Source organism: Aquirufa echingensis (assembly GCF_042714525.1).
GTDB lineage: Bacteria > Bacteroidota > Bacteroidia > Cytophagales > Spirosomataceae > Aquirufa > Aquirufa echingensis.
Window position 1 is genome coordinate 57,672 of the sequence record NZ_JBBKYA010000002.1, and the last position, 57,671, is coordinate 115,342.

Below are 57,671 nucleotides of genomic sequence, written 5' to 3' on the forward strand. Positions count from 1 at the left end.
AAATGTAGCTAACTCAATGTGTGAAATAATGAGTTCTAAGAATGAGGGATTTGTCTTTGACTACCTAAACTATGAAGACTTTAAAAACATACAGATTCGCCACAAAACTACATTTACGAAGGAACAAGTAAATAAACTTCACAGAGCCCGTACCAAATACAATGGCAGACTGAAAAGAATTGGTAAACGAATTGGAATCGAAAAACTTAGTAGCCATGTCAGTAGACATTCTTTTAGCTACTCTATGATACTTCAACAAGCTCGACCTGACCAAATTTCAATCTCATTAGTACACGCCAACCAATCTATAACAGAAGCATATATTAAAAGATTTCCAGACCATCACAGCGATGCTCCTATTAAGCGAGTACATTCTATGTACAAAGTATAGGGACAAGATAACCTCTGGGAAAATTCCCGGAGGTTACATTGTACTACAAATCTCAAGGAAGGAAAGAGTAATTTCAATTATTTCAAATCGAACTTTGGCCTGTACTCTTCCAACATTGTCCTCATCAATTCAGACAAAGTCTTATTCTCAATAAATAAAAGGTACTTTAATCTACGGTATTGACGATTAGTCAATCTAAGACTGATGTGATGTTCTAACGATTTGTTTTCCATCTAAATAAATATCAGGAAATAATATTTTAGCCAAAATGACTTTTCATGAAAAATGGCATATTTATATATGTAGGTTGTATTACAATTTACATCAAATAATGGACGGGCTAGTAACAGTGGCGTTATTTGATTAAGAACTACCACGGGAGCGAGATTCAAAGTTTAATACCAGCACAAAGTCGGAAGGTAGAATCTCAGGGTGAGTGAACACTCTTAAGTAGCTGACAAGGAAAAGTTTTCACTGATACTTTTCTACCGACTCAGAGGGAACAAGCTGATGGAGGGGTGTCGAACTAGTGTGAATACTAGGGAGGCATTCTCACGTCCAATCTAGAGGATTATTTCCTAGCGGAAACTAGAACTACTAGAAAACAAAAAACTAGAATGTTTAAAATACTAGAATTCTAGTACTAGTATAACAACTAGATACTGGAGAGAATTAATACCGGGAATAGTAAATTCTAGTAGAATTATACCGGGCAATTGTCGTAGAACATTTATCTATCAAATAGTTTCATTTAACAAGAACTAAACTGACAAAATCTCCATATCAGTATCTACAACCGGAATTATCATGTAACATTTAAGTATTTAAATTAGCATCTAGATATTGACCCATTCATTAAATTAATACCTATTGTTTTTTTAATTGCGGAATTATTGCGTGTCTATCAAAGGTAACAATTCTCTTACGTAACATTGGTTTATTGGCACAATGCCTGGAAACAGCAATTGTTTTCTGAAAATGGTCATCCTTACTCTTCACTTTTTCATCTTCAAAATGAAAAATCTTAATCAATTTACAATTAGAATCCTCAAATATTGTATTCAAAAGTGTTCTGTCAGAAAGTCCACATGAGTGACCCACTACATATACTTCATAATCTTTATCGAGAATGAAGTCAATTAATCTAAGGTAATTTGTAGAATTAGAATAGTAGAAAGTCTTAATGTAATTCAAAGAGGAGTTATTATCCTCATCTTCAATTTCTTGATACCTATTATGTAGGTCATCGCCATATCCAAAAATTACTGGATTCTCAGCACTTTCTACAATTCCATGGATTTGAATATGATTTAATTGATTATCAGACAAAGTCTTACTCAGTATTTTTTCTAAAGTTTTTGTGTAATTAAAATTCACAAAAAGTATTTTTTCCGGCTCACCAAATTCCTTTTTGTCATGAAGAGAACCAATATCAGAAATACTATCCTTTTCAATAAGTTTTCTAATAAAATCTAATAAAGAAGAATCATTTACTGGTACTTTGAAGTTACTGTCTGTCTTTACAATATATCTTTCCAATGCATTCAAAAGTTCTTCAAATTGTTTATTTAGCTGAACTATAATGGAATAGTCTCTTTCGAGTGCTGGTCTCTTTCTAATTGACTCAATCTTAGAAATTAAAATTTGAAAATATAATGATTCTATATCAACCCAATTGAGTCGACTCTTTTGTTTGAAAATTTGCTTTATCAATTCACCGGTATATTCCCATTTAAAGAGTTTAGTACAAGCTTTCTCTAATTCTTCTAATTTTTGATATTGGTCAATAATTTGACAGTAATCATCTTTATTATAACCATAAGTATTTTCTATTTTCATTAAAGAGTTTTCAACTTTTATTCCAAAAGCCATTTTGAAATTCTCTTTTAGATAATCAAGAATAAAATCATCATAAGAGGTTTTCATCCCACATGCAATATCAAATCCATTACCAACAATAACAATTCGATTATAAGTATACCTTTCTTCTTGAGGTTCGTCCATAATTCAATAATAGTAAAGTTGTAATTTGATAAATATTGGCTATAATCTAATATAATTTTCAAGAACAACTTCGTTTATGTTCCAAAAAAATAAGTGTTCCAATAAAATCCTTAAAGAATATTCCGGAACGTCGTTTTTTCTCTGGACATTTGAACCATATTAATCCAAAGCAATAAAATGGAACGCAAACAAGTGAACGTCGTCATTTTCTCACGTGTATCCTCAACAGGTGACCGGCAATCAAATGACAGGCAGACAAATGATTTAAAAGAATATGCTAATCGTATGGGATATAACTTAGTTGGAACTTATGAGGAAAAAATTAGTGGATTCTCAAAAACGGATGATAGAGTGGTTCTTACTCAACTTCTACATGACATCGACTATGGGATTGATGGAAGTATCAAAATAGACCGGGTGCTGACCAGTGAGCTCTCGAGAATAGCACGGAATGTGTTATCAGCTCTAACTGTAATTGAACTTCTAAATTCCCGTAAGGTGTCTTTGTATATAATGAATCATAATTTAGAAACACTAAATCCTGACCTATCAATAAATAGTATGGCCATGTTTATGGTTCAGATTCTCGCAAGCGTAGCGACTATGGAGGCAGAAACCACTAAAAATCGTTTCCAATCCGGATACCGTAATTTTATAGCCTCTGGAGGTAAAGTAGGCCGCAAGAAAGGTCAAACTATATCAGATGAAGATTTGATGACTAACCATAAAGATGTAGTCAAGCTTTTAAAGCGAAATCTTAGTATTCGTCAAATCTCTGGATTGACAAATAACAAGTCGTTGACAACAATTATGAAAGTAAAAAAGACAGCCTTAAGATTGGGTATTCTTACACCTTAAATCAAATTACATTTAATGTGATTGACGTCACCTCGTTTCTAATTTAAACATCCCGGTAAACGTCTTTGATTTTTGAAATGCAGTGAATTCACCAAAAACATCACCAGTAAATCTCAAAGAGGCATTACTGTATTATCCCGGTAAATGAAGGTCATGGTAGAAGCTGCTACCCGTGACCCCTCCCCTCCCTATAGGTGGTGTTGCCGGTTTCCCCCCTTATCACCAATAAAAACCTTTATATATATAAGGGGGACAATACCTCGAAAAAATGCTGGGCCAAAAATCTCCAAAAATCCGAACATTGGTCACTTTCTTGATATTTATTATAATAAAAGATAATATGAAAAATACCAATACTGAAACTACGGTTTCAAAGAAGATTATACTGACGGAATCTCAATTTGAACGCCTATATGGCCGTCTATCTCAAACCATAATGAACGAAGCTAAAACAAAGAAAACAAGAAGATGAGATTACAAGGATTAATTCAAATAGATGACAATTTCAATAAGGAAGATTTAAACAAATTGAAGGTGATAAACATAACTTTCACCGATACGAACGCACCATCAGTAATAAGTAACCTTGGACTGATTCCTGAGGTAAAATACTATGAAACTCTGTTCTTTAAAGTTTTGGAAGACCTAAATCTCAACGAGAATGATATGGTCGCTTTAACAAGTACATCATTAAAAGAGCTTATTTTCAACATTTCAATTTTATCGGCAATTCAACAAAAGAACGTAGAATTCATGAATGGCAACATGTACTATACCGCACCGCTAAGAAGGAATATACACCTAAAAGACGAAGACTTCGAATTAAATCTTGAAGATTACGAGATTGATGATTTAGATGATTAGTACAAGTATTTTACTTAACATGAAGTCATCAATACGGGTGGCTTCTTACAAGTTCCAACCACCATAATTCACAACACCCTCAATCTGATTCTCCACCACATCCTCCAATTGTGGAAAGAAATCGATACCGGTTCTTCTTTAAATCTCATCTACAGATACCGCAAAACTCTTAACTAGTGAAGATGAGCAAAATTTAAAAGAATGAGTCCCATTATAAATTTAAGAGGTCATTTTCTTCCTTAGTTCTTCAAGTTCTGCCCTAAGTTTAATATTCTCTTGCTCTAATTCATAAAATCGCCAATCGCGGCTAATAGGATGCTTCGTCATAGTCTCAACCAAAAAACTCATTACAATAGGAAATGCTTTTGTATGGTTCGGTCCAGATTTTAATATTTTATATGTTTTGGACGTAACAAAATCATATAATGAAAATTCAATAGAAAAATTTGAATTATAAGTGAAGGTAATTTTGGTGTCAATTAATTCAAGGTCATTAATTCTTAAATTGACGAATTGTTCCTTGGATTTGTAATAAATAAATGGGTCTTTATAGAACCTTCCATATTGTTGAATCATTGAAGCCTCTTCAAATACATAATAGTCTCCAGGCAACGAAAAAGCATCTTCTAAAGAGTTTTTCTCGATAAAGCTAAAATCTCCTTTATAAATTATAATAAACCCCATTTAAATCAGTTTTATGATTTCTCAATTATTTCCTCTCTTTCAAAATCGTATTTATAGTTAATTATCGTACCGGCAATAATAAAGTGAATAGCCTGCTCAATAACATGCAATGGAGCAATGAACCACTCTCTTGGTGTATGCCTATTGCCATTTTTATCGAAGACATCAATATTCAAACAAGCACTACCAAAGAATCCATGCACCAACTTCTCAAGTTTTTGTGGATTCATGTTATAACATTGATATGCCATTACAATTTTTACATCTGCCATCAAATACGTAGGTTCTATCGATGCATTTTTAATCCGCTCTTCAACTGAGGTCTTAGAGAATCCTATTTTAAATAGATTGATAAGCTCTTTTATCTCTGGCTTATCACTTTTGGACCTTAAAATATAGATGAATCCAGCAGCTTCATCCTCGTTATTTACATTATTAAACCTTTCAACAAATTCAGTATTCACCTTATCTGAATTCTCAGAAATCATCTTGCCATTTTCATACAGTCTTTTTTGTATTGAATTTCTAAGCATTTCTGATTCAGTGCCATTTTCAAAAATCAATCGTGTTCTACCATCCTCTCTAACTCTTTTCCCATCTGGTTTATAATGGTCAAATTGGGTAATATTAATTTTTTCAACATAAAAAATTATACCATTATGTACATAAAAAGACCCCTGTTGAATGTTGCCAAATTTAAAATCAACCAACTTACGTTTCCCTTCTTTTAATTCTTTTTGAACTGATACGAACAAATCTTTATAATCATTGAAGTTGTTGCACTTCTTTCTTCTTGCAACGAAATCAGCGCTTTCTCTATCTTTAAATTTGGTAACATGTTTTAACTCGAAAAGACCAGTACCATCATCCCCAAGTATTCCCAACGCGTCATCATTGAATACATCTTCAATTGAATTTATCTCTTTGGGTGTGTAATTCAATAAATCAAAGGAATCATGAGATTTTAAGGTTTCCAACTTTTCAGGATTTTCCCTTATGGACTTCAACCTTGAATACAACATATGTTCTTGAATGTCACCACCTAATTGAGGTTCCCGCTTCTTTTGTTCATAAAAGTTATTAATATCTTGAAATGAAGCTACTAACCTTTCATCCTCATTCCGCACAGGGTAGTTAGATGGCTTTATCTTAAGTAAATCCAACGGGTCATTCTCAAATATCTCTTTTAATAACTTATCCCTATCCATTATTTGCTTGTCGTTTTTGCTCCTTCAAATAAATAATTGCTTCGGCCATCCTAATTTCTAACGGGTCTGACGAGGTAAGCTTCGGCTCTCTTGTATGAGTTTTTACAAAGTCATTAATCTTTGGCCACAGGATAAGCGCTTCTTCAAGTGTCATTTGAATTCTTGTTGCCGCAATCACATCTTGAATGACTCTTAAAACCTTTGTAGTTACATCTTTTGATAATATCTCAAATGCCTTTTGGAAAGGATTAATACGGTCTATCAAATCAATATCTAAATCATCAATATTAACAAATTGACCAGCCATTCTAATAAATCGCTTATCACCTACTTCTTTGATTTCTCCACCCTTAATTACGGAGTCAACAACTACATACTCTCTAACTTCTTCTCTTTCCTCATCAGTTAGGTCTGGATATGTAATCTGAATGATTTTGGGAATTAAAACCTTATTTATTACCTCAGGGTCAAGATTCCCTGAAATAGATTTCAGAATAGTTTCATCTTGAAGAATTTTAGCCTTCAAGTCATTTAAATCAGACTCTACAATATCTTTTACCCGTTTTGTGGATGGAGTTTTAAATCCTCTAATCTTGATTTCACCGGGTCCAGCTTTATCCTCATCGTTAATTTTTGTTTTAAACTTGAAGTTCGGTGCCAAAACCTGTTCCATCAACAATGATGCTGTAATGGCTTTTAACATATTGTTTACGGACAATCTAACTAAATCGTCTGCAGCATCAGGTTGAGCAATCAAGTTGGTAAATTGTGCATGTGACTTATTATCACTATCTCTTGTACACCGACCAATGATTTGAATTATCTCTGTTAATGAGCCTCTATAACCAACGGTTAATGCGTGCTCACAATATGGCCAATCAAATCCTTCCTTTGCCATTCCTAAGGCAATTATTAAGTCCATATCATCAACAGACTTAATTTCCCTCAGATAAGCAACGACCTTTTCTCTGTCTTTTGGATTATCATTTACAAGGTCTGCAACCTTAAGTAATTTACCATCAGACTTTCTTTTAACATGAATAATTCCGGTCTCAGAATCAACTTTAACAACATCACCAATTGCATCCAATATAGTATCAACTTCTTGGTGTTTATCTTTGGTAGACTCACCTGAATTGACATTAGGAATATGTAAAATGGTTTTCTTATCAGTGTCTAAAATCTCCAGGATTGCATTTGTATAACGACCTTGATAAAAATGGTATCCAATACCAAGTGATTTAAGGTACTTGTATCCATTTAGTTGCTCGTAATAGTTGTATGTAACCTTCGTAAACTTAGCTTCATCCTCCGGCATAAGAACAGGTACACTATCTCCTCTAAAATATGAACCAGTCATTGCAACTATATGAGCAGTTGACTTTAACATTATGCTTCTCAACAACTCTCCTAACCTACTATCCGAGTCTGCTGACACGTGATGGAATTCATCTATTGCAAGTAAAATATTATTGAATTTCACCTCATCTAATTCCTCAAATGCAAACCGAAGTGTTGCATGCGTGCAAATCAAGATTTTCTCATCATTCTCCAAGAAGTTCTTGAATGCTTGAACTTTACTTTTGCTACCATCCATACCTGGTGTACAGAGGTTGTATTCATCATTCGGCTCCCAATTAGCGAAGAATCCTGTTTCCTTTAGGTTTGTTGATTGAAATGAGCCACCAATGGATTTCTCCGGCACTGCCACGATAACCTTTTTTAATCCTTGATTTACAAGCTTATCCAATGCAATAAACATTAGAGCCCGGGACTTCCCCGATGCTGGCGGGGCCTTCAATAGAAGATACTGTGCATCCCTTGCCTGATATGCTTTCTCTTGCATCTCACGCATTCCATAAGCGTTGTTTTTTGAACTCTGTCCAGATTGGGAATAGGTTACATGAACTATATCGGGCATATTATTTCTTTTTCTTTTTAGGTTTAGATTCCATTTCGAAGAGAGTCCCTCTCGACTTCTCTTCTTCTATCATTTGCTCATAAAGTTTAAATAGATATTCCAATCGTTCTTCATCACTTTCAAAAGGTTTAGAACGATAGCATCTCTCTACTGCAAGGTCTAATTGATGGTGGGCATCCTTTAAACTATCAGGCATTTTATCTGGGTCATACAATTGTGCGAGTGTTTTTTCGGAATGTTTTTCCCTTTGCTCTAAAATCAAAAAAGTGTATCTATTTAAATCCAATTTAAGATTTTCATTTACACATAGAAAAGGAAAAGTATTATAGCACAAAGCCGTAGAATAACGATAATCTGACTTTAACCTGCCTGCAACAGCCCTAAGCCAAGTCATGTGCATTTTGGAGTTTATTAAAGCAAACACCCATGGCTCTGAATCATAAATTGCATTAGCAGAGTTACTTATTACGGTTTCTTCATTTAAAAATCCTATAGGTATATATTCTCTTCTTTCTGATGAAGTGGCAGGAACTATAATAGAATTTGATTTCTTGTATCTTATCTCTGCAAATTTATAGGGGACATTAGAAAGTAGATTAGTAGCTTCTCTATCGCTTTTTTCTCTATGATTTTTAACCTGATTAACTCTTTGTTCAATTCTTTTAATTTTCAATGCCTCATGTAAATCACTCTCTTCTATCCAAATACACCATCGAGGTGAATTATTAATGAACTCTTTGGACCCAGCAAATTTTTTAATATAATTTGTTGATTTAGGTTCTGAAGAAATTAATTCAGTATACTCCTCTTCTGATAAAGTTAAAAATCCCCCATCGTTTGGCATACTACCAAAATTCATTTCAGGTAATTTAGATAATGGAGTTCTTCTACTGTAAATAAAAATATTTTCACCATTAATTAAATATGAATTAATATTATTAACACCTATTCTAATATTGTTTTCATACATATACTTTGGCTTGGCTGAATTATTTCTTAGCCCAATAATTATTACAATAACAGCAGCATTGGACTTCGCATTATTTGTCCATTTAAATGATTTATGTACAAAATCAATTTCCACATTATTTAATATACTAGGCCACAAAATTGAAACCTGGGAGCCTTGACAAATTGAATTTGTGGAAACAAAAGCACATTTAGAGTTAATATTTAAAATATAATTTGAAGCTTTAAAAAACCAGGGAGCTATATAATCTAAATCGTTATAACCATTTAAATTGCCCTTAAAAACTAACTCCATATCTTCCTTTTGTGAATCAGATAAAAGTCTTGCACCTAGATAAGGAGGATTACCAAAAATATAAATTTCATCATTTATTACTTTGGGACATACATTTTCCCATATTAATCTACAAGCATTTCCATGAACAATGCTTCCTGATGAAGTTAAAGGTAAAGCTGGCTTACCTATTCCAAATTCCTTGAAGAAAAGCTGATTCATTTGATGTTCTGCCAGCCAAAGTGAAAGTATAGCAACTTCATGTGCAAAATCATCAAACTCTATGCCATAAAATTGACTTAAACTGATGTTTGAAAGAACCATTTCCTTAAGCTCCTTGATAATTTTCATTTCAAGTTTTCTCAACTCTTTATAGGCAATGATTAGAAAATTCCCACTACCACATGCTGGGTCAAAATACTTTGTCTTCCATAATCTGTTTAATAGAAAGCGTAACGCTTTGGGATTTCCTTTGGATGCTTCAAACTCCTCATTAAAGTCATTTAAAAACAACGGCTCTATAACTTTCATTATATTAGGCACGCTGGTGTAATGCATCCCTAATCCACCACGATGTTCTGGCGTAATAACAGCCTGAATCATTGAACCGAAAATGTCAGGGTTTATCGCACTCCAATCAAGTTCTCCGCTTTCAATAATAAGTTGACGACTCTTTCTACTGAATTTTGGAAGTCCATGTTGATTTCTAAATAACCCCCCATTCACATACGGAAATGCATCAAGATATGCTGGTAAACTTCCTCTGTCACTATTGGGGAGATTCATTATTTGAAATAACCTTTCAAAATGAGAATCTAAATCACTTCCATCATCCTGAGTGTGATTGATAACACTATGAGTAAACTGACTTTTTTCAAAGATATTTGTATCCTCGGCAAAGAAGCAGAACAATAAGCGTGTTAAGAATACATTAAGGTCATGCACTTCAGCTTCTGTATCAGTAGAGTTATCTTTCTTGATTTCATCATACAGTTTACCCATCCTCTCTGCAGCTTTAACATCTGCGGGATTTTCGAACTGATGTTGAGCTTTTTCCATACCTGCGAGTGGTAAGAAAAAATCGAAATGTCTATCTAATTCAAGTAGCGGTGTATCGAGAGAGTCGCCTGTCTTTGTATCAATTGACAATAAGGTTTCATAATCAGTAACAATGATAAACCTTGGTGAATGCCCTGTTACTTTAGGGTCTGATTTGATGGAATCTATTAAAAGGTGTAGGTCAATGGAATTAGAAACCCTGAAGAACACTTTTTTCTTCCACAGTATTTCACCGTGATTTTTTGATAGATTTAATCCTCCTTCTTGAAGTCTTTTAACGGTAGCCTTAGGAGTTCCAAAACAAGATATGAAATCGTAAAAAAACGATTCTTCATTAATCGATTTGACTAAGTCTTCAACACTTTGACCTATTTGGGTAACATTCATTTCTTACAGGGAATCAGAATTTTATTCATTAAACTGCATTCAAAGTAAAATTTACGAAAATTCTCAGTCAAATGAATATTCCTGCTTCGAATTCTAACAAATCAATAAAAAGTCAAATAATTAATTACCATTTAATAAGTGATTTTCTAAATCCAAGCCGCATTGACAAAATACACACCTTTTTTGCGTTTTTTCTTAGGCAATAAATTGATTTAATTACGGTTTATGGACTGTCTAAAATAAAAATCTATACTAAAATGAAACACATATTCCTCTGCATTCTGATTTGCTTATCTTTCAATTCGTTCTCGCAAAATGCTGAATTGTATAAAACCAAAGCTAAACAGTTTTTCGAGGCAGGTAAATATAAAGAAGCAATATCCAATTTAAACTTAGCCCTAAAAATTAATCCAAAAGATGCTAAGGCAATTAAAAATAGAGCAATGTGCTATGAAAAACTAGAAAATTATGAGTTGGCTGTAAAGGATTACATTGAACTTTTAAAATATGATAAATCTGGTGAAACTTATGGTGCAGTGGCGTATGAATATATGTTGCTAAATAAAGATAAAGAAGCTAGAGAATACTTAACCCAAGCAATCGCATTAGAACCAAAAGTCGTAAACTATCGATACAACTTAGGTTTAACATACCAATCAGAGAAAGAGTATGAAGAGGCTATTAAAATCTATGATGAAGGTTTGAAAATATCTCCTAACCATATTAGGATTAAAGTTTCAAAATCAAGGTGTCTAGTATTTTTAAAACAATTTGAAAAAGCAAGAGCTGTTGTTGATAGCTTTTTCTTGGAAAAGAACTTTGATGCCGATATGTTATTAATAAGAGGTGATATTAAGAAACATTTTGGAAAGATTGAAGACGCCCTAAATGATTACAGCCGAGCTTTAGCAATATTACCAGATGATATAGAATTACTAAATAGGTCAGCAAACTGCTTAGCAGATTTAAAGTACTTTGACGAAGAAGTTGCAATTAGAAAAAGAACAGTTGATTTACTCTTTAAATACCAAGAAAAAAATGACTACAAAGCATTATCTCTTGCAATGCTAGGTATTGCTCAAGATGGCGCTCTTTTATATGAAGATGCTCTTGAGAGTTTCAATGAAAGTATAAAATTGGATGCTACAGAGGCTAGTATATATTTCTATAGAAGTATAGTAAAAGCAAAACTAAAGGATAACGAAGGCGCTTGCCAAGATATTAAAAAAGCAAAAGAGTTAAACCCTGATGAATCAGATGGATATGACCAGTATTTCGAAGACGATGCCGAATTCGCAGATTTTCTAAACTACTGCATGCCCAATCCATGATTTATCTCAGATACACCATTAATAAATTAAAATATGGCCATTAAATAAGTCATTATTGCTTTTTAAGTAATTAAATATTAATATTCTTTAATAATTGTTTTTGTTTATGTACAAAGAACCCTTAGACTTAATTTTTGGTGGGATAGGATTACTGACCATTATATTAAATAGATTCTATATCAATAGAAAAAAATGGTATTGGTTTATAATATTTGCCTTTGCTTCATTTTACGCAGGATACAAAGTAAATGAAGTAATTATATTAACAAATGGTAATCGTCATTCGACATATTCTACATTTTACTCATCATATGACTACAAGTTTAAAAATGGAAGTGTTAAAACTCTTTTGATAAATAATAATACCATAATAAACGATTCTGATTACCCGGTAATTATTGAAAAAGTACATTATAGCTCGATGGGAGGTACTAATAATGAAAACCCTTATGTAGCGACAATTTATCCTTACACTAACAATAATTCATTGCCTAGAATTGATTACATATTTGAAGAACCTCCTCAAAAAATATCAGAAAAAGGAGGAAGTGATACAAAAACAAGATACTGGTTACACTATTGAAATTTAATACCATTCAGATTATAAGTACTGATAATTTATTGTAGAATATGAATTTAATACAAAACAACCCCTACCGAATTATCGGATTACTTGCCGGAGCATCAGCCAAAGAAAAAGATAAACAATCAAAGCGCCTGCTACAGTATTTAGATGCCGAACAGGAACCAGAAAATGATTTTAGCTTCTCAACTTTAGATGGACTAACTCGGACAACAACTATTGTAAAAGAATCAATAACTGCACTAAGTCTTAATATTGATAAAATCAAACATGCTTTATTTTGGTTTTATAATGGCAATCCAATTACGGATGAACCTGCATTTGATGCTATCAAAGAAAATGATATTTACACGGCCTCGGATATATGGGAAAAATTAGTTTTTGACAAAAAAATCACGAAAAGAAATGCCTCAGCTTCTAGCAATTTAGCTACTTTGTATTTGAGTGGTTTTAATGATAATGGCTTGACAACAGAAATTTTACGAAAAGGCATCACGCTCAAATTACTTTATTTGGAGAGTGCTTTTAGTGATGAATTTATCCGGCAGGCTACAGATGAAACATTTAATACTACCAAAAACGAGCTACAGCTCTTATTTCTTAATCAAGTAAAATCGGAAATTGAGAAATCAGGAGCTATTTCAACAAGTGAATTCCTTGAAATAGTTAATTCAATTGAATTCACAGCCAAATCCCTATTTATCAAAGAGTTTGTTCAAAAGCCCATTGAACAAATAGAGTTAAAATTAGAAGAATCTAAAAACAAGAGAAAGGCAAATAAAGCCGAAGCTCTTAAAATTGGTCAAAATTTAAGAAAGACCACTCATGACCTTTTAATTCAAATTGAAAATTTAATTGGTAAAGATGATTTAAAGTACGCAACTATCGCAGATAAATTAGCAAATGAAATTTTACAGTGTAGTATTGAATACTTCAACTTCTGCCAAGACAACAAATCAAACTCGACCTACATTGAAACGTCAATAGAGTTAGCTAAAGGAGCTAAAAGTATTGCAAAAGGAAAACTGGCTAAAGATAGAATTGCAGACAACCTTTCAACAATGGAAGGCATGAAGGATAAGGAAATCAACAATGCAATAGACTTACTAAAGTCCATTAAAAAGGCTTTTGAAGAAAATAAAGCAAAGATAAATCTTGAAGTCATGTCTATGAAGTTGGGCTATAATCAAACGATAAATTGGAGTAAAGTAGAAAATATGATTGCGAATTCACTTGATTGGGATAAAGTTGTAAGTCTAATAAAAGAAGTAATCCCTCAATCAAACATAGAGAAAATAAAAAATTCAAGTAATCAAGCAGACCTTACTGAATACAAAAATCTGGCTACGTGGGTATTTGGAAAATTAAAATATTCACAAAAAACACAAGTCAAATACATTTGCTATTGGGACACATCTCCTACGGTTCCTACATCTGACGACTTCCCACTGTGGGCGAAATGGGCAATTGGAATTGTCATCTTTTTCATCTTAACAAAAGCTTGCAATTAATAACATTATGAAAACAATAATATCCGTAGTAATACTTACATTTTTCTCTTTTTGTACCTTAGGACAAATTACAAAAGACGAATTAGATAAAGAAATAAAGTCTTTGAATCAAAAGATATTGTCTTTACAAAATGAAAACACAAGAATTAAAAAGAATTCAGAAGAGATTAACAGGAAATTGACAACTAACAATAACCTAATAACTAAACTTGAGAATAAAAATCAAGAATTGGCGCTAAATCTTGAAGACTCAAAAAAAGAGCTCCTTTCTAAAATTGTTGAAATTGAAAGTAAAAGTGAAAGTAGAATAACAAATGTTTCTCAGTCCTTATCCATTAAGACATTATGGGGAATTATTGCCTTTCTTGCTGCAATAATTTTATCAGCATTTTTATTTTGGTTATTTGACAAAAGACAAAAATTAGAAAAAATTGAATTCGCCAACCAATTGAATAAAACAAAAAATATAATTGAGGATAACTTAGAGAAGGAATTCGAAAAACAAGGTCATGTTATTGAAGCTCAAATTCGCTTGATTGAACATCAAATGTCAAGCATTGGAAATGCTACATCAATTCAAAATCAAGACCATTCATTAGCATTAAAGGTTGCTGACGAATTAACATTAATTGAAAGAACGATTAGTCTTATGGATTCCGGGACCAAAGGGCTCAAACAACTTAGTAGGTCACTTGAAAAAATAAAAGATAATTTAGCATCCAACGGTTACGAAATTCCAGTTTTACTTGGTAAACCTTTTAATCAAGGCATGAAAATCATTCCAGTAAGTACTATTCCCGATGAAACCTTAGATGCCGGTGTTGAAATTATCACCAAAATAATTAAACCTCAGGTAAATTTTAATGACAAAATGATTCAAGCTGCTCAAATTGAAGTTTCAGTTGGGTACTAATATTATATAACTATGAGAAATAAAATTGACTACGGAATTGATTTAGGTACCACAAATTCAGCAATTGTTAGAATGGAAAATGGTGTACCTGTGGTTAAAAAAACAGACAAACAGGCAGATACACTTCCTTCTTGTGTATATATAAACAAGAAAAAAGAACTTCAGGTTGGGGAAATTCCATATCATAATATGAAAGCCGATGCCATCCGGGCGTTAAGAGATTTTAAAAAAGCAGATTCTAATACTTTTATTGAGTTTAAAAGAACAATGGGAACAACCCATAATTACGAATCAAGTAATTATGGAAAATCCATTTCTCCAGTTGAATTATCTGCTGAAATTCTAAAGACATTAAAATCTTTTATCTCAGATGAGAATCTAAATTCTATTGTAATTACTGTCCCTGCTAAATTTCTAAACCCACAAAATGAAGCAACAATGCAGGCCGCAAAACTTGCTGGGTTCAAGCATGTAGAACTTTTACAGGAACCGGTAGCTGCAGCAACAGCGTATGGCCTTGGCTCTAAAAACAAAGATGGTTATTGGCTGGTATTTGACTTTGGAGGAGGTACATTTGATGCAGCATTAATAAAATCTGAAGAAGGTATTTTATCTGTTTTGGACACAGATGGAGATGCCTGGTTGGGAGGAAAAAATTTAGATGAAGCAATTGTAGACCAAATTATTCTACCGTATCTACAAGAGAATTATGCAATTGAAAGTTTATTAGATGACATTGAAAAAAAAGAAATTCTAAGAAGCGCCGTTAAATTTTCTGCTGAAGAGGCTAAAATTCAACTGTCTCTAAAAGAATCATGGAATATTCTATCAAATTTAGGTGATTTACCTTTTGAAGATGAAAATGGCGAAGAACCTGAAATTGATATTACAATTAACCAGGAGGACTTGGAAAAAGTCTTTAGGCCAATCTTCCAAAAAGCCATTGACATCACCAATAATTTAATAAGCAGAAACAATCTTAAAGGAGCTGATTTAGGTGCATTAATTTTAGTTGGAGGCCCCACATACTCGCCAATTTTAAGAAAAATGCTTAAAGAACAAGTTTCTGAGAATATTGACACTTCCGTTGACCCAATGACGGTAGTAGCAAAAGGCGCTGCCCTTTTTGCATCAACAATTTCTATTTCTGATGAGGTGAAAGAAATATCAAGAGACTCTACCAAGATTCAACTTGATATTAAATATGAGGCAACAACTGTAGAATTGGATAGTTTAATAAATCTAAAAATTTTAAAAGATAAATCAAGTGAAATCCTTCCTGATAAGATTTTTGCAGAAGTTACACGTTTTGATGGAGGTTGGTCAAGTGGCAAAAAAATCATAGGTGAAAAAGCTTCAATTATTGAAGTATTATTAGTCGAAGGTCGCTCAAATTCATTCGACATAACTCTATATGATGAAACTGGAAATAAATTAGAATGTCAACCAAACCAATTTAGTGTTTTACAAGGTATAGGTGGATTAGATGGCATGCAAGTACTTCCATACCATATCGGAATTGGTAAATTTTTTATAAGTGAAGGGAAAGATTTATTTAAATCAATACCAAATTTAGAGAAGAACAAACCACTTAGAAACGGCATAGTAGGAATCTTAAATGATAATCGAACTAGGAGCGCAATTAGACCAGGTATTGCGAGTGATAAATTAAGAATACCTATTTATCAAGGAGAATTTGGTGCAGATGGCTCTAATCCATTGCTCAATAACCTTGTCACTGAGGTAGTAATTACTGGAGAAGATTTACCTGCATTATTGCCTGAAGGAAGTGAAGTTGAAATAACTATCAAGATTGATAGTTCACAACTCATGAAGTTTAGTGCATACTTCCCTCTGCTTAATCATACTGAAGAATTACAAGTAGATATAAATAACACGGAACCTCCAACTGAAGAATTACTAAATAATGAAATATCAAAAGCAAAAAAAGTAGCTAAAAAAGTTAATGATTCGGACGTTTCAAATAATCTAGATGAACTTGAAGTTCAGTTAGAGAATGAAAAAGGAAGTGCTGATGGCAAAATGAAAATCTTAGACAGCCTAAGAAAAGAACTATTAATTCTTGATAAAGCGGAAAAACTCGCAGAATGGCCAAAAATAGAAAAAGCCCTTAAAGATTCCTTTTTCGAATGGGAGGAACTAATTAACAAAATTGAAGATAACAATGATGATGGGGAAATCGATATAGATAAAGTCAAATCAAACAATATTGAATTCAAAAATACTATCGAGCAAATAATTAGACAAAAAGACAGTAAGGCAGCAAAAGAGTTGACAGATATAATTGTTGGTTTAATTATAGAATTAAGAAATTCCTTAACTGGTGGTGATGTAGACAGGAGAAGAATTGAATATCATGATAAAGAATTCAATAATATATCATGGAAAGATAAAAATAAAGCTCGTGTGTTGGTTAATCAAGGCTTGAAATTAATCGAAGAAGGAAAAACCAATCAACTAAAGTCGATTTTATATCAAATATGGGATTTGCGAATCGATTCGGATGAAGGGGGAGACACTTTAAGTTAATACGTTAAATAGTTCTTCAAAAAATGGACACACAAAATATTAGTATTCTGCCAAAAGGCTTTTCTGTTAATGAAAAGTACTCTGTTATGCTTCATATAAAGCAAGGTGACTATGCTAATACATACAGAGTAAAAGGCAAAGACGGAAAAATATATTTTTTGAAACTATTCAATCTAAACAGAATACACCATTCCGCGTTAGATGATGATAAAAATATTTTAGAGATTGAAATATCAAAATCCTTAAATCATCCAAACATAATCTCATATGTTGACAATGGAGAATTAATTTTCAATGACAAAAAATATGCTTATCTCGTTTTAAACTTTATTTCAGGAGAGACCTTGACTGAAAGTATAAGACGAAAGCCTTTTGAATCCTTATATGATATTAAACAAATTATAAGTGCCGTACTCAATGGAATAAAGTACCTTCATTCCCAACCAGAACCTATCATTCATAATGACCTAACTCCTCAAAATATTATGATTGATTTATCAGGGAAAATCCCAAAATCAATAATAATAGATTTTGGTTATGCACGCTCCTACTTTAAGTCATCTAAAACATTCTCCACCAATGGACTTAATTTAAATTACGTAGCAACTGAGTGCTTTAACAACTTTTATTCACCACAATCAGATTTATACTCTATAGGAACTATTCTATATCAGTTACTTTATAATAATATTCCTTGGTATAAAGATGTTTCAAGTTACAATTCAAACAAAAGAGAAGAAATTATAATCGCAGCAAGGAGCAAACCACTTATTCTACCAGAAAAACCTGATAATTTATTTGATTTCGATGAATCAATTTTAAAAGTTGTCAAAAAGGCACTTAATCAAGACCCCGAAAAACGATTTCAATCTGCGGATGAATTCAATAAGGCTTTAAATGGAGAAATAGAAGTTAATGAGTCAGAGACCTTACAACTTTCATCCAACGTGGTTCAGGATAAAAAGAAAATCTTGAAAAAAAAGCAAGGGATAGGATTCGATGCAATTGCAGGCATGAAAGACTTAAAAGAACAATTACAATTAGATGTTATTGATGCTTTAAATAATCCCGAAGAATATGCAAAATATGGTGTAACAATTCCAAATGGAATGCTCTTATACGGACCACCTGGTTGTGGAAAAACTTTTTTTGCTAAGCACTTTGCAGAGGAAGTTGGATTTAATTTTGTTTTAGCTACACCATCAACATTAAAAAGTAAGTATGTTAATGCAACTCAAGAAAACATAGTAAAAATGTTTAATGAGGCTGAAAAAAATGCACCAACAATTATTTTTATCGATGAGATAAATGAATTGCTCCCAAATAGAGAAAGTGATGTTCATGAAATGTCAAAAAGTGCAGTTAATGAAATGCTAGCTCAAATGGATAGAACAGGCGAAAAAGGTATATTCATTATTGGTGCCACAAATTTTCCCGAAATGATTGACCCAGCAATTTTAAGAGCAGGAAGATTAGACAAGAAATTTTACTTACCTCCACCAGATTTTGAAGCTAGAAAATCAATGTTTGAAATGTATTTAAAATCTAGACCAATTGATTTTGGAATGGATTACGATATACTTTCAGAGCTTACAGAAAATTACGTTTCTTCTGATATTGAGTTTTTAGTTAACGAAGCTGCTAGAAAAGCATTAAAGTTAAAGACAAGAATCAATATGGAAATTCTGGAGAGTGTAATTAAAATCACAAAACCATCTGTCCCATTAAGTGAGTTAGAGAAATATGAGAAAGTGAGAATTAAAATGAACTCTGAAAACAACGATAATAAACCAGAAAGACCTAGAATCGGATTTTAACTAAAATATTAATAATATGGAAACCATTACTTTCGATAAACTTTTGTTAAAAACTGCTTTTTGCTGTATGGCATCAGACGGGAATATTGACAAAAAGGAAATAGCCCAAATAAAGGTATTATGTAAGGATTCTCCCCTATTTAATGATTTTGACTTCGTAAAAGAAATAAATGAATTAGTAAGTAAAATTAACAAAAACAGTATGGAATTCATTTCTTACTACTTTGAATTACTTGAAAATGCTAATCTATCAGAAAACGAAGAATTAACATTAATTAGTTTCGCTATTCAAACAATAAAAGCAGATGAACAAATTGATTATTCTGAAATCAAATTTTTCAAAAATATTAGACATCGGTTAACAATAAGCGATGAAGTAATCTCATCAAATTTTTCAAATATCGATGACTTTTTAGAGGCAGATGTAAAAACGGATTCTTTTTTAGATAAAATAAAAGCAGAATACTTCGAATCAAAAGAGTTACCACAATTTGACATTCTCGCTATCAATTAACTTTTATTAATATGGGATATGTGTATTCATTAACGTGTACTGGGTGTAATTACGAAACTGATTTAACATTGGGGCCAACATTATACCATTTCAATCATGAAGGACAAATTAATGATTTACTAAAGAGTGATTTAGGACTCTATTACTGCAGAGATTGCGAAAATTTTGAGATAATATTTTTAGGGAAAGCTGATAAAAGCTGGGAATTAGAAGATTTGGAGGACAAATTAAACAAACTTCAAACCAAACAAAAAAACACAAATAGTTTAAACGTTATTAGTCTAATATACCAGAGTGTAAAAATCAATAAATTAAAAAACGAGATAGAAAAAGAAGAAATTAAAATAAAATATAAAGAAAATTCTAATTTTTGGGAATTGGCTAATGTACATCCCAAGTGTTTAACATGCCAGGGTGAAAACATAGATTTCGAAAATGGAAAATTTAAATCTTTCCCAGAACAAACAAAAACAAAACATAAATGCGGTGGCTTCCTTAAACTCCAACGAACGATGCATTTTCAACAAAGGGAACCAGATGAAGTTACTTATGATATAAATGGCAAAGTATTATACAGAAGTAACGCTGATTAAATTTTCAAGTATCAAATGATTAAATAATATCGAACTAAGTTCGTCTTCAAATAGTCTGCCTTTATTAACTTAAAAATTAAAAACTATGGGATTTTTTGACATATTTAAAAGTGCTGATGTTCGAAAAGCAGAACGTTTCGAGAAAATTCGCAAAAAAATTACAATTAGTGAACAAAAGAGCGTGATGCATGAAATGATACTATTATCACCTCATGATAGTTCTCTTAAGGACATAAATCCAAACGGTGTAGGCAAATTTGGCTTGGAAAAAACTAATCCAATTCCTGTCTATGGAGTAGATAATGTACCGGCATATATGGATAAAATAAGGTATAAATATATCTCGGAAAAGTCAGGAAATGTAGTTTATAACCCTGTTGAATATATTAGAACAACTGACAGCGATGACAGTAAAAATGGGTCTACTAAACCAACTGGAAGTTTAATTGCTTCGGGGACTTCCTCAGAAAATATTAAAGGTGTAATCGATGTTTACAACCTATATTCTATTGGAAATCAGAAATTAGGAAAAATATATATTAATTCATACAGTTTAAAAACTTCAAATAAGATTCCTGAAGGTTTTTTTCATAGAGACGAAATACCAGCAATGCAGGATGCATGTGTATTAATGGAGTTGGTTAAAGAAATGAAATAAGTAATTTAAATACGTAATAAATTATTAAGTCATTTCAAGAAAACTAATTCAAGGATATACATGTGCAGTCTTATAAATGTGAGTAAAAAGTGTGTAACAATTGAACAAATAAATAAAAATTTAAACACACTTAAACACACTAAAAATAGGTTTAAATGATTTAGGATACTATTTTGATATAAGTTTAGGAATAGGCGTTTCCTAAACGCTAGATGCGGGTTCGATTCCCGCCGGGGCCACACGAAAATAGACGTTGGACATTGGACTTTAGACGTTGGACGGTGGACCTCCTAAGCCGAATCCGAAAATACCTGAAGTAACGAAGGGCGTTCTTAACTAAAGTTTCATTCTGCGCAAACGCAGTGCATTAGAAATCACAGAAACAGAACTAAAGCTCATGGCTAAAGCAGCCAACATAGGTGAGAGTAAAATCCCAAAATATGGATACAATAAGCCCGCAGCAATAGGAATTCCAATCACATTGTATGCCAGAGCAAAGAATAAGTTTTCCTTAATGTTCCGCAAAACTTGTTGGCTTAATTTTCGAGCCTTCGCAATATCTCGCAAATCACCTTTGATCAGCGTAATCTCAGCGCTCTCCATAGCAACATCCGTTCCAGTCCCCATCGCAATACCAATATCCGCTTGAGTAAGTGCTGGGGCATCATTAATCCCATCTCCAACCATCGCTACTTTATTACCTTCTTGTTGTAGACGAATAATTTCATCCAATTTTGCCGCAGGTAACATCTGTGCCTTCCAAGCATCCAAGCCCAAACTTTTGCCTACTAAATCCGCTGTTTCTTGGTTATCTCCAGTCAGCATTATAACAGCAATTTTCGCAGTTTGTAATTCTGCTATTGCCTCAGAACTTGAAGATTTTATTCGATCACTAATGACCATTGCCGCTATAGCAACTTGCTCATTTGCTAAATAAGAAATCGTTTTACCTTGTTTCTGAGCTTCTGCCACTTGTCGAAACAAAGAAACAGGAATGTTGATTTTCATTTCTGTTAATAAACGCTGGTTTCCTATGACATAATTTTGACCTTTAATTTGACCTTGTACACCTTTCCCCAACAAAGCCTCAAAATCATTCACATCATAAGCGTTTATGCCTAGTTCTTGCGCAAAATGTACACTGGCTTTTGCCAAAGGATGTTCACTTAATCGATTTAATGAATAAATCAATTGCCAAATTTCCTTTTCTTCCATCGCATGATCTGAAACAAGTAAACGTTCAATCGAAGGTTTACCTTCTGTGAGCGTTCCCGTTTTGTCCACTAACACGACATCGATTTGGGCTAATTGTTCTAAAGCCTCTGCATGTTTAATTAAAATTCCATGCTGCGCACCCTTCCCTACTCCTACCATAACAGACATGGGCGTTGCGAGCCCCAAAGCACATGGACAAGCAATAATAAGGACAGCTATGGCATTGACGAATGCGAATGAAAATGCATTTGAGTCAGCAACAAAAAACCATATAAGAAATGTCACCACCGAACTCAATAAGACCAAAGGAACAAAATAACTCGAAATCGTATCTGCTAATTTTTGAATAGGTGCTTTTGAACTACTTGCCTGATGCACCAATTCAATAATTTGAGCCAATAAAGTCTCAGCTCCTACTTTTTGGGTTTGCAATATAAAACTCGAATTTCCATTTATCGAACCAGCCCTAACCAAATCCCCCTCTGATTTATCTACCGGTATGGGTTCCCCTGATAACATGGACTCATCGACTGAAGCACGCGAGCCAGCTTGTAACATTCCATCAACGGGTATTTTTTCACCCGGTTTAACCCGAATCAAATCTCCGATCACTATTTGATCAATTGGAACAATATGCTCCTTACCATCACGCAATAAGGTTGCTTCATTGGGGACAAGTTTAACTAATTCCCGAATTGCTTCATTGGTCTTCCCATGCGCACGCGCTTCAAGTACTTGACCTAATAAGACTAAGGTTAAAATCACTGTTGAAGCTTCAAAATAAACGAAAACTGTTCCATGATGCCCTTGAAATTGTACAGGAAACCAATGAGGAAAAATAAGTGCAACCATTGAAAACAACCACGCCGCACCAGCCCCAATTCCAATCAACGTAAACATATTCAAATTTCCCGTTTTCAAAGAAGTCCAAGTCCGCTCAAAAAACATCCAGGTTGCATAAAAAACAACTGGAAGAGACAGAACCATTTCAATCCAATTCCAAGTCAACATCGAAGCCCACTGGAACAGCGGATTTCCAGGTATCATTTCCGACATCGAAATAAGAAAAATGGGAAAAGTAAATGCTACGGCAATTATCAACTTACGACTCAATTGCTGATAGGTCTTTTGATTTTCATCTACTTGACCAGGACGAGCAACCAAATCCATTCCACAAACAGGGCAATTTCCAGGTTTATCGTATAATTTATCTCCTTCACAATGCATGGGACAATAATATACCGCACCTGCCAAACTAATTTTCGGACTAAACTTTGGAAGAGGCTTTTGCCCTATGTGGTAATTCCCACCTTGCAAAAGCAATGCATTTTCCAGCTCAGTTAATGAAACATGCCTGTCGGATTCAATAATCGCTTCTGCTTTTGCTAAATCTACAGTAGCATGTACCCCATCGAGGCTATTCAATGCTTTTTCAACATGTGTACGACAACTATCGCAGCTCATGCCAGAAATAGGATAAACGTGTTTCATACAACAAATAAATCAAGGTGTGAATCAAATATACTTGAATTTGCTGATTGTAAAAGACTGATTCTCATCAGGAATCTACCGAGAAAATCCATTCAAAAAATCATCAAAGCTTATACACGAAGTATCGCGTCTTTATAAATATCACGTAGCATCGAACCACTATATGAAAACGACGGGAACAAAAAACCCTACTTTTCAGTTAAACCACTGAAAACATCTTGATTTGAATTACAAACATCACATATACCTTCATCCCACAGACTTACCACAATCTTGGGACTCCATTGCCCAATCGAGTATTTTCTTACAAAAAGAATACCTCACTGCATTAGCATCATCTGAACCTGCAAATGTCAAAAATCTATTTGTTGGCATTTTTCAAGATGATCTCATGGTTGCGGTCGCATTGATCCAACAAATCGACTTGAACCAATTGCAGACCTTTGGCACACGTGATCATGGTTTAAAAATCAAACTAAGGGATTTCTTATTCAAAAATTTTGCTGGTAAATTAACGATTGTTGGGAATAACATGTTGACCGGCCAACACGCCATCGCGTGCTCAGAAGGAACTAATACAAGCGCGATTTTGGCATATCTAAAAGAACAGGTTTTACCCGAATTCCCAGGCCAACACATTCATATCTTGAAAGACTTTCCTGAGGAAGAGCTAATCCATTTCCAACAACCCATTTTTGACAAAAGCTTAAAATTCACCTCTCAACCCAGCATGTGTTTTAGCACAGAGACTGCGTGGACGAAGGAACAGGATTATGTTGATGCCCTTTCCAAAAAATACAGAGACCAATACAAACGGGCAAGAAAAAAGGCAGATGGGATCGAAAAACGCCAATTAAGTCTGAGCGAAATCATCGAACAAGAAGAGCGTATTTACGAGTTATATTACCACGTGGCAGAGAACGCACCATTCAACACCTTCTTTTTGGCAAAAAATCATTTCTGCTCCTTGAAAGAAAATATGGGAGATGCCTTTCGGTTTTTCGCTTATTTTGAAGCAGGGAAACTCATTGGTTTTAACACGCTTTTCCATCATGAAGATATATTAGAGACTTATTTCTTAGGCTATGACCCAAGCATCCAAAAAGAAAAAATGCTCTACTTAAACATGCTTTACGACATGGTTGGTTGCGCCATTGTCAATCAATTCAAGCATATTAATTTTGGTAGAACCGCAATGGAAATCAAAAGTTCTATAGGGGCAGTTCCCGTCAACATGTATGGATTCATGGAACATAAATACCCATGGATAAACCGCCATTTAGCCAGCATTTTCCGTGTATTAGAGCCCGAGGTTTCTTGGATACAAAGGCATCCGTTTAAATCTTGACATTTCCTTAATCTTTAAAAGCGCATGATTCCTTACCTTTCGTGAAATATTCCATTTCATGAAGCAACTCTATTTTCTTTTCTTTTGTCTAATCGCTATTCAGCCTTTAAAAGCCCAACAAATCCTTGAAGTTCCGGGACTCAATGAATTCGCCAAAATTGATACTAGTAGTTATTCCGTACTTCCTAGCGGGCGCTATGTTCGCCCAGCTGGCAATACAATACGTATAACCGATGACCCCTTTGGTTTATCGATCAGTCCCAACAAAAAATGGGCAATAACGATACACAATGCAGCCTTTACTCGCATTGATCTGATCAATCAGAAAGCGAAGCGATTTCCTGAGTTTGGCACTCCCGACAAAAATTCGCCCTATGGAAAAAGCTCCTTTCTAGGTATCGTTTTCGATTCCAAAAGCGAAAGCTTTTATCTCAGTGGCGGTGATGCTGGCAATGTTCATCAAGTAGATATAGAAACAGGGCGCGTATTAAGAACGATTTCAATCGATGGTATAATTGGTGATAAAAACTTCCAAGATAGTTTTGCATCCGACATGGCTATTGTACCTGAAACCCATGAACTATTCGTGCTTGATCAAGCTAATTTCCGCATGGTGCGAATTGACCTTAACACGGGGAATTTAAAATCTAGCACGCCAACGGGTCGGATACCTTTTGGCATAACGCTGAGCCCAGACCACAGATTCGCGTTTATTGCGAATGTAGGCATGTATGCATACCCACTTGTTAAAGGAACAACACCCGAAAATTTACAATCTCAGTACATTCCACATCACCCATACGGGAACGACACGAAGGAATCTAGAGAAGGAACGCGCGTGGCTGGCAAGGAAATTCCCGGTTTGGGCGATCCGCGTGCCGATGAGGCAATGAGTGTATACCAAATAGATTTGCGAACAAATCAGAATGTACAGATTTATAAACCAGGTTTTCAAATTGGCGAAATGGTTGAAGAGATGGAAGTTGTAGGTGGTTCAAGTCCTAATTCCATTGCAGTAGGCTCGCAATATGTTTACGTAAGCAACGCAACCAATGACAACATTGCAGTCATTGATTACAGATCTAAAAAAATCCTTACACATATTCCGATTCAATTTTCAAAACCGCTGGATAAACGCAGAGGCTATTTACCTTTTGGCCTAACCTTAAGTAAAGATGAGAAAACCTTGTACGTCACACTACTCGGTTTAAATGCCCTAGCCATTATTGACGTTGCATCGCAAAAAACGAAAGGTTTTATTCCTACGGGCTGGGGACCTACGCGTGTTAAGTTGTCTGAAGATGAAAAAACAATTTATGTAACATCTTGTCGGGGCTATGGTGCCGGACCAAACGGAGGTGCTGGCTATGTGGCACCCAAACAAGGAACTTACATTGGCGACGTGCAATTAGGCACATTTCAGTCCATTCCTGTACCAACAGCCACAGAATTAGCGAAACTAACTCAGGTCGTTCAAAATAACACCTACGTTGTGAAGGATGGCTCAATAAGAGGAAACAAAACTTTCTCTTTAGCAAAACCTGGACAATCTCCGATCAAACATATTGTGTATATCACAAAGGAAAACAGAACTTACGACGAATTTTTCGGGCAATTTAAAGGCGCAAACGGAGATTCTACCTTAGCTAGGTATGGCATGAATCGTACAGTTTACGAGAAGAATAAGACCATCAAAAATGTAGATGTGAGTCCAAATCACCAACAAATTGCAAAAGCATTCTCGATGAGTGACAATTTCTATTGCGATAGTGATGCGTCGATTCATGGTCACCACTGGATGATGGGAGTTATTCCCAACGAATGGGTTGAGACAAATTCAAGTGTAAGCAAAACAGGAAAAATATTCTCTGAGGCACCAGGTCGAAGACGTCCTGGGTCAACAGGAAGTATGGATCCAGAAGACTACGCTGAAATTGGCGGAATTTGGGAAGCATTAGAACGTAAAAATATTTCCTTTTACAATTTTGGTGAGGCAAATGAAACGGGACATGTTCGGGAGGATTGGTCAGATACTTTAACAGGTGCAGGGCATATCGTGATGGTTCCGATGCAAAAAGCCCTCTTTTCAAAAACAAGCCACAACTACGCTGGATTCAATACGAGCATTCCTGATCAATTTCGGGTTCAACAGTTTGAAACAGAATTCACAGAAAAATGGCTGCGCGGCAAAGAAAAAATGCCCTCATTAGTAACCATCCAATTACCCAATGATCATGGAGGTGATTTAGATTCCACAGCAGGATTCCCATTTCGGTCATTGTTTATGGCCGACAATGATTTAGCCTTAGGTCGCATGTTGCAATTTTTATCACATACACCCTATTGGAAAAACATGCTTGTCATAGTCACGGAAGACGACCCACAAGGGGGTGTGGACCACATTGATGCGCATCGGAGTATTTTAATGATGGCGGGACCTTATGTGAAACGGGATTATATATCGCATCGACATGCTAATTTTGGCTCGATTCTACGCGTCATTTATACCTTATTAGGTGTTCCTGCAGTCAATCACTATGACCAAACAGCGAGTGTATTAGATGATTTCTTCACAGAGACTCCCAACTTCAAACCTTATCAATTTAGCTTCCCAGACAAGCGCATTTTTGATGCGGATAAAACAATGATTCGGTATAATCGGAGTATCGACTGGCGCAAAATCAAAAAAACCGTGGAGATGGATGACGAAGACGAGCAACGAAAGAATCACTAATTACCACAAATAGCTCAGTTGGATTTGTACGTTTCTTCCCATTCCATCAACACCAGAGCCGTGCATACGGTAAGGAACATTCCCTAAATTTTCGCCCTGCATTCCGAAACGAATGTGGGGCGAATAGTTATATATCGCCTGTAAATTGAAAATTGCCCAGCCCGCTGTACCTGTCGGCTTCATTCGATTATCTGCTAAATCACCTGCGCTCAACCGATCTTGTCTGGCAGCAAAAAGGCATATCCCAGCCATTTGTACCTTTCTGTGATGATACTTTAAATCCATTTGGCCAAACAAAGGTGGTATTCGACGCATTGGCTCCGCTTGACTTATTTGTTCTCCAAATGTATAGGAAAGTTGATTAGATAGTGTCAAATTTTGCCCCAAGTAGACTTTATTCATCCACTCAAATCCTGCTAAGAAAGCTTGACCAACGTTTTCCTTTCGATACACAGGATATCCTTGAATCACCTGCGATGTTTTAATCCTTGAAATCAATTGACTTAATTCCGTATGAAATACAGAAAACTCAGAATTCCACTTATTCGTATGAACCCTGATTCCTAGATTTTTCGTTATTGAAGACTCAGGCTTCAAGCCATAGGCTGGTAATTCATAGCGAAAGTCAACGACACCTAAACTCCCTAAATCATCCAAATTGGGAGCCCTAAAACCCGATGCAATAGAAGCAAATAAGGTCACATTTTGTCCTAAAGCCAAAGAGGTTCCCAAATCATACACCCAAGCCCCTTGTGAAACGATGGCGTTCCCAACGGTTGTATCAGGCAAAAAAGCTTGTGTTTGTTGGTACCTCAGACCCGCATGTACTTGCCATTTTTGAAGATTCCATTCATGAAGACTAAAAGCTGAAGTTGTTGCATACGTAGAGCCATTCGGATATAAGCCTCGTAAAGGAATGTTGGATGTATTTATCTGATCCATACGACTACTTGTAATGCCATCTGCATAGTATTCAATTCCATGTGAACTAGACCACGAATCATTCAATCGACTTTTTACTTGTCCGATTATTCCGAGGGTTCTCACCTGATCATCTTCATTGCGCAATGTCAAACTTCCATTTTTTTGCATCGACCTTTTTTCCATGCTTTGTTGGATGGATGCCGTTAATTCCACTTGATCAATCCAAGGGTGCTCTCCCTGATATATTAAACGACTATAAGCCCTTCGGTAAGCCTGCCAAGTCATTTCGTTAACAGTATAGTTTTCAAGTTGTACCTTGTGGTAAACAGGAACATGATCCTGGCTATTTTGCTGAATCAAATTCTCCCAAAGGATATGTTTACCTATTTTTTGACGGTATTGAGCGGTCAGATTTTGTTCATCATAGCCAGTAGGGCGTTGAAATACGCCATCGCCCCCTCGCGTAATATCCCCAAATTTCTTCCGCGCGGCAAGAATCGAAAAACTAGACCGAGCTCTTTGGTAGTTAATTTTACTAAGCGCACTCGTTTCCATTCCTTGGCTGATGCCCCGAAGAAATACTTGACCAGTCCAATGGGCTAAGGCACTAAACTGAGGTTTGGTAGACATCAATTGAACTGCGCCTGTAAGGGCATCTGAGCCATATTGTACGGAACCTGAACCTCGCAACACTTCGATCTGCTCCAAAGAAAATGGATCAATGGTATTCAAATATTGATTAGGTCCGTATCGGAATGTCGAATTATTGAATCGGATTCCATCCAATACTAACAAAGTTTGATTTCCAGTTAAGCCACGAACAAACAGCGAACCGCCACCTTGATTGGTTCGTTGAAGAAATACACCCGGCACAGATTTAAACAATTCAGGCGTGTTGGGAATTTGATCACCATGCACACGTAAACCCAAAATAGGCAAGGCAACGCGTGCGTGATTTACCGGCAGCCTACTAGCACTGACTACTACATTAACTAAAGTGTCCGAAAGGCCAGCAAAGGCCAATCGGACACCTAGTAAACTCATAAAAAGTAATTGCATATTAATCGATATCTGTACCCGATACTGTTAAAATAGCGGCTCTACGTGGAGCAGGCATAACCGAATTTTCACCTTTTACTGCTTTCCAAATTACTTCACTGAATTCCAAATCAGGAATTGCATCCTCTTTCGAGAAATCAAAGTGTGCGCTTTTTTCAGCGCTTGGAGTAGCTAACACATTTTTTTCAAATAAATTTGTACGTGGCAATAAAGACTCAAAAGGAGACAAATTTGCATTTGAAGAAAAACATTGAAACATGGGTGTTGCAGCAGCATCGTATTGACTCATCGGTGGTAATCCTAAGATTAATTCCATCGTGCGTAACATAGATGAGGTTGAATAAGGCGTATGGTCAACATAACCACGCTTTACAAATCCACCCGCAACATAAGCCGTTGTACGATGAGCATCTACGTGATCAGGACCATTTTGGGCATCATCTTCTACAATAAATACGGCTGTTTCCTTCCAGATAGGTGATTTAGATAAATATTCCACAAATAGACCCACGGCATAATCGTTATCAGCAACGTGCGCGAATGGTGTCTTTTTCCCTAAGCGTTGGCCTTCTGTGTGATCATTTGGAAAACGTACGGAGTTGAACCGAGGTAATTGATTTGCGGCTAGCAATTTATCAAAATCCTTTCTCCAAGCATGAAAACGTGAAGTATCCATAATATCCTGATCGAAAGAAGCAAATTCAGGACAAAAATGATCCGCAATTGCAGGGATATTCGGCTTGAAATCATCCGCAAATTCTCCGTAGGTACGGTAAGAAACACCAGCACGCTGGCAATAATCCCAGATAAATCCATTCTTTGGATTTGCAATCAAACGAGTTCCTTCACCATCGTATCGGCCTCCGCGGCCTCCATAGGCTGTTGGCCATGTTTTCTCCAAATAATCAGTTGCATGTGCTGATGTAGACCAATTATGTCCGTCAGAACTAACCTCACCATCAACATAGAAATTATCTAATAAGACAAAATCCTTCACTAATTTATGTTGGTTTGGCGTGTATTTTTCTCCAAATAATAGCAAGGTTGTATCCCCATTTCCACCTGTAACATCTGACAAAACTTGATCATACGTACGATTTTCTTTCAATACGTAAAACACATATTTGATCGGTGAGGCATCCCCTACTTTCATGGGAATTGGATTCCCTTTTTCTCCCAAAGCGTTCATCTCACGTTCTTTAGTGTATGGTGTGTTTTGATACACAGCTTCAGAAAGAACTGCCAATTCTTGAACAGAAGGTTCTTTAAAAATGGACATTGTCCCTTTCATCAGACCTCCAATATACCCTGTACGAACTTTACGATTATTATCCGATTTTTGGTAAGTCACCGTTTGCTTTTTCTCGATTGGATTTGGACCGTCTGGATTTGCAAAAGAAGAAAATCCCTTACCATTCGCCACATAAAGTTTACCCTTAACTACTTGGATCGATGTAGGATACCAACCTACAGGAATAAAACCTAAGGATTTAGATTGACCCAACTTCTCCACTTCAAAGACGGCCAAACAATTATTGTCGGCATTCGAAATATACAAACGCTCCTCATCAGCCGACAAAGCTAAACCATTCGTCGAACTGCCTTCTAGTGCATTCGGCACTAAAGCTGCATTTAGGACCTCAACTTCTTTGTTTTTAACTAGGTCAACAACAGAAACGGAATTATCATTTCCATTCGCCACGTACATCGTCTTTCCATTTTTGGTCAATAACATTTCATTTGGATGATCTCCTACAGAAATGGCTGGCAAAAATTGTTGGGTGGCAGTTTGGAAGGGAAGTATTTGCTTAGCACCCCAAACAGAGATATATAAAACATCCTTTTTCTTATTCAATAAACACGTAAATGCCTCCGCTGGTAATTTATGAACTGCAAGGACATTTTTGGTTTTTGCTTGAATCACATACAAGGAATTATTTTCCTTCGTAACCACATAAAGCAAATCTTTTGCATCATCATATTCAATACCTGCCGGCGAAATAGTCGCTTTTTTTTCTGTTGACAAAGCAATTTTATCTTTCTCAACCAGCTGTCCATCCTGTATTTCAAAAACAATGATCAAGTTATCATTTCCTCCAGAAACAAAAACCGTTTTGTTGTCGGCAGCCACCTTCAAACCATACCATGATTTAGGCAATTCTTTGGAATCTAGCACCTGATTACTTGCAACATCAATTAATTGTAAGCTCTGAATGCTTTGGCCATTATTCGTCACCAAAATATACTTTTGATTAGGGGAGACGACAACATTCAAAGGTAAATCACCCAACGAAATGGATGTACCGTGTGGAGATAATTTCCAACCGTTTGGAAGCGTCACACGCTTCGAATTCAATTGACTTTGCAAATCAGATTGCCCATGCAATTGAAGGCTCGCAATAACAGCACAAATAAGGATTAAGTAACGCATATACTTGTTTTTTTTCTTGAAATTACGCTAAATGATTAAGCATTGTAGGCACTTCGATATAATTTAACAATTTGTTTTTACCGCTTTTCTAAGACAAATCCATCCCCTATTTGCCCATCGGATTGTATCCATTTTAGCTTAAAGGTTTTTTGATCAATATCCAACAAAACCGAACCACCTATCGTATTATTCGTGTAAATTGATGACTTCATGGGATAACCCGATCGCTGTCCTCCAAACTTTCCTCCTGAACCACTGACTACATAGATAACCCCTTGACCATTAGGCCCCACCACATAATGGTTCTTGTCAGTGGATTGAGCAAATACATGCGATGCAGCGTCAAAGGTTTCATTGATTCCATAATGCCCGCGCATCGGAAAACTGCGTTCATAGACATGGCTATGTCCTGCGATAACCAGGTCAACCTTGTATTGCTCGAAAATCGGATTCACATGTTCGCGTAAGGATTTCATGTCCAACTCAACATCAGAATCATGTGAGCCTTTGGAATAAGGAGGTTTATGAAAATAAACAACCACCCATGGTAATTTATTCGCAGCTAAATCAGCTTTTAACCAATCCACTTGATTCCCATTCCCATCTTTCAGCATCAGGCCAGAGGCTTCTTGCATCTCCGTATCCAAGGCAATCAGATGAACAGGACCATAATTAACTGAATAATACGATTCCGAGTGAGAAGGAAGACCTCCTCCCTGCCCTTCTACAGGCATATTGAAAATCTTGAAATAAGGCGGTTCACTCGGATTGTGCTTACCTGCATAATCATGATTTCCCGGCGAAGGATAAATAGGCAAGTTTTGCAAAAATACATCCTGATACACTTCAAACACATTTTTCTGATACTCTTCATCTTTTCCGTTGTTGTAGGCATTGTCTCCCAACCAGATCCAAGCATCGGGACGATTTCCCTGCGTGTAAGCTTCGATGGAATTCATAACAGCCTTTTGACTTGCAGATCCGTCACCAAAATCCCCCAAAGCCCAAATGCGAACGGATTCTTTTGATCCAAATGCGGGCGCTGTAACTACATATCGATTCTTGTCAAAAGACTTATGATCAATTTGATAGGCATAACGCGTCGCAGGTTTGAGTTGGTCAAGCTTAAGCACATGATCTATAACTCGGTTCTTATCTATTGCCCTCAACACCTTTCCCTTTGCCTGATAATATACCTGACTTGGGGAAGGGATATCTGTTCGCCAGTGTACCAAAACGGATGTAGGAGTAACTGATTGCAAGTAGGGGCCGCGAATGATTTGGGCTTTTTGACCCAAGCATAAACTCGCCTGAAACAGAAGAAAGATTAGGATTTTTTTCATATTCGTTCAAAAAAAAAGGCGCCATAGCTATGCTTGGCGCCTTAAAGATATTCAATTTTAGTAACCCGCGTTTTGTTTCAAATAACCCGTTAAGTTAGATGCCCCATCAATCGCCGTTTGTGGGATTGGGAAAACACGCATGTTTTTATTCGTATTGGATTTCTCAGTCCAACTATCTTCATACTTACCAAAACGAATTAAATCCGTCCGACGTTGTAATTCCCAGTAGAACTCAAAACCACGCTCACGAAGCAATAAATCTAAATTGATCGTTGACAATGGAGTCGCTGCCGAATTGGCTGTACGAGATAAACGAACTTTATTTACATCGGCCAAAGCCGCAGCTGCATCATTCGATTTACGCAATTTAGCCTCAGCACGCATCAAATACACATCGGCTAATCGCACAATAATTAAGTCAGCTTCACCGAAGTTTCTACCAGAGGCCGACTTGTCGGAGAATTCGTATTTCTCAACGCGATAGCCGGAACTGTAATCACTTCCTTCCGTGGTAAAATCAACTTTTTCGGTATGGATAACTAAAGGATTTCCTTTACCTCTTGAATTCAAGATCTTACCTACTTGTAGTGACTTACCATCAGCACATTTCACAAAAGCTCCACTCTTATAAATCAATCCATATTGTTGGCCACGTAAAATACCACGGTCAATTTTATACGTTGCTGGATCGACACATTGATTATCCTCTTTCTTTACATTTTGTTTGAAAAAACGAGGGTCAGCAACAGCTGGATCTACAGAACCATAAGCAGATACCCAGGACTGATAAAAAGTAGGGGTAATCGCAGGACCATCTGTTCCATTCGCTGCTGGATACGCTGGCAAAGGGCGTTGATCATTTGCCAAAGAGAAATACGACATACGGTTATGTCCATTCAATTCCGCACGTTGATCTACCGCTAAAATCAATTCTTTATTGGTATGATTCGCGTTACCAAAAATATCCCAATAATCAGCAGAGAGTGCATATTGACTTGAATTAATAATCTTGTCGGTATACTCAACAACTTTGTCCATATCCTCAGCCTTGTGCGTTGCAGTTCCATAAGGATCACGCCAAACAGCAGCGTTTAGGTGCAAACGAGCTAATAATCCCCAAGCACCTGCTTTGGTCAGACGACCGGGACCAACTGAAGTAGATAATACTGGCTCTACATCCAATAACTCACTTTTAATGTAGGTAATCGCAGCCTCGCCACGTAAAATCGACGTAACATCACCCAGGTCTTCTTTTGAAAATGCTAAACCAAATAAATCCAACATCACCATGTTGTAATAGGCACGCATACCCCGAGCTTCTGCTAGATACAATTTGGCATTCGGATCACTGTTTAATTTCAAAGAATTAATTGCCGTAACAGAACGAGAAATACCAGCTAAAACGGCATTCCAAGTATTTCTTACGTTGGGGTCGGTACTGGTAGTCTCGTGCTTATGAAGCGATAAATAGATACCATTATCACCCCAGTCCGTTCCACCACGATAAGGCAAAATCGCCTCATCTGTAGAAATTTCTTGCAAGGCAAATAATGTTGTGTGCTGGAAAATCGTAGGTAATACCGCATAAACGGGTGCGATCATTCCATCTGCCGCTTGCTTATCCGTTAAGCCCGCAGCATTGTACTCATCCAATACTTTTTCATTCAAATCGGAGCAACCTACTAAGGCTGTCATCCCTACCATTATCATGGCTATATTTCTAAACTTTTTCATTTCTGTGTAGGTATTCAAATTAGAATGTAAGATTTAAACCAACAATCAAAGATTTTGCTTTTGGATAGCTCATGTAGTCTATACCATAAGACAAGACTCCGTTAATGGAGTTATCTTTATTAACTTCTGGATCATATCCATCATAATTGGTATTCACCCAAAGGTTCTGTCCCGTTACTGACAAACGTGCGTTGGAAATAAACTTATTGATTCCCAATTTAGCCGTAGGCAATTGATAGCCTAAAGTCACGTTGTTCAAACGTAAAAAAGCTCCATCCTTTAAATAACGTGTTGAGATAGGCGCCGGGTTATTGATTGACTCCTTAGCATCCGCATAAGCGCTTGGCGTTACGTTGGTATTCTTAGCGATCTTCAATTTATAGAAAGAGGCATTCGCTGTATTGTCATAGATTTTGTTTCCTGACACGCCATTGAATTGAAGAGAAAGGTCAAAACCTTTGTAGGCTACATTACCAAAGAAGTTATACTGCGTGGTAGGCAAAGCTGTACCAGCAGCAATACGATCTTTATCCGTGATGATACCATCGCCATCTTGATCTTTGTATTTGCTCATACCTTTATCATCAAATCCGATAAATTCTTTTAGGAAGAAAGTACCAATCGGCTGACCATTGATATAACCATTAATCGTAGCGGATGTCAATCCGGATCCTGAAGCAGAACCTGATGGAATCACTGAATAAGGAGAACCTTTAACTTCATTATTGATCAAAGTTAAATTACCTCCTACATTAAAACGAACGCCTGATTTTGTAGTAAACTTGTAATCCAAGTCCATTTCTACACCACTATTCAAGATTTCCATATTATTCACGTTCGTCCAAACTGACGTAGCTGGCTGAACTGGATCCGCTGGAATAACTTCTAACAACATGTTTGTTGAGACCTTATTGAAAGCATCAATCGATCCGGATAGGGCCCCATTCAAGAATGCGAAATCCAAACCAATATTCATTTGCGTAGATACCTCCCATTTAATATCAGGATTTGCTAAGCGAGAATACGTAATCCCTGCAGGGAAACTAGCAGACGCATCCAAAGGATAAGAAGTTGCCGAACCAACGGTAGCCGTAAATAATGGTTGAGTAATTTTTGGTGGAATTTCTTGGTTACCTGTTTGACCCCAACCTCCACGTAATTTTAAATTGCTGATCGACGTATTCTTCAAGAAAGGCTCTTCCGAAATTCTCCATCCTAATGAGAATGAAGGGAATATACCATAACGGTTATTCGAACCAAATTTTGATGAACCATCCGCACGAACAGTTGCCGTCGCTAAATATTTATCTTGATATTGATAATTCAAACGCGTGTAAAATGATTGCAACTCATTAATAAATGCAGAACCTCCAGGCTTGTTAGTCGCCAAAGTTAATTCCTGACCAATACCAGGGTTATAAATAGGCTCAGTAGGAACAATAGGGAATTTATTAATACTAAACGTGCGCCATTGGTATTGAATTTTCTGATACGAATGACCAACCATCGCAGCGAAGCTATGATCCCCTAAATCAAGATTGTAAGTTAAATAGTTTTCAATCAAGTTATTCAAATTGCTTGTATTGTAGGTATCCAAGCGACCATCAATCTTAGGAACATTACTTGCAAGTGTTTGTACATCACGAACAGACGTAGAATTATCATAACCGAAATTCATGCGATAAACTAATCCTTTCATCAATTTCATTGATGGAGAGATATTAGCAATAAAACGATTTGTCGTATTAATATCTTTGAACAATTGTAAAGTTGTCAAAGGATTTGACTGACTGACAAATGTCGCTGGCGTTTTTCCATCAGCTGAATAAGCAGGTAAAGTAGGATTATTCGTCAGCGCATTGCCTAATAGACTTTCGATAGCTGGACGCTCATTAACTGTATTTGAAAAGCTAATATTCGCATCTAAACTTAATCGGTCATCCCAGAATTTTTGATTCACATTCATACGTCCCGTTAAACGATCCAATTGATTGTTCTTCAAAATACCCTGTTGCATTTGAGCACCAAAAGCAGCATAATAAGTTAGCTTACTCGCCCCACCACCTAGACTCAAATTATAATTTTTAGTCATTGCTTGGCGCGTAATCTCATTTTGCCAGTCGGTATTTGAACCAAAATCCTCTAAAGTTCCTCCATTCGCAACGACTTGCGTGCGGAAATCTGAAGCGGAAAGTACAGGTAATGCACGAGCGATCGAGCTAAAACCAACATTCGTAGAGAATTCGATTTTAGACGCACCTGCTTTTCCTTTTTTCGTTGTCACTAAAATAACACCATTCGCACCGCGAGAACCATAAATGGCCGTAGCAGAGGCATCTTTCAATACATCAATGGTTTCGATATCTTGTGGATTCAAGAAGTTTAAAGGGTTTCCACCACCAGTCGTCGAGTTATCTAAAGCTAATCCATCTATAACAAAAAGGGGCGTAGAACCTGAACGAATACCTCCTGGTCCACGGATTGTGATACCCTGAGAACCACCCGGTTCACCTGTCGCAGATGTTACATTCACACCAGCAACTTTTCCTTGTAATAACTGCTCTGGTGAGTTAATGATACCTTTATTAAATGCCGCACTCGCGACAGATTTAACAGAACCCGTTACATCCGTTTTCTTTTGAGTACCATAACCTACAACAACAACTTGTTCTAAGTCGGCAGCATTAGCTGTTAAGCCCACATTGATTTGTGTTTGTTTACCTACAACCACAGATTTCGTTGCGTAACCGACAAATTTGAATTCTAAAACAGCATTGTCCGAAGTGACCGAAATGGAATATTGACCCGATGCATCGACAGTCGTTCCTTTGGTAGAACCTTTGATCGAAACTGATCCGCCAACTAGAGGTTCATTTGTGGCAGCATCAACGAGTTTTCCTGAAATTTTGTTGCCTTGAGCAAGAGCAAGTTGTGCTTGCGAACAAAGCATAATTACAGCGCTGACGATTAAAAAAAACGGTTTACGGGTTTTCTTTAAAAGCTCATGCGCATGGGAGCGTAAGAGTAGTCTCATAAATAAGGGGATAGTTTGTTTAATAGGTAAATTTATATTGGTGTTCTTTCACATAGGTTAACAGATTGTTATTTCTATGTTAGAAAATTAAATCTTCGAATATTACTATTTTAAAATGGAAAACGAAAAATATTTTATAAAAATTAAATAGCAAAAAACAACAGATTAAGCGTGCATTATCGAATAAGGCGACCGCTCGTTGCAGCAAGAATCTGCTCAATTGTTGCACCAGGTTGAATTTCAACAAGCTTAAATCCACCCTCAGGCGAAATATCATAAACCCCTAATTCTGTAATCACACGAGTCACACAACGGACACCCGTGAGAGGTAGGTCACATGTGCGGACCAATTTCGATTTGCCCGAAGGCGTCGTTTGAAGCATGGCAACAATGACCTTATCAGCAGATGCCACTAAATCCATCGCTCCACCCATACCCTTAACCATTTTTCCAGGTACTTTCCAGTTGGCTAAATCCCCCCGTTCCGAAACTTCCATCCCACCCAAAATTGTCACATCAATGTGATTACCACGAATCATAGCAAAACTTTGTTCTGATCCAAAAACCGATCCACCAGATGCAACGGTAATGGTTTGCTTACTCGCATTGATGTAATCTGCATCCTCCGCCCCTTCTTCCGGAAATGGGCCGATGCCCAACAAACCATTTTCCGATTGCAAAATGACCTTCATGCCTTTAGGAATATGATTCGCTACACGGGTTGGAATACCGATACCCAAATTGACATAATCGCCATCCTTAATTTCCTGCGCTAGACGCTTCCCAATAATTTCTTTCTTAAGATCTTCCGGACTTAATTCCTTGATTTCTTCCGCATCCATTTGGTGCGTCAAATGTTCAATAGGCTTTTGGTAATCCTTTCCCTGAAAAATGCGATGCACATAAATGCCAGGGGTGTGAATTTGATTGGGATCCAAGGAGCCCGCAGGCACTAATTCCTCCACCTCTGCAATAGTTATTTTCCCGGCCATTGCAACCACAGGGTTGAAGTTTTGCGAAGTACCCTTATATATTAAATTTCCTTCGGTATCCCCTTTCCAAGCTTTTACAAATGCATAATCCGCCGTGATGGCCGTTTCCATCAAGTATTTCTTGCCATCAAACTCACGTGTTTCTTTGCCTTCCGCCACTTCTGTCCCCACACCAGCAGGTGTATAAAATGCCGGAATTCCAGCACCACCACATCGAATGCGTTCCGCTAAAGTTCCCTGAGGAACCAGTTCGACAGCGAGATGACCTTCCAACATCAATTTTTCGAACAAATGATTTTCTCCGATATAGGAACAAATCATTTTCCGAATTTGCTTTTGAGCAATTAGTCGGCCTATGCCAAAGTTTTCCAAACCAGCTTCATTGGAGATACAAGTTAAATCAGTTGCATTTTTTTCTAATAAGGCTGAAATAAGATTTTCAGGAACACCTGTCAGACCAAAACCGCCCATGAGAATGCTCGAACCTGAAGTGAGATCTATTATAGCCTCTGCAGCATGTGTGAAAACTTTATTCATATTGATTATTGGTAATCAGTAATCAACTCCACATTTGGATGAAGCCAAAGAAATGAAGCCGGGCAATCCGTAGAAATTTGTTGGGTCAAAATTTGCTCTAAAGCTGCTTCTTTCCCCTTCCCAGTTACCAAGAAAATGATTTTTTTAGTTTGTAGAATACCTTGCATCCCCACACACCAACCGAAAGCAGGCTCTAATCCTTGGGATAAAGCTGGATCATGTTGAATGGTTGATTCGGCTAATGTAGCTTTATGAAAACCGGCTTGTAAATTAGCCGCTGGTTCATTGAATGCAATATGACCATTTTTTCCTAGGCCTAGAATACACACATCCATGGGACTATTCGCTTGGATATAGGATTCAATGCGTTGGATTTCCTTTTCAGGTTCTGCTGAATTTGGATCAAAACTTACGTAGCGTTCTGCTGGGATATCCATAGGACCAAGCAAATGCTTTTGAAGGTAAGATTCACAGGAGTCGGGATGCGTAGCGGGAATAATTCCCCACTCATCCATTTTGATAACACGCATTTGACTAAAAACAGTCTTTTCCTTTGCCATTTCAGCATACATTCCAGTGGGAGAACCACCGGTTGCCGCGCAAAAAAGCAGGTCGGGTTTAGCTTTTACAGCCTGTAAAACATGGGACGCGGCTAGGGCGCTTAATTCTTGGTAGTTGGCAACTCGTGTAATTCTCATCGTTAAATCTTTTGCCTAAAATAACAGAATACACCTGCATTAAGAAACAGATTATCAGTTTTCTGATATTTATTACCAATTGAATTTACTATTTTGCATCACAATCTAGTTCTAATTAAACATGTACACACACCTATTCGCTACGGCGGCTGGGAGGAAAGGATGCATTCTGCTATTCTTGACCTTCCTCTGCATGCAAAACTTACGCGCGCAAACTTGGGCATTCCAAACAGGAAGTAATCTCACCACTTTTGATTTTACCAATTCGGCCGGTCAAGTCGTTTCGGGAATTAAGTCAGGATCTGGAAATTTGTATGGAATTCAATTCCAACAAAAACTGGTAGATACAACGGCTTTATTGTTAACCTCGAGCCCATGGGCCATTTATTTCAATCAGCATCCTACATTGGGTAAACTATTGGGTAAGTTTCAATGGGCTTTGGGAATTCAATACAATCAATACAATGCTGTAGGAGATGCGGTTAATGTCGCGTTCAGTTACCAAACCGATTACCTCGGCTTCCGCCCTTCTTTACAATTCAATCAGCCCATATATAAAAATTTGAGTCTACAAGCAGCTGGAATTTTGCAGGTGAATCAATTATTGCATGGAAATCAATGGGTCAACAATCGTTTTCTGGATTTAAAACAAGATCCACAATTCAATGGGATTCAAATGATGGCAGGCTTCCAACTAGGTGTTCAACAAATGATTTCGGAGGGGTTATCACTTTCGCTAAGTTACCAACAAATGTCTACGATGCAGGCCGGCGAGGTACAAGGCACACACTTAATACTCCGACCGAAAAGCTTCGTATTTGGCATCATTTTCCAACCGAAAAACAAATAATCAGATGAAAAGATTTGCACTATTACTTGGCTTTCTTTTGATCGGAATGATTAGCCAAGCACAAACAAAGGGTATTCAATACCAAGCCGTCATCCAGGATCCTAGTCCTTACCAAATTCCGGGTACATTTATCCAAGGACAGGTATTACAAAATTCAAAAGTTAGTATCCGATTCACGTTAAAAACGAATGGGACGACTGATTTCGAAGAATTACATGAGACAGAAACGGATGATTTTGGCTTGATCAATTTGACGATTGGGAAAGGTAAAAAAACGATTGGCACCAATTTTGACCAAATCATTTGGAATGGACAAAACAAGGTTTTGATCGTTGCGGTCAAAATAGCTAATCAAACCAATTTTACGGAAGTCAGTAATCAAACACTTTTGTATAGTCCCTATGCACTTTATGCTGATGCAGTGGAATATAAAAATGTTAGCAATTCGCCAAAAGATATATCGCATTTCACGAATGATGTAGGCTATTTAGTTTCCAATGATTTAAAGCCGTTGGAGAAAAAAATCAACGATAATCAAGCGGAAAATGTAACGAGCTTTTCGCTTTTAAAGAATCAGCAAATTACCCTAGAAACTAAAGTTGAGGAACAAGGGAAGATTTTGAATGAAACTATCCTTCGTACACAGAGTATGAATGTACGGATTGACCAACAAAACAATCAAATCAGCCAGAATCAAACGAATTTGGTGAATCAAATCAATAGTTTGGGAGGTTCGTTTGAATCGCTTGGTAATAAATCACTGGCCACCGATTTAGGTAATACAAACCCAAGCAATCAACTTTATCCGAGTCAAAGAGCCGTAAAATCCTATGTGGATCAAGTTATTTCGACTGTAGTTGTATCGGGTACGCCGGATGCAACCACATTGGCTGCAGGTAAAATTCAATTAACTGGGGATTTAAGTGGAACTGCCGCATCACCCACAGTACCCGACCTGGTCTTAAAAGAAGATTTAGCAAATAAGTCGGTGAGCGTCCCCACAGATGCCACATCTGACATCAAATATCCAAGTGTCCGCGCAGTTAAAACCTATGTGGATCAAGCGACGCAGGGAATTGCCTTATCCGCTGATTTAAATGCAAAAGCAGACAAGCTTTCCCCCATATTTTCGGGAAGCCCTTCCCTTCCGACGGGAACCATCGCCGTTAAACAAGGCATTGGCAGCAATACGACGCAGTTGGCAACGACCTCCTTCGTCCAACAAGAACTAAGTGCCGTATCCATAAATTATGCGACAAAGGAAGATGTAAGCAACAAATCGACGGCAACAGCTTTGGGTACGAGCAACACCTTATATCCGACACAAAATGCTGTCAAAACCTATGTGGATGCGCAAATCAGTTCAGCGACTATTTCGGATGCAACATTAGCTAGTAAGGGAAAAATACGATTGGGAGGCGATTTAGCTGCGGGCAATAGTACAGCTGATGATCCGATCATTCGAGACAATGCGATAAGCACAAGTAAAATTTTAGATGCAGCGGTTACAGATGTTAAAATTGCGGCAGTTGCTGGTAGTAAAGTAACAGGTAATATCACGGGAGAGGCAAGCAATGTAACAGGAACGGTTGCGCCTACGCATGGAGGAACAGGCGCTTCAGGTACCTTAATAGGCTATGTTAAAGCGAATGGTACATCCGCCATGCAGGCAGTTACCGCGATACCCGTAGCTGACATTACAGGAGCGGAAGCGATTGCAAATAAGAGTAATGATGTACTAACGGATGCTAGTTCAACGACAAAATATCCCAATGTACGTGCAGTCAAGGCGTATGTTGACAATCAAATTGCGCAAGGAACGATCCCGGATGCAACGGCGACGGTCTATGGAAAAGTGAGATTAGGGGGTGATTTGGCAGGAACGGGATCGACGGCAGGAACCCCTATCATTTCAGACAATAGTATTACGAGTACTAAAATCGCGGACCTTGCAGTTACCAATGGGAAAATCGTTGGTATCGATGGAACGAAAGTAGCTGGCAGTATCCCGGGAAATGCGGCCAACGTGAATGGAATCATCACGACTTCACATGGGGGAACAGGAGCATTAGCCACGCTTAACGGATATGTCAAAGGAAATGGAGCCTCGGCCATGACGAGCAGTACGACAATTCCGGTTGCCGATGTGATCGGGGCAGAATTGAGTTCAAATAAATCTATTGCAGGTGACTTAGGAAATACATCCACAAGTGATCTTTTGTACCCAAGTCAAAAAGCGGTTAAAACCTATGTGGATGCATTATCTGCTGGCAATATTGGAACAGCGACGCAAAGCGCATTAAATATGAAAGAAAACACATCGAATAAATCCGATGGAAGTATAGATGCTAATAGCTCGATTGAATTCCCTACGCAACATGCCGTTAAAATTTATGTTGAAAATAAATTAGCGAATCAAACGATTTCATTGGCTAATTTTCAGACTATTAATCCAGACAAACTAATTGGAAATTTTGGGGCAACGTCAGCAACGCCATCTGAAATCTCAACATCTGGAACGGGAAGTGTTGTTCGTTCAAGCGGAGCGACACTTAATAATGTACTTTTAAATGGAACTATCGGCGGAAATGCTATAGTTGCTCCTATCAATGGAGGTTTAGGCACCTCTAGCTTAACATCTGGATATGTAAAAGCAGGCAATCCATTCGCTACGGTATCTTCGATACCAGTTAGCGACGTGACGGGTGCCGTTCAAAAGGTCAATGGGTCTCTTCCAGATGCCAATGGTAACATTGCACTTCGTTTTGGAACGACTTACACAGGGATATTTAATGGGGGAAATTTTACACCCGTGGTAAGTTCACCTATCAATAGTGATGTTTATATCGTTTCAGCTGACCCCACATCAACGAATAATGGACGTACGTTCATATACGATGGCAGTAATTGGCAGGAAATCACAACGAATCAGGCTACTTTGGAGGCCAAATATGTGCAATTGAGAGGATCAACCATGAGTGGAAATTTATCATTTCCGGGTGGGACAAAAATTCAAATAGCCGATGCACCTACTTCTTCAACGGATGTTGCTAATAAGGCATATGTCGACATTCAAACGGCCGCAGGAATTACTCCAGATGCAACAAATCTTGTCGTAGGTAAAATTCAATTAGCTGGAGATTTAGGAGGTCCAAGTTCAACGGCCACGAATCCAATCATTTCGAATGGAGCAATTAACAATGCGAAACTTGCTTCGGGTTCTGTTTCAGATGACAAAGTAACAGGAACAATTTCCGGAGCAAAAGGAGGTACAGGTGTAAATAACACAGGTAAAACCATCACTTTGGGAGGTAATTTAACAATAAGTGGATCAAACGCCTTGACTTTAAATACAATAGGAACAACAAGTGTTTCTCTTCCGATGAGTGGAACTTTAGCAACCTTATCAGGAGCTGAAGCATTGACAAATAAGAGTTTCAATGGCCTACAACTTACGAGTAGCCTGACAGGATTTACAATCGCAGGAGGAACTACAAGTAAGACACTTACGGTAGCTAGTAATGCCAATATTTCAGGGACGAATACTGGAGATCAAACCATCACATTATCGGGAGACCTTTCAGGTTCAGGTACGGGAACCCTTAATGCTACATTAGCTAATACCACAGTCGTAGCAGGGATATATGGAGGAAATGCTTTGATTCCTCAGATTACGGTAGACCCCAAAGGTCGGATAACCGCTGTATCAGAGATTCCATTGTCTAACACTACTTTGGCTGGAACCATTTTAAACGACGGAAAAGTACTTATTGGAAATAGTAGCAATGCAGCCGTTGAAAGGAATCTTTCAGGTGATGTAACGATGAATAATACAGGTGTTACGACGATTGGAAATTTAAAAATCACCAATGGCATGTTGGCTGGCAATATTGACCTAAGTACCAAAGTAAGCAACATGCTACCCATCGCCAATGGGGGAACAGGTGTATCTAGTTTGACAAGCAATGCTTTGATGGTCGGAGGAGCTAGCATCGGATTTATTGCACCAGGAACTGCTGGCTATGTCTTGAGTTCGAATGGTACAAGCTGGTCGGCGAATGCCATCACGAGTTTAGGTGTTGCGACAACCGTAGGTAGCATCAACACTAGCGGTACCCCGAATGGTATGACCTTATTAGGTGGGGAAATAAAGTTGAGTCCAGCGGATGCAAGTAATCCGGGTATAGTTACAACAGGAACTCAAACACTTTCAGGAGCAAAAAGCTTTTCGCAAGACCTTCAAATCAATCATTTGATGATTGGAAATGGAGGCGGCGGCCTCGATGCGAATACGATGGTTGGGAAAAACGCTTTTATAAGTAATACGACGGGGACCAACAATACAGCGTTGGGTTATCAAAGTTTGAGTTTAAATACAAGTGGAACGAACAATACGGCGATTGGAGCGGGAGCTTTAAGTTTAAGCACAACGGGGATTAATAATACGGCTTTGGGGCAAGGAGCGGGTGTGAGCATAGGTACCTTGAATAATACGCTGGCATTGGGAGCAGGTGCGACTGTCGGCACGGATAATAGCATCCAATTGGGAAATGCCAATATCGTACGAGTAAACACCGCGGGAGCTATTCAAGCAGGCAGTATTCAAAATACGCCTATTGGCTCAATAAGCCCACAAACAGGTGCATTTACGAACTTAAAAACGACGGGGACTAATGCCAACCAAATTGTGGTAACTGAAGCAAATAATTTATTAAGTTCAATACCTAGTTTACCCGTAAATTTGGGAGGAACAGGGTTGAATAGCATTACAGCAAACAGTGTATTAATTGGAAATGGAATAGGTAACTTAACATTTGTTACACCGAATACGAATGGTCAGGTATTAACGTGGAACGGGAGCAATTGGGCTGCGACGGTACCGACTGCACTAACAACTGGAATAATAGGAAATAGTACGGCAAATGGTTTAACCGTGAGCAACAATGTAATCAGTTTGAGTCCAGCAGATGCGACAAACCCGGGTATTATCACCACAGGAGCACAGAGCTTTGCAGGAGCTAAAACCTTTTCAAGCATTATTAACTCTGGAAATCTGACAATTAATAGCCTAACAGCTTCCAAGGTAATATTCACGGATGCATCCAAAAATCTTAGTTCCACGGGAACTGTTGGTGTTACACAAGGAGGAACAGGCACAGCAAGCTTCACGAGTGGAGGCCTCATCGTTGGTGCGGGAACATCATCTTTATCTAGCATTAACCCAGGAACAGACGGACAAATTTTGGTTTCTCGCTTGGGAGCTTGGAATGTGGAAAATGCATCGCCATCGGTTACGTTAGGAAATGTAAATGTAGGTTCAACAGCCAAAGGTTTAAGTATTACGGCTGGCGGCGAAATCAGTTTGAGCCCAGCAGATGCTACTAACCCAGGTATAATCACCACAGGAGCACAAAGCTTTGCAGGAGCAAAAACTTTTTCAAGCATTATTAACTCTGGAAATCTGACAGTTAATAGCCTAACAGCTTCCAAGGTTGTATTTACTGATGCTTCAAAAAACCTCAATTCCACGGGAATTGTTGGAGTTGACCAAGGAGGAACAGGCTTAAGTAGTATCCTCTTGAATGGCGTCATGGTAGGCAATGGAACAAATTCAATTAGTACGGTCACAGCCAATACCAATGGCCAGGTATTGACATGGAATGGATCAAATTGGACGGCAATTGCCCCCACAGCCGTTTCAGCAGGCACTTTAGGAACGAGCACGGCCAATGGATTAACAGTTAGTAATAATGTGATTAGTCTCAGTCCTGCTGATGCGACCAACCCTGGAATAGTCACAACAGGAGTGCAGACTTTCACTGGAGCCAAAACTTTTGCTAGCATTATCAATTCGGGAAATCTGAGTGTAGGGGGCAACTTATCTAATGCAACATTAACTGCATCAAAAGTCGTATTTTCAGATGCGTCCAAAAATCTAAGTTCTACAGGCACAGTAGGTGTTGACCAAGGAGGAACTGGTGCAACAACCTTGGGTTTAGGAGCTCTCTTAATAGGCAATGGAACCGGTGCGATCACCACACTTGCACCTAGCACTGCTGGCTATGTCCTGAAGGTCGTTGGATCCAGCTGGACTGTCAGCACGCCTGACCGCGATGAAAGCGACCAATTTATGGCAACCGTGGGTCAGACGAGCTTTAGCTTAACACAAAGCCCAGTCGCGAACAGTAAGGTCAAAATGTTTATTAATGGTATCCGAATTGATAAGAATGCCTATACAATTTCAAGTAATACAGTAACCTATGTACCCGCATCCAACAGCAATTTTACTTTAGAAGCGGGAGACCGAATTCAATTTGACTATGCATACTAAACTATTTCTATATTTATTATTGACTGCTAGCATTTGCTTAGGCCAAATGGCTACCCACAGCGGAAGAAGATCAGGTGTCAGAAGTGAGTTTATCAATAAATCTGGCAAGAAAAACACCTTAGATGGAGTATATACAACGGGGAAATTGAACATTTTGCCCCCATGTACCAATTTGATCGTCAATCATATTACGAGCCGTGGTGTGGCACCCGTTGCAAAAACAATCACCTATAATTTGGCCTATTCAACGATTACTGGTGAAAACAAATGTTGGTTATTGCAAAATTTAGGCTCAACAAATGCACCATTAAGTTCGACGGATAATACAGAAGCTGCTTCAGGTTGGTATTGGCAATTTGGAAGTAAAATTGGATATCGATATACAGCTTCAAGAACACCTTCAACAACCTGGCCAAATCGAACATTGCTAAACGCAGATTGGTCTGCAGCGCAGGATCCTTGTACAATTGAATTAGGAACTGGTTGGCGATTACCTACCTACGCGGAGTGGAGGACAATTGCAATTAATTACCGATATGAAGCAAATGTTTTTGGATCTGATATTAAATTGCACAATGCAGGCTGGTTAAGACAATCTGATGGACTTATTCAAGAACGTGGTATAACCACACATTATTGGAGCTCAACAAGTGATACCGACATAAATGCTCGAGGCTTTGTGATTCCCTCTGCAGGCGCTCCTACAACGGCTTCTACAAACGATAAAGATGCGGGTTTTAGTGTTCGTTGCATTCGAGACTAATATCATTTTTTTCATGGAACGAAAAGCTTAATTTAGCAAAATGAAAGTAAACGCGCTACTCATTATAGCTGGAATAAGCCTCTTCGCCTGTTCAAAGAAAGAAGCAAGCATCTCCCCCACTTCCGGCAACATCACGGAATCGATTTATGCCTCTGGTACAATTAAGTCGGCCGACCAATATCAAGCCTTTGTTTCTGTCAGTGGAATCATCGAAGAAATCTATGTAAAAGAAGGGCAACAAGTAAGCATTGGCACACCCCTACTTCGTGTTTCGAATGAAACGCAAAAATTTAATTTGGAGAATGCGCAATTGGCCGCCAACTTCAATGATGTGGCTAACAATCAAGGAAAATTAACCGAAGCAGAGGCCATTGTTCAAACTGCCAAAGCTAAATTAAAGCTAGATTCTAGCCTGTATTCAAGACAAAAAGCATTATGGTCCCAGCAAGTAGGTACCCGCATTGAATTCGAACAGAAAGAATTGAATTACCAAAGTTCGAAAGCCAATTACCTTTCGGCGAATCAACGATACAAAGACTTAAAACGTCAGATCAATTTTGGTGCAGCTCAAACCAAGAAAAACGTTCAAATTTCCGCTAGACAGAATGAGGATTTCATCCTAAAAAGCAAAGTTAATGGAACAGTATTTAGCATTTTGAAGGAAAAAGGAGAACTTGTTAGTCCACAAACACCTATTGCTACGTTAGGTAACTCGAAAAACTTTCGATTGGAAATGCAAGTGGATGAACACGACATTTTCAAAGTTAAACTAGGTCAAAAAGTAGCCATTACGTTTGATGCATATAAAAACCAATACTTTGAGGCAGAAGTCAACAAAATTGCCTCGATTATGAATGAACGCAACAAAACATTTTTGATCGAAGCTCAATTTACAAAGGCTCCCGAAAAATTATATCCAAATGTTACGTTTGAAGCCAGTATCATTCTGCAATCCAAGCAAAATGTACTCATCTTACCTCGAAATTACATCAAAAATGACTCCATCGTTACCTTAGTAGATGGTAGCAAGCGAATCGTCAAATTGGGTTTGACCGATTTCCAAAAGGCAGAAGTTATCAGTGGATTAAGCGCGAAAGACCAAGTGATTAAACCGGAATAATGAATATCAAACTAATCATTCAAGTATCCATTTCACTTCTCTTAGCGCGATGGAAACAAACCTTAGTGGCAGCCGTAGGGGTTACTTTTAGTATCGCCATGTTTGTGACGCTCCTAGGTTTCATGAATGGACTAAATGATTTATTGGATGGATTAATCATGAACCGAACGGCACACATTCGCTTATATCACGACATCAATGTTTCCAAAGTTCAACCCATCGATTTACTTTCTCCCAATACAAACAATTTCGTACACTCCGTCAAGCCTAAAAATCAACGCCTCGAAATTTACAACAGCGGGCAAATCATGCAAGCCATCAAACGTGATGAGCGAGTACTTGGCGTAGCGCCCAAGATTAACGCGCAAGTTTTTTACAATGTAGGCAGCGTCGATCTGACCGGAGTGATTAATGGCATTGACCCCGACGAAGAAAACAGATTATTTATGTTTTCAGATTATGTCACAGAAGGAAACTTTTTAGACCTCAAAAACATCCCTAACAGCATCATACTAGGAAAAGGGGTAGCAGATAAAATGGCGGCCAATATGGGCGATATTGTCCAAGTAACCACAAGTAAAGGAGAACGAGTACAACTAAAAGTAGTCGGATTTTTTCAATCCGGATTACAAGATTTAGATCGTGTACAAAGCTATTGTTCAATCGGAACGACACAAAAATTATTAGGTGTATCCAATAATTACATCACAGACATCCAAGTCAAATTAAAAAACATACTGCAAGCGCCAGCGATGGCCATTGAATACCAACGCTATTATGAAACCGATGCGATTGATATCCAACAGGCAAACTCCCAGTTTGAAACCGGCAGTTCGGTCAGAAGTATTATCTCGTATGCCGTGGGCGTAACCTTGCTAATCGTGGCAGGATTCGGGATTTACAATATTTTAAACATGATGATTTATGAGAAAATGGATTCCATTGCCATCATGAAGGCCATCGGATTTTCTGGTAATGATGTCAATTTGATATTTATTTTTATCGCATTGAGTATAGGTGTTTTTGGAGGCGCGATGGGATTATTAGCTGGCTTTGGTATATCAAACATTATTGATCAAATTCCTTTTAATACCGATTCCTTACCCACAATCAAGACCTTCCCTATCAATTACAATCCAATTTTCTATATTATCGCCTCTATATTTTCCATCGTTACGACCTATTTCGCAGGCTATTTCCCTTCAAGAAAAGCAAGTAAAATAGATCCTGTCATTATCATCCGAGGTAAATAACATGACACACATTCACAAAGAAGTTTTACGGGCAAACCACATCACGAAATACTTTCATGACCCGATGACGGTAAAAGTGTTGGATGACATCAGTTTCAGTCTGACCCAGAGCGAATTTGTATCCGTCATCGGAAAATCAGGATGCGGAAAATCGACCTTGCTGTATATTCTATCCACCATGGATACCGAATATGAGGGGGAATTATTCATCGATTCCATCCTCATGGGCGATAAAACAGAAAAAGAACTTGCAGCAGTAAGGAATGAAAAAATCGGTTTTGTCTTTCAATTCCATTACCTCCTGAATGAATTTAGCGTCCTTAAAAATGTGATGCTACCTGGACTAAAACTTGGAAAATACAGCGAAAAGGAAGTAGAACATCGTGCCTACGAAAAGCTGAAAGTTTTAGGTATTGAAAATGAAGCCTTGAAATTACCCAACCAATTGTCTGGAGGCCAAAAACAGCGTGTCGCGATTGCTCGAGCCTTAATTAATGATCCTCTTTTAATCATGGGAGATGAACCTACGGGCAACTTGGACAAGAAAAACAGCGAGATTGTTTTTCACACTTTCCAGCAATTAGCTGAGGAATTTCATCAAACCTTGTTGATTGTTACACATGACAATGAATTTGCCAATAAAACTTCTCGCATCATCGAAATGCAGGATGGCAAAATTATCAACTAACTTATTCTTTTACGATCGAGGTAACGAACGGTTTACCCTTTTGCAAGACGTGAAGAATGTATTTCCCTTGTCGGAAATTTTGAAACTCAGTCAAATTAATTTCTGAAATCTTCTCAGGATAAGTTGCTTGCCACATGGTACTACCCACAATATCGTAAATCGCAACATAGGTTGGCATCGTGCTTTCCGCAGAAAAGGAAATGCGCAATTTATCTTTGAAAGGGTTCGGGAAAACGGTAAAACTAATTGGATTCTCGATAGCTACCTGAATCTTTAAACCGGAATTTTGGATACTTTTGGCCAACAAATTAGGCTGTTTGAAGCCCTGACGCATGGTTAGACCCGACTGAACACTTGTTCCTGTAACGACACTTGATTGACCGATAACATGAGAAAAATATTTACCATTCACTAGTTGGGTTCCTCCCCCAGCTGCAATCGTTGATGAGCTAATAGTTTGTGCAAATACACTCGAAAAGGAAACAAAAAACAGGATTACAAGCGTGTAAATTTTCATATCATCGAACTAGTTTGGCCTAAAGTTACAAATTAATTCTAACCTGCGATATATTTCCCAAAGGGGATTCTACGCAAAAGCCAAACAATCACACTCGATATCAACAAACAGATAATCGCTGTTAAAGGAATCCCTATACTTGGATGCCACATCGCACCATAAATTTTAATCTTAACCAGATAGAATAACACAATGATATGTACCAAATAAATTCCATAGCTATGGGAGCTAATCCAATCGCGCAACCTGATTGTTCCCGGTATAGTACCCTCATAAGCTTTAAACAACATAAATAATCCTGCCGTCGACATCACCACACTCGGCGAAAAATTCGCATATAACAAGCCATAAAACTTGCCATCTTCCAGCGATTGTAAATAAGTTCCTTCCATCGTCCACAAGGTTCCTAATACGAACAAAAGCCATGCAAATAAACGCGAAACTGTATGATTAGCTATGTAATAGCCCAAAACTAAATAACCTAAATAGCCTGTGAAGTAGGGCAATTTAACCGGCAAACTCAGTCCAGGAAAATGTGGATTATCGAATAAGATAGTCACCAACCACATGCCTAAAAAGAATCGCAAATGGCTTTCAGATGCTTTTCTGACCCATGCGCCTATAATTGGAATAAACAAATAGACACCCACAATCATATAGATGTACCAGAAATGATAGGACGCTCCTTCAAAATACTGTTTGAAAATCCATGAAGGACTAACAGGCCGACCACCCAGTCTAACTTGCCAATTGAATAGCGCAAATACCGTATTGTAAAATAAAAATGGAACGATGATTCGAAGAAAACTCTTCTTGAAAAACGAGCCTATTTCCTCTTCGCGTGGCAATAACAATGCACCTGATAACATCACGAAAATGGGCACCGCATAGCGAAATCCTCCATTATACAAATTCGCGAACCACCAAGCAGAATCAGGCGTTTTCCCAAAGCTCAATAAGACATTCGCAGCCGAATGAATCAGCAATACAGCTAGCGTTGCCGTGACTCTTAAATTATCTAAATATTGAACTTTGGGATTTGCCATCAATAAAAGGGTTGTTTGTAGAATCGTTTTTTAGTAGCCGCATAAATTGCATTCGCAATCGAACCACCCGTTGGCGGCAATGCGGGTTCCCCTAGTCCCGTTGGACTAATTCCATTATCCACAAAGTACGCATCTATTTTGGGAACTTCATTACCTCGTATCATTCGATAGGCATTAAAATTCGTTGGACTTGTCACTCCTGCTTGAATATTTAGTTTGGCAAACATCGCATGTCCCATCCCATCGATGATAGCACCTTTCACCTGATTTTCTGCCCCACTTAGATTAACCACCTCACCACAATCCGTCACGGCAGTTACCTGCGTCACTTGCGGCTTTCCGTTCTTCACCTGCACCTCAGCGACCTGAGCCACATAAGAGAAATGCGAATAGTAGACACTAAATCCTTGGTGGACACCTGGTTTTTTCTTCCAGCCCGACTTCTCAGCTACTTGACGAATCACCTCAGCAAAACGATCAGGTTCATAGGTAATCTTGCCCACAGGATTGGATTTCACGCGTGCCAATAAATCCAAGCGCAGTTGAATGGGATCTTTTCCGGCTGCTTCGGCTACCTCATCTAAAAATGCTTGCTCCGCAAAACCCAAGAAATTGGTAATCGGCGCGCGCCAAGGTCCCGTCGTCACAGCTGATTTTTGATCAACAGACTCAATCAACACATGGTCAATGGCACCTACCGGGAAATTATCTTGGCGAGTCGAATTTCCTGCATTCAAGCCTACGCCACGCAAATAAAATGCCGTTATATTTCCTTTGGCATCAATACCCGCTTTGAAATGATAACGTACGGCTGGTCGGTACGTACCACCACCCATATCATCCTCCCGCGTCCACATGACCAAAACAGGCTTTTTAATGATACTCGACAATTCTGCGGCTTCTAAGGCGAAATCATTACTTAAGCGCCGTCCGAAGCCTCCGCCCATTTTACTCAGCTCCACTTGAATCGTATTTTCGGGAACACCTAATAAAGTAGCTACGGCTTTTTGCGCCGGTTGGGGCACTTGCGTAGGTCCTGCCAATAAAACCGAACCCGGCTTGACATCCGCGAAAAAGTTCATCGGCTCCATCGGGCTATGTGAGATGAAAGGACATTCGTAAGTCGCTTCAATCACTTTGGCAGCTTCTGAAATAGCATTCGCAAAATCCCCATCCTTCCGTTGGACCGTTGCTTTATCCGATTTCATTCCCGCATCAAACCAGGCTTGATGTGTCTCATTACTCTCCAAAAGAGCCTCTGAGCCATAAGAACACGTCAAATTTTGACGTGCCTGCATAATTTCATAGGTACTTGTACCAACAATAGCAACCTTATTTTTAAATGAAACGACGTCAATGATTCCCGGCATTTTCTTGACATCGTCGGCAGAAAACGACTTTAAAGTCGCACCAAACGGCGGTCTCACAATCTGAGCAAAAACCATATCGGGCTTACGAATATCAATCCCAAAAACGGGTTTACCCGTCACAATCGCTTGATTATCTACGCCACGTACACGCGTTCCAATGATCTTATAATCTTTCCGATCCTTGTAGGTGACAGTCGAGGGAACAGGTATTTTCGCAGCCTCAGCAGCCAAAGAACCGTAAGATGCTTTCTGACCAGCAGGTCCTAGCACAAAACCTTGGGAGGTTTTACATGTACTAACGTCTACCTTCCATTGATTCGCTGCAGCTTGCATCATCATCTGGCGCACCGTTGCACCCGCTTTACGCAAACGCTCCCACGAATGTTTCAATGCTCCTGAACCACCCGTTACTTGGCGTTCAAAATTTTGCGTATCTAAATTCGCTTGCAGTACTTCCACATGCTTCCAATCCACATCCAATTCTTCTGCCACGACAACAGGAAATGCGGTTTTAATGCCTTGTCCAATTTCTGGATTAGGTGAATACAAACGAATCTTTCCTGTCGAATCAATGCTCAAAAATGCATTAAATCTTCCTGGCTCATTGGCAATTGCCATCGCAGCGCCCTTCGATTCAAACCAATCGAATCCCAAGGTAAACACACTCGTAAAGAGTGCCGTTTGTTGGATAAAATTTCTACGGCTAGTTTTCATTTCTTGACTTTTTTAGATGCTAAAGCAACTGCTTCTTGAATGCGGTGGTAGGTACCACAGCGACAAATATTTCCAGCCATTCCATCAACAATTTCTTGTTTCGAAGGGTGTGGATTTTTCTTAAGTAAAGCTGCAGCGGTCATGATTTGACCAGCTTGACAATAACCACATTGGGCTACATCTAATTCATCCCAAGCTTCCTGAATGGGGTGTTTACCCGCAGGATCCAATCCTTCAATCGTGGTAATTTGCGCATTCCCAACAGCGGAAATAGGCAAAACACAAGAGCGCATCGGTTCGCCATTGACCCAAACGGTACAAGCGCCACATTGGGCGATTCCACATCCAAATTTGGTTCCTAACAAACCCACATGATCTCGCAAAGCCCACAAAAGTGGTGTGTTGGAATCGATGTCCAAGCTTACTTTTTTTCGATTAATCGTCAATGTAATTGCCATGACTACTTTTTCTTTTTGGTGATTTCCTTAATGCGTAAGTTCCTAAATTTCAAGGGAGACCCATGTCCTAAGAACCCAATATGACCTGTTTTGTTTAACAAACCTGGATGTTCTTTATGATCCGGCGTTCCGTCTTTAATGGCCTGCACAATGTCGCCATCTGTGATAACTTCTCCGTTTAAAATAACTTTGATGTGATTTCCCTCGGCGATTACCTCTTCCTCATTCCATTCACCTACCGGCTTCAAGAATCCTTGCTTGGCAGGAATGATTCCATACACGGAACCATGGTATTGATACGGTTGTAATTTGGCATATATCGGGGAGGTATTATCCAAAATCTGCAATTCCATGCCCACATAGGCAGCATCGCCTTCGAGAGGCGTACGAATGCCTAGGCCGTTGTTGGCGCCGGGCGTCAACTGGAATTCAAACTTCATGTGAAAATCACCGTATTCCTTTTTGGTATATAAATTCCCTTTGCCACCGCGTTTCGGATCAATGATTAATTCGCCATTTACTGGATAATAGTCAGTCGTATTTCCGGTCCAATTAAACAAAGATGATCCGTCGAAAAGAGGCTCAAAGCCTACTTCTTCTGGCTTATACGATGGCTGTGGAGTCAATTCCTTCACATAAATATTACGGTAAACAATGTGATTTCCATGCGCCTGCAATTCAATCGCATCCTTGATGAAAATGGGAATTTTACGATCCCAATAATTTTCCAAAATCACATTATCCACAACCAACTCCCCATTTAAATAAACCGCAACCCGTTCTCCACGCATGGTGATTCGGAAGGTATTCCACTCGCCCACTGGATTATCAGCCACTTTCGACGGATTCTTTGGATTGATTTGATTGTTATACAAACCTCCTGAACCCACTTGCGCACCAACATTCTTTCGGGCTATGTCCCAAATCTGTACTTGTGGTGAGCCGCGCAAATAAAGTCCAGCATCTCCATCTTTTTCGATTTTCCAATCGATTGTCAATTCAAAATCTTGGTAATCTTTGACCGAGCATAAATTATCGCCATGGCCTGTGAAGTGCAATTCTTCGCCTTGAGCCAACCAGCCTTTGCGCATGATGGAATCAGCTTTGATTTGCTTCATGGCCAAAGTATCTGCCGAAGTCTTTCTGCGTTTTACAGGATTGTCAACCAAACCTTTCCATCCGCGTAAGTCGATGCCATTATACATCGTATAAAATCCTCGGCCCGGATTGCTCTTCATCACTTGATCACGAATCGCGGCATCGGAGATTTGCCATTGATTTTCCAATGTCCATTCTTTCGTCATGGTACCCTGAAATTCCGGATTGGCAACATACAAAGCAGCTAATCCATCAACAGCGATTTGCTTAACATTCGGTTCTTTTAAACCAAGGTATAAGGTACGCATGGCCGACAAGGAATTGCATTTCGCCAAACCCTTGTAAATCTGTTCACGTGTTTCCAGGTTCTGAGTTATACTCAAGGCATTTCGGTAGCGCAAAACTTGTTGGTCTACATTCGCAAATGCTTTCCCATTAATCCGCACAAAAGCGCGCAATGCCTCTTCATTCGTCTTCCCTAAGGCATACAACCAATCCAAATTGGCCACTTCTTGAACGAAGGGAACCCAATTCGATTTTTGACTTGCTGATGTAGCGAATGCCGTGATTTTACTATTGCGAGTGCCGTCCTTTTTGATCAATTGCGCCATGCAATTTTGTAGCGCTTTTACTTCATTGGGTAATTGCGCAATGGATAATTTCTCTGCTATTAGGTCAAAATCAGCTAAATCAACCCATTTATCCAAAGTCTCAAAGCCCGCAGCGCGTTCCGGATGATTCGATTGTACCGCACGCCAAACCAATGATTTCACCTCAGGCCATTTTCGACCGCTACCATAGGTCAACAAAACCGTTTTTTGTGCTGTTGACGCT

Annotated in this window: 38 protein-coding genes and 1 tRNA gene (2 of these 39 cut by a window edge); 21 read left to right on the forward strand and 18 right to left on the reverse strand. The window is 38.0% G+C overall.

What is annotated here, in order from left to right:
* A protein-coding gene (locus SKC38_RS03005; protein WP_377974966.1) for a tyrosine-type recombinase/integrase crosses the window boundary here: on the forward strand, positions 1–391 show its 3' end. 1,100 nt of this gene lie to the left of the window's left edge; only the last 391 of its 1,491 coding nucleotides appear in the window; its start codon lies beyond the left edge, outside the window; its stop codon occupies positions 389–391.
* 867 nt (positions 392–1,258) lie between these two features.
* Here SKC38_RS03005 and SKC38_RS03010 read toward each other — a convergent pair.
* Positions 1,259–2,395, reverse strand: a complete 1,137-nt coding sequence (locus SKC38_RS03010; protein ID WP_377974968.1) for an AbiH family protein — start codon at positions 2,393–2,395, stop codon at positions 1,259–1,261.
* Positions 2,396–2,572: 177 nt separating this feature from the next.
* Between SKC38_RS03010 and SKC38_RS03015 the strand changes: the two genes are divergently transcribed.
* Positions 2,573–3,253, forward strand: a complete 681-nt coding sequence (locus SKC38_RS03015) for a recombinase family protein (RefSeq protein WP_377974970.1) — start codon at positions 2,573–2,575, stop codon at positions 3,251–3,253.
* A 468-nt stretch (positions 3,254–3,721) separates the two neighbouring features.
* Positions 3,722–4,117 (forward strand): hypothetical protein, encoded by a 396-nt coding sequence (locus tag SKC38_RS03020; RefSeq protein WP_377974972.1) that lies wholly within the window; start codon positions 3,722–3,724, stop codon positions 4,115–4,117.
* A 219-nt stretch (positions 4,118–4,336) separates the two neighbouring features.
* Here SKC38_RS03020 and SKC38_RS03025 read toward each other — a convergent pair whose 3' ends face one another.
* Genes SKC38_RS03025 through SKC38_RS03040 form a run of 4 tightly spaced genes read right to left on the reverse strand, consistent with a single transcriptional unit; the run spans position 4,337 to position 10,619 of the window.
* Entirely contained in the window at positions 4,337–4,801 is a 465-nt protein-coding gene (locus tag SKC38_RS03025; RefSeq protein ID WP_377974973.1) for a hypothetical protein, read from the reverse strand.
* A gap of 11 nt (positions 4,802–4,812) precedes the next feature.
* Positions 4,813–6,009, reverse strand: coding sequence for a GIY-YIG nuclease family protein (locus SKC38_RS03030; protein ID WP_377974975.1), 1,197 nt, complete (start codon positions 6,007–6,009; stop codon positions 4,813–4,815).
* Positions 6,002–7,930 (reverse strand): DEAD/DEAH box helicase, encoded by a 1,929-nt coding sequence (locus SKC38_RS03035; RefSeq protein WP_377974977.1) that lies wholly within the window; start codon positions 7,928–7,930, stop codon positions 6,002–6,004. Before SKC38_RS03035 ends, SKC38_RS03030 begins: the two co-directional genes overlap by 8 nt.
* A gap of 1 nt (position 7,931) precedes the next feature.
* The gene (locus SKC38_RS03040; RefSeq protein WP_377974979.1) at positions 7,932–10,619 is read right to left on the reverse strand and encodes a DNA methyltransferase; all 2,688 of its coding nucleotides are present in this window, start codon (positions 10,617–10,619) and stop codon (positions 7,932–7,934) included.
* Between the two features lie 257 nt (positions 10,620–10,876).
* Between SKC38_RS03040 and SKC38_RS03045 the strand changes: the two genes are divergently transcribed.
* The 10 genes from SKC38_RS03045 to SKC38_RS03090 all read left to right on the forward strand — a co-directional run bounded on the left by SKC38_RS03045 (position 10,877) and on the right by SKC38_RS03090 (position 21,328).
* Complete coding sequence (locus tag SKC38_RS03045; RefSeq protein ID WP_377974980.1) at positions 10,877–11,950, forward strand: tetratricopeptide repeat protein; 1,074 nt, start codon at positions 10,877–10,879, stop codon at positions 11,948–11,950.
* A 106-nt stretch (positions 11,951–12,056) separates the two neighbouring features.
* Positions 12,057–12,533 carry a hypothetical protein gene (locus tag SKC38_RS03050; protein ID WP_377974982.1) on the forward strand — a complete coding sequence of 159 codons (477 nt, stop codon included), beginning with the start codon at positions 12,057–12,059 and terminating at the stop codon, positions 12,531–12,533.
* A gap of 47 nt (positions 12,534–12,580) precedes the next feature.
* Entirely contained in the window at positions 12,581–14,044 is a 1,464-nt protein-coding gene (locus SKC38_RS03055) for a hypothetical protein (protein ID WP_377974984.1), read from the forward strand.
* 7 nt (positions 14,045–14,051) lie between these two features.
* Positions 14,052–14,957 (forward strand): hypothetical protein, encoded by a 906-nt coding sequence (locus SKC38_RS03060; RefSeq protein WP_377974985.1) that lies wholly within the window; start codon positions 14,052–14,054, stop codon positions 14,955–14,957.
* Between the two features lie 12 nt (positions 14,958–14,969).
* The gene (locus SKC38_RS03065; RefSeq protein WP_377974987.1) at positions 14,970–17,507 is read left to right on the forward strand and encodes an Hsp70 family protein; all 2,538 of its coding nucleotides are present in this window, start codon (positions 14,970–14,972) and stop codon (positions 17,505–17,507) included.
* 23 nt (positions 17,508–17,530) lie between these two features.
* Positions 17,531–19,324 (forward strand): protein kinase domain-containing protein, encoded by a 1,794-nt coding sequence (locus SKC38_RS03070; protein ID WP_377974989.1) that lies wholly within the window; start codon positions 17,531–17,533, stop codon positions 19,322–19,324.
* Positions 19,325–19,340: 16 nt separating this feature from the next.
* A complete protein-coding gene (locus SKC38_RS03075; protein WP_377974991.1) occupies positions 19,341–19,838 on the forward strand; it encodes a tellurite resistance TerB family protein in 498 nt (165 codons plus the stop codon).
* 11 nt (positions 19,839–19,849) lie between these two features.
* A complete protein-coding gene (locus SKC38_RS03080) occupies positions 19,850–20,431 on the forward strand; it encodes a hypothetical protein (protein WP_377974993.1) in 582 nt (193 codons plus the stop codon).
* A gap of 85 nt (positions 20,432–20,516) precedes the next feature.
* Positions 20,517–21,089, forward strand: coding sequence for a hypothetical protein (locus SKC38_RS03085; RefSeq protein WP_377974995.1), 573 nt, complete (start codon positions 20,517–20,519; stop codon positions 21,087–21,089).
* Positions 21,090–21,270: 181 nt separating this feature from the next.
* Positions 21,271–21,328, forward strand: a tRNA-Arg gene (locus SKC38_RS03090).
* A 97-nt stretch (positions 21,329–21,425) separates the two neighbouring features.
* Here the strand turns inward: SKC38_RS03090 and SKC38_RS03095 are convergent.
* Complete coding sequence (locus tag SKC38_RS03095) at positions 21,426–23,795, reverse strand: heavy metal translocating P-type ATPase (RefSeq protein WP_377974996.1); 2,370 nt, start codon at positions 23,793–23,795, stop codon at positions 21,426–21,428.
* A gap of 223 nt (positions 23,796–24,018) precedes the next feature.
* On the opposite strand from SKC38_RS03095, the gene SKC38_RS03100 reads away from it, so the two are divergent.
* Complete coding sequence (locus SKC38_RS03100; protein WP_377974998.1) at positions 24,019–25,143, forward strand: GNAT family N-acetyltransferase; 1,125 nt, start codon at positions 24,019–24,021, stop codon at positions 25,141–25,143.
* Between the two features lie 58 nt (positions 25,144–25,201).
* Positions 25,202–27,877, forward strand: coding sequence for a bifunctional YncE family protein/alkaline phosphatase family protein (locus tag SKC38_RS03105; protein WP_377975000.1), 2,676 nt, complete (start codon positions 25,202–25,204; stop codon positions 27,875–27,877).
* Here SKC38_RS03105 and SKC38_RS03110 read toward each other — a convergent pair whose 3' ends face one another.
* The 7 genes from SKC38_RS03110 to SKC38_RS03140 form a co-directional block, all read right to left on the reverse strand.
* Positions 27,878–29,845 (reverse strand): TonB-dependent receptor plug domain-containing protein, encoded by a 1,968-nt coding sequence (locus SKC38_RS03110; RefSeq protein ID WP_377975001.1) that lies wholly within the window; start codon positions 29,843–29,845, stop codon positions 27,878–27,880. It abuts the gene before it with no gap.
* Positions 29,846–29,861: 16 nt separating this feature from the next.
* Positions 29,862–32,291 carry a bifunctional YncE family protein/alkaline phosphatase family protein gene (locus SKC38_RS03115; protein ID WP_377975003.1) on the reverse strand — a complete coding sequence of 810 codons (2,430 nt, stop codon included), beginning with the start codon at positions 32,289–32,291 and terminating at the stop codon, positions 29,862–29,864.
* Positions 32,292–32,368: 77 nt separating this feature from the next.
* The gene (locus SKC38_RS03120; protein ID WP_377975005.1) at positions 32,369–33,634 is read right to left on the reverse strand and encodes a purple acid phosphatase family protein; all 1,266 of its coding nucleotides are present in this window, start codon (positions 33,632–33,634) and stop codon (positions 32,369–32,371) included.
* A 57-nt stretch (positions 33,635–33,691) separates the two neighbouring features.
* Positions 33,692–35,368 (reverse strand): RagB/SusD family nutrient uptake outer membrane protein, encoded by a 1,677-nt coding sequence (locus SKC38_RS03125; RefSeq protein WP_377975006.1) that lies wholly within the window; start codon positions 35,366–35,368, stop codon positions 33,692–33,694.
* Between the two features lie 19 nt (positions 35,369–35,387).
* Positions 35,388–38,318: a SusC/RagA family TonB-linked outer membrane protein gene (locus SKC38_RS03130; RefSeq protein ID WP_377975726.1), complete on the reverse strand. Its 2,931-nt coding sequence runs from the start codon at positions 38,316–38,318 to the stop codon at positions 35,388–35,390.
* 260 nt (positions 38,319–38,578) lie between these two features.
* The gene (locus SKC38_RS03135) at positions 38,579–39,931 is read right to left on the reverse strand and encodes a 3-oxoacid CoA-transferase (RefSeq protein WP_377975008.1); all 1,353 of its coding nucleotides are present in this window, start codon (positions 39,929–39,931) and stop codon (positions 38,579–38,581) included.
* A 5-nt stretch (positions 39,932–39,936) separates the two neighbouring features.
* On the reverse strand, positions 39,937–40,629 hold the full coding sequence (locus SKC38_RS03140) for a 6-phosphogluconolactonase (protein ID WP_377975010.1): 693 nt from the start codon (positions 40,627–40,629) through the stop codon (positions 39,937–39,939).
* A 121-nt stretch (positions 40,630–40,750) separates the two neighbouring features.
* Here SKC38_RS03140 and SKC38_RS03145 point away from each other — a divergent pair, with 121 nt between their 5' ends.
* Genes SKC38_RS03145 through SKC38_RS03170 form a run of 6 tightly spaced genes read left to right on the forward strand, consistent with a single transcriptional unit; the run spans position 40,751 to position 51,634 of the window.
* Positions 40,751–41,479, forward strand: coding sequence for a hypothetical protein (locus tag SKC38_RS03145; protein ID WP_377975011.1), 729 nt, complete (start codon positions 40,751–40,753; stop codon positions 41,477–41,479).
* A gap of 4 nt (positions 41,480–41,483) precedes the next feature.
* Complete coding sequence (locus tag SKC38_RS03150; RefSeq protein ID WP_377975013.1) at positions 41,484–47,810, forward strand: beta strand repeat-containing protein; 6,327 nt, start codon at positions 41,484–41,486, stop codon at positions 47,808–47,810.
* Complete coding sequence (locus SKC38_RS03155) at positions 47,800–48,573, forward strand: fibrobacter succinogenes major paralogous domain-containing protein (protein ID WP_377975014.1); 774 nt, start codon at positions 47,800–47,802, stop codon at positions 48,571–48,573. The genes SKC38_RS03150 and SKC38_RS03155 overlap by 11 nt, the downstream gene beginning before the upstream one ends.
* A 40-nt stretch (positions 48,574–48,613) precedes the next feature.
* Positions 48,614–49,693, forward strand: coding sequence for an efflux RND transporter periplasmic adaptor subunit (locus SKC38_RS03160; RefSeq protein WP_377975016.1), 1,080 nt, complete (start codon positions 48,614–48,616; stop codon positions 49,691–49,693).
* Positions 49,693–50,946 (forward strand): ABC transporter permease, encoded by a 1,254-nt coding sequence (locus SKC38_RS03165; RefSeq protein ID WP_377975018.1) that lies wholly within the window; start codon positions 49,693–49,695, stop codon positions 50,944–50,946. The genes SKC38_RS03160 and SKC38_RS03165 overlap by 1 nt, the downstream gene beginning before the upstream one ends.
* Before the next feature lies 1 nt (position 50,947).
* Positions 50,948–51,634: an ABC transporter ATP-binding protein gene (locus SKC38_RS03170; RefSeq protein ID WP_377975019.1), complete on the forward strand. Its 687-nt coding sequence runs from the start codon at positions 50,948–50,950 to the stop codon at positions 51,632–51,634.
* A 1-nt stretch (position 51,635) separates the two neighbouring features.
* Here the strand turns inward: SKC38_RS03170 and SKC38_RS03175 are convergent, their stop codons facing one another.
* The 5 genes in view from SKC38_RS03175 to SKC38_RS03195 are tightly spaced (at most 38 nt apart) and all read right to left on the reverse strand, a layout consistent with a single transcriptional unit that may run on beyond the window.
* Positions 51,636–52,151, reverse strand: coding sequence for a T9SS type A sorting domain-containing protein (locus tag SKC38_RS03175; protein WP_377975021.1), 516 nt, complete (start codon positions 52,149–52,151; stop codon positions 51,636–51,638).
* A 38-nt stretch (positions 52,152–52,189) separates the two neighbouring features.
* Positions 52,190–53,197: an acyltransferase gene (locus tag SKC38_RS03180; protein WP_377975023.1), complete on the reverse strand. Its 1,008-nt coding sequence runs from the start codon at positions 53,195–53,197 to the stop codon at positions 52,190–52,192.
* A complete protein-coding gene (locus SKC38_RS03185; RefSeq protein WP_377975025.1) occupies positions 53,197–55,281 on the reverse strand; it encodes a xanthine dehydrogenase family protein molybdopterin-binding subunit in 2,085 nt (694 codons plus the stop codon). Before SKC38_RS03185 ends, SKC38_RS03180 begins: the two co-directional genes overlap by 1 nt.
* A complete protein-coding gene (locus SKC38_RS03190) occupies positions 55,278–55,739 on the reverse strand; it encodes a (2Fe-2S)-binding protein (protein WP_377975026.1) in 462 nt (153 codons plus the stop codon). Before SKC38_RS03190 ends, SKC38_RS03185 begins: the two co-directional genes overlap by 4 nt.
* Before the next feature lie 2 nt (positions 55,740–55,741).
* Positions 55,742–57,671, reverse strand: the 3' portion of a protein-coding gene (locus tag SKC38_RS03195; RefSeq protein WP_377975028.1) for a 3-keto-disaccharide hydrolase. Its footprint extends 629 nt past the window's final position; 1,930 of the gene's 2,559 nt are visible here — the last part of the coding sequence; its start codon lies off the right edge, out of view — the gene reads right to left on this strand; it ends in the stop codon at positions 55,742–55,744.

Bases quoted from the DNA above. Each gene is read 5' to 3' on its own strand.
- SKC38_RS03070 (WP_377974989.1), top strand. From the start codon at position 17,531: ATGGACACACAAAATATTAGTATTCTGCCAAAAGGCTTTTCTGTTAAT.
- SKC38_RS03025 (WP_377974973.1), bottom strand. From the start codon at position 4,801: ATGGGGTTTATTATAATTTATAAAGGAGATTTTAGCTTTATCGAGAAA.
- SKC38_RS03145 (WP_377975011.1), top strand. From the start codon at position 40,751: ATGTACACACACCTATTCGCTACGGCGGCTGGGAGGAAAGGATGCATT.
- SKC38_RS03105 (WP_377975000.1), top strand. From the start codon at position 25,202: ATGAAGCAACTCTATTTTCTTTTCTTTTGTCTAATCGCTATTCAGCCT.
- SKC38_RS03040 (WP_377974979.1), bottom strand. From the start codon at position 10,619: ATGAATGTTACCCAAATAGGTCAAAGTGTTGAAGACTTAGTCAAATCG.
- SKC38_RS03110 (WP_377975001.1), bottom strand. From the start codon at position 29,845: ATGAGTTTACTAGGTGTCCGATTGGCCTTTGCTGGCCTTTCGGACACT.
- SKC38_RS03045 (WP_377974980.1), top strand. From the start codon at position 10,877: ATGAAACACATATTCCTCTGCATTCTGATTTGCTTATCTTTCAATTCG.
- SKC38_RS03015 (WP_377974970.1), top strand. From the start codon at position 2,573: ATGGAACGCAAACAAGTGAACGTCGTCATTTTCTCACGTGTATCCTCA.
- SKC38_RS03125 (WP_377975006.1), bottom strand. From the start codon at position 35,368: ATGAAAAAGTTTAGAAATATAGCCATGATAATGGTAGGGATGACAGCC.
- SKC38_RS03185 (WP_377975025.1), bottom strand. From the start codon at position 55,281: ATGAAAACTAGCCGTAGAAATTTTATCCAACAAACGGCACTCTTTACG.
- SKC38_RS03190 (WP_377975026.1), bottom strand. From the start codon at position 55,739: ATGGCAATTACATTGACGATTAATCGAAAAAAAGTAAGCTTGGACATC.
- SKC38_RS03120 (WP_377975005.1), bottom strand. From the start codon at position 33,634: ATGAAAAAAATCCTAATCTTTCTTCTGTTTCAGGCGAGTTTATGCTTG.
- SKC38_RS03095 (WP_377974996.1), bottom strand. From the start codon at position 23,795: ATGAAACACGTTTATCCTATTTCTGGCATGAGCTGCGATAGTTGTCGT.
- SKC38_RS03035 (WP_377974977.1), bottom strand. From the start codon at position 7,930: ATGCCCGATATAGTTCATGTAACCTATTCCCAATCTGGACAGAGTTCA.
- SKC38_RS03060 (WP_377974985.1), top strand. From the start codon at position 14,052: ATGAAAACAATAATATCCGTAGTAATACTTACATTTTTCTCTTTTTGT.
- SKC38_RS03065 (WP_377974987.1), top strand. From the start codon at position 14,970: ATGAGAAATAAAATTGACTACGGAATTGATTTAGGTACCACAAATTCA.
- SKC38_RS03180 (WP_377975023.1), bottom strand. From the start codon at position 53,197: ATGGCAAATCCCAAAGTTCAATATTTAGATAATTTAAGAGTCACGGCA.
- SKC38_RS03155 (WP_377975014.1), top strand. From the start codon at position 47,800: ATGCATACTAAACTATTTCTATATTTATTATTGACTGCTAGCATTTGC.
- SKC38_RS03020 (WP_377974972.1), top strand. From the start codon at position 3,722: ATGAGATTACAAGGATTAATTCAAATAGATGACAATTTCAATAAGGAA.
- SKC38_RS03160 (WP_377975016.1), top strand. From the start codon at position 48,614: ATGAAAGTAAACGCGCTACTCATTATAGCTGGAATAAGCCTCTTCGCC.
- SKC38_RS03150 (WP_377975013.1), top strand. From the start codon at position 41,484: ATGAAAAGATTTGCACTATTACTTGGCTTTCTTTTGATCGGAATGATT.
- SKC38_RS03140 (WP_377975010.1), bottom strand. From the start codon at position 40,629: ATGAGAATTACACGAGTTGCCAACTACCAAGAATTAAGCGCCCTAGCC.
- SKC38_RS03135 (WP_377975008.1), bottom strand. From the start codon at position 39,931: ATGAATAAAGTTTTCACACATGCTGCAGAGGCTATAATAGATCTCACT.
- SKC38_RS03170 (WP_377975019.1), top strand. From the start codon at position 50,948: ATGACACACATTCACAAAGAAGTTTTACGGGCAAACCACATCACGAAA.
- SKC38_RS03130 (WP_377975726.1), bottom strand. From the start codon at position 38,318: ATGCTTTGTTCGCAAGCACAACTTGCTCTTGCTCAAGGCAACAAAATT.
- SKC38_RS03085 (WP_377974995.1), top strand. From the start codon at position 20,517: ATGGGATTTTTTGACATATTTAAAAGTGCTGATGTTCGAAAAGCAGAA.
- SKC38_RS03080 (WP_377974993.1), top strand. From the start codon at position 19,850: ATGGGATATGTGTATTCATTAACGTGTACTGGGTGTAATTACGAAACT.
- SKC38_RS03050 (WP_377974982.1), top strand. From the start codon at position 12,057: ATGTACAAAGAACCCTTAGACTTAATTTTTGGTGGGATAGGATTACTG.
- SKC38_RS03030 (WP_377974975.1), bottom strand. From the start codon at position 6,009: ATGGATAGGGATAAGTTATTAAAAGAGATATTTGAGAATGACCCGTTG.
- SKC38_RS03175 (WP_377975021.1), bottom strand. From the start codon at position 52,151: ATGAAAATTTACACGCTTGTAATCCTGTTTTTTGTTTCCTTTTCGAGT.
- SKC38_RS03055 (WP_377974984.1), top strand. From the start codon at position 12,581: ATGAATTTAATACAAAACAACCCCTACCGAATTATCGGATTACTTGCC.
- SKC38_RS03010 (WP_377974968.1), bottom strand. From the start codon at position 2,395: ATGGACGAACCTCAAGAAGAAAGGTATACTTATAATCGAATTGTTATT.
- SKC38_RS03165 (WP_377975018.1), top strand. From the start codon at position 49,693: ATGAATATCAAACTAATCATTCAAGTATCCATTTCACTTCTCTTAGCG.
- SKC38_RS03115 (WP_377975003.1), bottom strand. From the start codon at position 32,291: ATGCGTTACTTAATCCTTATTTGTGCTGTTATTGCGAGCCTTCAATTG.
- SKC38_RS03075 (WP_377974991.1), top strand. From the start codon at position 19,341: ATGGAAACCATTACTTTCGATAAACTTTTGTTAAAAACTGCTTTTTGC.